The sequence below is a fragment of the Paenibacillus sp. J22P169 genome (assembly GCF_059691995.1).
Map to the genome: position 1 here is coordinate 230,685 of NZ_JCAUAO010000002.1, position 57,671 is coordinate 288,355.

A 57,671-nucleotide genomic window follows, 5' to 3' on the forward strand; every position below is an offset into this window, starting at 1 on the left:
AGCTTGGTTATGAAAGTTTGTTGCTTGGATTTGAGCATATTTTGTTTCTATTGGGTCTACTTTTAGGCGTGAAATCTATGAAGCAGCTCCTTGTATTTGTAGGAATTTTTGCTGCTGCTCAGTCGCTGATGTTGATTTTGGACAGCCTGCATATCCTGGCGCTTCCGGACAAATTTGTAGAATCTGTCATTGCACTTAGTATCCTATATGTCGCCTTGAACGGTCTGTTAAACAAGAACAAGGAACCAAATTTATGGTTAGTATCCTGTTTTAGCTTGATTCATGGTTTTGGTTTTGCTGAGGTATTGAGTGGAATGAGCAACAAAGGAGAACACGCTGTACCCTCATTCATTGCTTATAATGTGGGTATTGATGTCAGTTTAGCGTTGACTGTGCTGATTCTGTATCCGCTCATCTATTATTTCCGCAGGATAAAATGGGCGATTCCTGCGATTTTGTTGGTACTCTCATTACTCGGATTGATAGGCTTTATTAGGGCCTATCTAGCGTAGCTATCAGGTGTTAACTTGAACTGTATACTTTTTGTTTACAATTAAAACACGTGAAGATCCAATTTTTTTTACAATTCTAGATTAAGCTTGGTTAAGTACCTTCTCATATTAAACCGCGCGGTGAGGGGACCAACACGATAGAGGAGTGGTAATTTTATTTATGTTTATTTTATTTAATCCTAAAAGGCGCTTTACCACAATTACTGTACTAGTCATAGCTCTTCTATTAGTCATTTCTCTTCTGCCTTCTGGATTTGCAGATAAGTTCAAACTAAATTCAGTCGTCAGTGCAGATGCAAGTACTTTTGCTATTTCAGACATCTTGCTCAATCCGGGGAAGAATGATTCCGAATTGAATGTAACGTATTATACGAACGTAAATCCGGTCGCTGCCAAAGTCCAAGTAACTTATAAAGCGCTCGTGGTGGGCGGTAATTTCCCTACTAGCACTTCTAACTCAGTTACCTTCACAGGAACGTCTTCCGAAGCAGCGACAGTTTCATCGAATGTTTATTATTCTAACAAAGTAACGATTACAAATCTTACACCTAATCAGGAATATGCTTACCGAGTAGGAGACGGCACCAACTGGAGTCCGGTTTACTACTATTCAACACAAGATCCATACAACTACAGCGTTATGTTTGTTGGGGATCCGCAAATCGGCTCATCAGGGAGTGTAACCAATGATACATACGGTTGGACTAACACGCTGAATAAAGCAATCGCTATGTTCCCTAAGATGAGTTTTATTATGTCTGCAGGTGATCAGGTGGAAACGAATAACAGTGAAGCCCAGTATGATGCTTTCCTAAGTCCAAGTGTGCTTAGAAGCTTGCCTGTAGCAACTGTTGTTGGCAACCACGATGGCAGTGCGAATTATTCTTATCATTTTAATCAGCCGAATCAGTCTACTTTAGGTGCCACGACGGTTAGCCCCGGCGACTATTATTACACCAAAGGTGATTCTTTGTTTATGGTACTGAATACAAATAACAGCAGCGCAGCGGCACATGTGCAATTTATGAAAGAAACAGTTGCTGCAGTTCCAAATGCCAAATGGAAGTTTGTCTCTTTTCACCATGATATTTATGGAGCGGGCACTCATTCTATAGAGTCTTCTATTACAAATTTGCGAGCAGGCCTTTTCCCAACGTTTGATGAACTGAATATCGACATGATCTTCATGGGACATGACCACTCTTATGTCAGAACGTTTGTTATGAAAGGCGACAAACCGCAAAAAAACCAGCTTGTTGACAGTCAAGGAAGAGATGTTAACCCTACAGGCTCTACTTACATCACAGCCAACTCATCAAGCGGTAGTAAGTATTATTCCCTACAGACAACGCCGGAAGTATATTCAGCTGTTAGAAGCCAACTTCGTGTTCCAACCTTCTCTACTATTGATGTAACTCCTACCAGTGTTACGGTCAAAACGTTTAGAACCGATACAATGGAAGTGGTGGATTCCTATGGATTGGTTAAAGATACAGAAGCAAAAGTATATTCTAAACAAACGCAAGATGTTCATCCATCGACCTTTGAATACTACTATGCACTCACTAATGGCAATAACGTAAACACAGTAGATGCAACTTTCGGCTTTGACAGCACAAGAATCAAATTTAAGAAAGCTGAGCTAGTATCTCCTAATGCTGGAGTAATTGACAGCAAATTAGAAGGTAACACAGTTAGGGTTGTGGCAGGCTTAACAACAGCTATCTCGACAATTGCAACCACAGATGTTGTTAAACTTACCTTTGAGCTAGTTCCAGGACCGCAGAAAGTGGCGTCAGCAGATTTAAATCTCGTTAGCTCATTTACTTCTTCAATTGGGTTAAATAAGGATACTAAATCTACGATCACTGGAAAGACAGGCTCCGTTATCAGCTATTACGATTTTAATAAGGACGGTCTATTAACGCCATCCGACTTGTCAAAAGCTCTAGAGTATTACAGAGCTACTTCACAAGATGCAAACTGGAATGTTGCTAAGTTTGCAGATATCAATTTAGATAATGTTGTAGATATTACTGACTTCACTTCAATCTTAAGGCAGATTCTTGAATAACCATTGATACCCTGAATATTTCATTGATATACCTTTACAGGAAAAGGCTTCATGGCCTTTTCCTGGATTTTAAACTAGAGAGGTGCCTTTTAGAAATGAAAATGAAATTTATGGCGATCTTCGTTCTTATATCTATACTATCCTTGCAAATAACTGCATTCGCAGCTACTAACCTTCAAAGTGTAGAATTTTCGCAGCCAAGTGTTACTGTCGGTACCAATTCAAATGAGTTTTCAGTGGGTATCATTGTTACGAACAACGCGATGTTTAGCGGTGCGGAATTTGGTTTAGGGCTTGAAGGTAATATACAAATTAAATCGGTTGCGTACACAAGTGTCATTACCAGCAATAATAAAGTGGACAAAGAAAAAGACGGAGTACATTATTTTGGCTTTTTCGATAACAAAAATAGTTACAATGGAAAAGTCACCATCTGCAATGTGACATTTAATTATACTGGAAATGATCCTGCAAAAGTAACGATGAAAGAAACCAATATAACAACGTCTACCGAAAATGGTGGGGCAACAAAAGAAAGTATACATCCTAATCTTGTTCTAAATGTAAACAGGGAAGGTGCGGGAAACCAGCCTAACACGCCACCTAGCTCCTCAGGAGGTCCTTGGACATCAGCACCATCTACTCCCCCTGTAACAGCAATTGACCCACAAGAGCTCGCTTTAATTGCTAAAAATGCCGACCAAAAACTAAATGAGCTAGTAGCCAACAAAAACAATGGGGGTAATGCCCAAACAGCCCTTAAAAATGCAATCAATGTGGTTGAGAAGGCTATAGAACAACAATCGACATTGGATATTTCCGGTTCGGTTAAAATTGATGGCGATACAGCCAAGGTTGAATTAAATGCCAATGCATTCACAGATTTGTTCCAAACAATTAAGGATCAAGCAGCGATCATGAATGATAAATTAAAAGCACTCGATCCAAATGCACAAGCTAAAGTAACCGCAACACTTGATCTAGGCGCACAAACTGTGAATAATGCAAAGATCTCAATTATTGCTGATCTAATAACTAAAGCCCAAGAAGCCGGAATTGATGCGATCTCGTTTAAAATAAATGGCGTTTCCTTAGCAGTTGATGTAGATCAATTTACCGGAATTACTACGCTAACTATTAAAAAACAACCAGCAGTAAACTTAGTTACAAACTTAAAAATAGCATCAGATGTATACAATTTTGAGTTTATCAATAGCTCAGGCACAAACGCGACCTTTACGAAACCTGTCATCATCAAATTGCCGATTACGGTGCAAGGATTAAATTCAGATCTATTCTCTCTAGCCAAAATAATCGACGGTAAATTGGAGTTTTATGGCGGTCGTTATGACGCAGAAGGCAATTACTCCGAAGGCCAACGCAAATCATTTTCTACTTATGCCATTTTTGAGAACAAAGTGAATTTTAAAGATATCGCAGACGTTCAAGATTGGGCAGGTAAATCGATTGGCATCGCAGCTGCCCAAGGAATCGTACAGGGCCGCAGCGAGGGCGAATTTGTGCCAAATGCTGAAGTGACACGCGCAGAATTTGCTGCGATGATTGTAAAAGCTTTTCATTTAGAAGATGATACAGCTACCGAATCCTTCAGTGATGTAAACGACGGGGATTGGTTTAAGCTCGTAGTTGCTTCTGCTGCAAAGGCAGGAATCATCCATGGGCGTTCAGCTGAACAATTTGCACCAAATGAAAAAATTAGCAGAGCGGAAATGGCGACAATTGCTTCGAATGCGCTCGTGGCTGTCAAAGGCTACAAGAATGAGACAGACATTAACACACTATTAAGTAAATTTAAAGACAGTGCATCGATAAATTCATCTCTTGCAGCTGGCGTTGCATTGGCCGCAAGTCAAGACATCGTAGTTGGTTACAATGATAACTTTGAACCAAATGATTCATCTACACGTGCTCAAGCAGCCGTTGTCATTGAGCGACTTCTAAATAAATAAGCAGAAACGGAATGGCAGAATCCTCCTCTAATTGCAGATAGGGGAGGGTTTTTGTCTTTAATATGAAAATTCGGGAGGAAAAAATATGATCAAGATGAATGCTCCTGTTATACGTGCGATATTGTGCTTATTGGCTCTGACATCTGCGATGGTGTTTCCTTTCACGCAAGCAGCTTATGCACATGCTTATAGTGCTGGGTACACTACGCTGACTCTGACCCCATCACAAACCGAGATGATCTACTCGCTGGACGAATTATCTGTCATAGAGCTAATGAAAGGTGATGTCAATTCAGATAACAAGCTGGATCAAGATGAGTTCAGCGCTGTGAAAGAACGGATGGAAGCCACATTACAAGAGAATCTAACCTTTACAATCAACGGGGAACCGAAGGCTTGGACCCAGGTGGAAAGCTTAGGGCTTGAACAGCAAGGAGACGTAACAAAGCTGGTCTTGAAAGCCGTATATCCTCCGGCATCGCCTTCGATGACTGTATCCTTAATCGATAATCTTTACACGAATGATGCGAAAACGAATTACGTCAACCTGTTAACGATCAAACACGGAGACCAGAAAAGCACAGAAGCTCTATCCGGTAATTTCCGTACATGGAACATGGCAGTGACGGACAAGGATGTTGAATACGAGCATACAAATTCGATAGACGGTTGGTTTTCCTTTTTTAAACTTGGTATGAGCCATATATTGGGTGGTTATGACCATTTGCTCTTCTTGTTTTCACTGCTGATAGCACGCCAAACACTTAAACAGTATGCGACTATGATTACTGCTTTTACAATTGCTCACAGCTGCACCCTAACTTTAACGGTTCTGGGAGTAATAAATGTATCCCCTATGATTGTTGAGCCTGCCATCGCGCTTAGTATTTGTTATGTCGCAATTGATAATATCAGGCGTCCCTCGGTTAGCCATCGCTGGGTGCTGACCTTTGTGTTCGGGCTTATTCACGGCATGGGATTTGCCGACATATTGAAGGAAATGAATATTCCAAGAAGTGAGCTGGCCGTTGATTTGATCAGCTTTAACTTGGGAATTGAAACGGTCCAGATCTTAATCGTCGGATTGCTTGTGCCGCTGCTCTATTTCATGCACCGTTATAAATATGCAAGACGTATCGTAGTCGCCTGTTCAAGTGCAGCACTTGTTTTAGGAGCCATTTGGCTGCTGGAACGGGTAATGACTATTTAAGGAAGGAAAACCTCTGAAACAAGCATTTTATAGAATCGGCGTACTACTACAGATCTACTAATTTGGAGGATTCAAATGCTTAAATCAAAGAAAGTAAGAGTTGTTCTTTTCGTACTATTTTTGTTGCTCGTAAGTCTATTTATGTACTTCTTTCATCTCAGTCCTGAAGCTAAGTATAATGAGCATGGTGATACATCCTATACAAAATATGAAAAAGCAAAGGTATTGAAGGTACTAAATGAGGAGTTAGTAAAGGATTCAACAAGAGGAGATTTATATTCTGGGTCGCAGGAGCTCGAGGTTAAAATTCTTTCCGGAGAGCATAAAGGTACCGTTCATACCATTACTAACAATGTGAGTATATATTTAAACGTTATTGCAAAAGCTGGACAAACGCTTATCGTGAGTGTCGACACAGCAGATGCTCAAAACTATCTAGTTAGCGTGTACAGCTATTATCGAGCTCCACTCTTATTAACATTAACTCTACTTTTTTTTGCTACTTTGTGGTGGCTTGGCGGAAAAAGAGGCTTGATGTCGGTGGCAGGTATCGTATTTACTTTTGCTTGTATTGTTTACTTGTTTATCCCCATGCTATATAGGGGGTATTCTCCAATACTTGCATCTGTACTGATTGTTATCCTGACAACTTGTGTTACCTTGCTATTATTGAACGGTTGGAGCTCGAAATCTGTCGCTGCCATAATCGGAACGACAGTTGGGATGATCATCGCGGGACTCGTTGCTTACATAGCCGGTAATTTAGCTCATATTTCAGGGTATAGTACACCAGAAGTCGAAGTTTTAATTGTTGTTGCCGATCAAACCGGTATGCAGCTTAAGGGGCTGCTGTTTGCCGGGATTTTACTTTCTTCGCTTGGTGCCATTATTGACGTAGGCATTGCCATTGCTTCATCCGTTTATGAAGTGTATGTAACAAATCCTAATCTTAGCAAGAAGGAACTGTTTATTTCCGGGATTAATGTCGGACGCGATATGATGGGAACAATGGCTAATACCCTGATTCTTGCCTTTACAGGAACTACACTAGCTTCTCTAATGATAATTTATGTTTCACAGGTATCCAGTAATCAATTAATGAACATGAATATGATAACCATCGAAGTAATTCAAGGAATAACCGGATGTTTTGGGGTTGTCCTTACTGTACCAATTGTCGCTTTTATTTCCTCACGGATAATTCCTAATTTTGAGAAGAAAGAAAGTATTGGTTCAGTAGTTGAATAATGGCTATGCCTTAGGGGAAATCCGACTTTTTCCAACTGGACAAAGTCGGGTTTCTTGTTTCTTTCATTGTTTATTCACTCTAATTTCCTCGATAGTAGGAAGGATTATTTCCTGTTGTATTTTTAAATATGCGACTGAAATAATTCTGGTCTGCATACCCAACCTGCATACCAATTTCCTTGAAACTCAGCTCAGGATGCTCGGCAATTAATCGTTTGGCTTCTTCAATGCGAAGAGAGATTAAATATTTCAATGGAGCTGTCCCTTTATATTTTTTATATATTTTCGTTAAACAAGAGGCACTAAAGTTGAATTTTGCAGAAATATCTTCAAGGTTTAATGTAGCTGTGTAATGGTCTTTGAGATATAATTCGATTCGGTTAGTAAGTTCTTGTCCACCATCGATTTCTTGCTCAGTATTGGTCAGCATGCTTTCCAGAAGTGGCCAGATGTTATGCCAATAGGCTGACCAATTGATAGCGAATGGAATTTTGCTTATAATCTCAAATTCAATGTGGGATGGTTCCTGGTCGGAGGTTAATGCATTATTTTCATGAAACAAAGCAATGAGCTTTAGTAGATGTCGCTCTACGGTTCTTTGCGGATAGCGGTATTGGTCTTTCTGAAAGAACCATTCGGAAAGTGCCTGAAATAAATGTTTAGTAGTTCCGTTACGTATATTTTATTCAAATGATTGATAAGCTCACGGCTCCAGTCTCCTAGCTCATGCAAATGGATAGCATCCTTCACATATACCATGTTAACAGGGAAAGGGGACAAACTTTCTTGCATAGTTTGTTGAAGATACTGAACGATTGAAGAAATGTCTTGATTCAGAACTGCACCTTTCGGGATGACTAGAAATTTACCGAATGTATGTTTGGGTTCGAAGTACCAGTCAACTTCAATGTTCCAAGCCTCGTTATCATTTGGGTCATTGATACTGGCTCTTTCCCAAAGTTCTTGGTAGAGTGATATTTCTTCTAAGGAGTGGGAATGAATAGAAAGCTGTCCAAGATGAATGTAGATGGGATAATACTGTTGAATATGAAAATTAATAGTGCTGTCTATCGACTGTGTCCTATCTTCACTAGATATTCTTGATACATAGGTTTTGGGTTGTTCAAATAGTTGTTGCTGTATGTAAGTCCTTAAGTGAGATTCGTATTTCTTATCCAAATCGATCGCAATGCGTTCTAAAATTTCCTGTATATTTCCACTATTAACGGGTTTGAGCAAATAATCCTTGGCTCCACACTGGATAGCTGTTTTCACATAATCAAATTCATTATACCCACTAATCATGACAATAAATGTATCCGGTGAGAGTTTGGCAGTTTCGCGAATTAATTCCAGTGAGGCATGTGAATGTCCGTAAATAAGAGGTGCGGTTGTTTCAGCTCTATGGCTGCTGCGGGATAAAGCGGAGGATCAACTCAAACAGCGATTCGTGACTTATCCGCAAATAGATGTCATCTTTGCTCATAATGATGATATGGCATTTGGTGCCTATCTTGCAGCATCAAAATTAAGAATTAATAATGTTAAATATGTGGGGATTGATGGGCTTCCGGGCTCTGAGGGAGGTATCCAACTAGTGAATAACGGGATCTTAGCAGGGACTTTTACTTATCCGACAGGTGGAAAAGATGCTATTCAATATGCCATGAAAATTTTGAATACACAAGATAATATTCCGAAGAAAGTTACGCTAGAGAGCCGAATTATTTCAAGTCGGAATTCTTGAGATAATGCGACGGTTTCAGTTTGGCGTGACCGCTGATGTAATGCATCCACATTGGTATTGTTCGCCATCCGTTGAAAATCAGAATACCCACTGACAAGTAACGGTCAGTGGGTTAGAATCATATCCATGTAAGCTTTGGCTAAATGAGCATAATTCAAGAATCCTTTTATTGTTGACATGCAAGCAAAACGGATGTTAAAATTTTTCAATAAAACCAAGTAAACTTATGGGGATAAAATGAAAAAAGTTGACCGGATCACCGGATACGAAACTCATGTTTGTCTCTCTTTATTTGCCGTCATATAGGGGGAGTTAGATGAATCGTATTATTTTGCGCTTTTTGATCCCATATTTGCTCATATTAGCTATTCCGATTAGTTTAGGTGGCATTATCTTTACGAAGTCAGTACGTGTGTCCGAGCAAGAAGTTACTTCTGCTAACTTGAAATTACTAGACCAGAGTATGCGTATAATTGAGGGCAGATTATCGGAAATGAAGTTGATCAGCCATCAAATTGTCTCCAATCCCAAGATCGCTCACTTTCAACAAATGGTCAACCCGTTTAGTGGGGCAAATGTCAACCGCATCGTGGATACGCGCAATGAACTGAGCAATTATCAGTTAAACAGTGATTTTTTATTTACATACTTTGTCTTGTACAAAAATAGCGATCTCGTATTGTCCAAGGATTTCACCTACACGTCGAATGCCTTTTACGAGGATATGATGTCGTTCAATCAAGTTTCGTACGAACAATGGCTGGATCAGATGCTTGGATCTTATCACGAATCTACTTTCTTTCCCGCTCAGGAAGCGAAATATCAAGGGAAGTCATATTCGTTTGTGACGTTTGCGCAAAGCATGGGGTACCCTGGTTTCTCGCAAGGGGTTGTCATTGGTTTCATCGATAACAGGAAAATTCAAGAACTTCTAAAGGAATTCGACTTTTCGCAGGGAGGATGGGCTTATATTGCCGATGAAAAAGGCCATGTAATTAGCTCCTACAATGCTGTCTCCCAAGAAGACGGGAAGTTGCAGACCATTTCTACTCAGGGCCAGAGAGGCATATCGGAAGAAAAAATAGATTCCAAACAGATGATGGTTACACATACAACTTCTAGGAATAATGGGTGGTCCTATGTTGTGGCACAGCCTTCGGATATTGTACTCGGGAAGGTCAACTATATTCGAAAGTGGACGGGATATGTGACCGCGGTGATCCTGTTGTTGGGCATCTTATTTGCCTATTTGTTGGCTTACAAAAGCAGTCGTCCTATTAAGGCGTTGATCGGTACGCTGCAAAGGCTGGATGTTGAGATACGCTCAAAAGATGTGTTTAAGCTGATTCAAGCGGCTTTTATTCAACAATCCCTCACGAATCATGAATTGAAAAATGAAGTGAATAAGCAGTTGCCCGTGCTACGATCCGTCTATCTAAACCGATTGCTCCAAGGTGAGATCAGCCATGAGAAAGACGTGGAAATGCTATTTTCTGAAAAAGGATTGGCAACGAAAGGGAATACGTACACGGTTGGTTTGATTCAGTTAGGTGAACTGTTTGATACGATACCAAGTATGGATTCAAGCCATGGAAACGGTAGTAGAGCTGATCTTCAAGAAACATTGGAAAATCTGATAGGCAGCAACGGTTTTGTGCATGCAACAACTGACAAGCGTATTGCCGTGCTTTTTGTTGTACCAGAGGATGCCCCATCTAGGATCGCAAAAAAAATTACGTCTATCATTCAGACAATAAATGAGGTCATAGACAGGAACTTTTCCCGGAGTCTCTACTGGGGAATAGGTGGCAGTTATGCGGTTCTTACGGATATCTCCCGTTCTAATGAAGAAGCCAAATTTGCTTTACAGCACGCGACTTTTACCAAGGAGCGAATGGCTGCTTGGTACGCCGAGCTGCCTCAGGAATCCAATATGCCTTTTTATCCAGGAGAATGGGAAGTCAGGCTAATTCATGTGACGCAATCCGGAAGTGCCGATGATGCCAGACGTATTTTGGATCAAATGTATCAAGCGAATTTCGTGGATAGGCAATTGTCTCAAGTGATGCTGAGAGTCCTCTACTATGACATGTTGGGGACAGTCGCTAAGTTAAGTGAAACAGATTTACTTGCGGAATCTGGGGTTCGGCAGCAATGGGTTTCGCTGCTTGACTCCGGGCCCCCGGACAATTATGACGAGTACGAGAACATGTTTGGTGTGCTGCGGGAATTGTTTATTGATTTGTGCACCTTTGTTGACCAGCGCAAAAAGGGCCGTAACAACAAGCTGAAACAGGATATTTTGACCTATGTGAATAAGCATTATAATAGTCCAGATATGTGTCTGGCCGTGGTCGCGGATGCCTTTGAACTGTCTGAAATGAATGTTTCGTTATTATTCAAAGAACAATCTGGCCACCATTTTTCCGATTATTTGGAGGCCAAACGGATGGAAGAGACTCGAAGACTGTTAACCAGCACAACCCAGTCGATCAATGATATTGCTGCACAAACAGGGTATGCTTCCTTCAATACATTTTGTCGAGCTTTCAAACGAATCCATGGGTTAAGCGCCACCTCGTATCGTAAATCAGTGAAGGAGACGATGATTCCACTTTCATAGATCATGCACTTGTAGAAGCGGCGAAAAGAATTTAAATGTTTTTTGGGGGGTAAGCGAAGCTTACCCTTATTTAATTGCGATCAGCGTGGGTTTTGGCGTGAGGCAAAGCGCTGACACAGGCATCGGCAGTAGGAACTTGGCATCGTGGCCAAGCGAATAACTGGATTTTCTGCAGGTAATTCAAACGAAATCATGGTATTTCACAAAATAACTGGATTTCCTCCAGTTATTTCAGGCCGATTTCGCCAAATGGGTCATTGTGAGCAAAAATAGATGTAGAAAATCCAGTTAAACTCCCCAAAAGCTAGTTTTCCCCGAAAATAGATGTAGGAAATCCAGTTAATCCCCGAAAGCTTCCTAGCCTGGGAACGCAAAAGAGTTCCAGCTTAGGTTGTTGCTACTGTCGATTTCCCATTCGAATGGCCGGTACATGGTGTAACAGCAACATCATGAGCTGGATTAAATTGTCACTTTCCGAATCAAGGGTTTCTTCCAAGCTAATGCATACCAAAAAGCAAATGAATAATGCGGATTCTAAGCAAATGCATACTCAGCATGCGATTTCCACTATCCAAATCGGCGGCTCATCGGTTATTGTTTTACTAATTCATATTAAACATATCGGAATTACCAAAATAACGTTGATGATGATGACAAAAGGAGGTCGTTGCTCTTGGAGGCGAAGCCAAGATTACCCGCACAGACGATGGCTGCAAAGCCAACATCGGTATCCCACCTGTGGGGCCGTCTGATCCGAAACTGGCAGTTATATGTACTGTTAGCCTTACCAATTCTTTACTTGATTCTGTTCAAGTACATTCCCATGTATGGTGTTCAGATCGCTTTCAAAAATTTCACCGCGACCAAAGGAATTTCAGGCAGTGATTGGGTAGGCTTCAAACACTTCATTCGGTTTTTCCATTCCTACGAGTTCACACGTTTACTAGCGAATACGCTCCTACTCAGCTTGTATTCACTGATTGCGGGCTTCCCGTTTCCGATCTTATTGGCGTTAAGCTTGAATTATGTGAAGTCCAAAAGATTTAAAAGCTTCGCGCAAATGGTGACTTATGCACCGCATTTTATATCCGTCGTCGTTATGGTGGGATTAATCGTAACCCTGCTGGATCCCAGAAATGGGCTGATCGGACACGGCATCCGCTGGGCAACTGGAGAAACCGTGAACATCATGGGCAAACCAGAATGGTTTAAATCCATCTATGTCTGGTCGGGTGTTTGGCAAAATGTCGGCTTCTCCTGCATCGTCTATTTGGCGGCGCTATCTGGCATTGATCCTTCGCTCCATGAAGCAGGGGTGATGGATGGCGCCAGTAAGCTGCGAAGAATATGGCATATTGATTTGCCGGGGATAATGCCCGTGGCCATCATCATGCTGATCTTGAATACGGGGCATGTTCTGGATGTAGGTTTCGAGAAGGTGCTGCTGCTGCAAAACCCGCTCAATTTACGGACTTCCGAAGTGATTGATACGTATGTGTATAAGGTTGGTCTTGCCTCTCAGTCGGTCAATTATTCATATTCTACAGCAATCGGTCTTTTCAAATCAGTCATTAACTTGGTTTTACTCATCACGATCAATCAAATTGCCCGTAAAACGAAACAGTCAAGCTTATGGTAAGGAGGAACAGCTCATGAAGGAAACAGCCATAAGAGAATCCAAAGGCGATGCGAGATTTACTTTGTTAAATCACATTTGCGTAGGATTGCTGATCATCACGATTCTATATCCATTGATTTATATCGTTAGCGCCTCATTTAGCAGCTACGCAGCCTTAGTATCGGGGAAAGTGTGGTTGTGGCCGATTGACCCGACTTTGGAAGGGTATAAGGCCGTTTTCAAATATAAAATGGTTTGGACGGGTTTCCGTAATTCCTTGTTCTACATGGTCATTGGAACTTTAATTAATGTTGCGTTTACGTTATTAGCCGCCTATCCGCTCTCCAGGAGGGATTTGGACGGTCGCAGTGTACTGATGTTCCTGTTCGTGTTCACGACGATGTTCTCCGGTGGTTTAATTCCCACTTATTTGCTGGTCAAAGATCTGGGAATCTTGAATACGCCGTGGGCGTTAATGCTGCCAGGGGCCATCAATATTTGGAATATGGTCGTCACGCGGACCTTCTTTCAAACGGCCATACCGGAAGAAATGCTGGAGGCCGCGAAAATGGACGGATGCAGTGACTTTCGTTTTCTATGGAAAATCGTGCTGCCATTATCTGGACCAATCATTGCGGTGATTTCGTTATTTTATGCAGTCGGCCATTGGAATCAGTATTTCAATGCGCTCATCTATATTAAGCAGCAAAGCTTGTTTCCCTTGCAGATTGTCTTGCGAGATATTTTAGTCCAAAACGAGGTTGACGTGTCGATGCTTCTTGACACAGATGACGCCGCTAGGAGGGAGGGGCTAAGGGAACTGCTCAAATACTCCTTAATTGTCATATCGACCGTTCCGATGCTGGTGATTTACCCGTTTGTTCAGAAGCATTTTGTTAAAGGTGTTATGGTTGGCTCCCTTAAGGGGTAACGATACAGATTTACAAACCATAAATAAAAGATGATAGGGGAAAAAACAATGCGTACATTAAAGAATGCTAAGAAATTGTGGTTGAGCGGGGCGATCGTCATGGTCGCTATGGCCGGTTGCTCGAGTAACGATAACGTTGCCGAAACCACAGCGACGACAGGTGCAGATCAGTCGTACATCGCAGAGCCACAAGGTGCCTTCCCAATTACGAAGGAAAAAACAACGCTTAAGGTCATGGTTAAGTCAAATGCGGCAGTAGAAGATTTTACGACCAATGAATTTACGAAATGGTACGAAGAGAAAACGAATGTGCATATCAATTGGGAAATTGTCCCGGAAAAATCGGCTCAGGAGAAGTTGAGTCTGATGCTCGCCAGCAAGGACTATCCGGATGTCATTATGGACTTAGGTGTGACGCCAGCGCAGCAAATGATGTACGGCAGCGAAGGTACGTTTCTTTCTTTGAATAAGTTAATTGAGAAGTATGGCGTGGAAACGAATAAGGTTTTTGCGGCGATTCCCCAGGTAAAAGACAGTATCACTGCTCCGGATGGCAATATTTATGCGCTGCCGCAAGTAGCGGAATGCTCGCATTGTGTTTTGAGTCAAAAGATGTGGATCAACCAGACTTGGCTGGATAAGCTGGGCTTAAAAATGCCCGAGACAACCGACGATTTCTATAAGGTGTTGAAAGCATTTAAGGAGCAAGATCCGAATGGAAATGGCAAAGCAGATGAAATACCGCTAGTGGGCTCCATCGGAGGTCAGAATACCAATATTGATGGATTCCTAATGAATAGTTTTATTATTAACAGTCCTTTTAACAATGCGGTTTCGATGATGATGACGAATGGCAAAATCGATACAGCTTTTAATAAGCCAGAGTGGAAGGAAGGGCTTGCATATTTACATAAACTGTATGCGGAGGGGCTGATCGCTCCCGAGTCCTTCACCCAAGATCTCGCTCAATTGAAAAAGCTTGGCGAAAATCCTGACAAAGCCATTGTCGGTGTTGTCCCAGCAACTTCCCTTGGTAACTTCACTAACATTGCCGGTAAAGTCACTAGATGGCTGGAGTACTCAGCAGTTCCACCTTTGAAGGGGCCGCAAGGACAGCGCCAGACACCTTACAATCCGTATGATGTGGCACGAAGTGGAAGCTATGTGATTACGAGTGCCAGCAAGCATCCGGATGTTGCATTCCGTTGGGCTGATGCGATGTACAGCGAAGAAGTTACGATGCGTAAAGGCTACGGTCGACCTGATCAGGAGTGGAGAGCAGCGAAAGAGGGAGAAATTGGCATCAACGGAAAGCCGGCAAAATGGTTTACAACGTTTGATATTGGCAGCCTGCAAAATGTAGCCTGGGCAACGACTGGGCCTCATTTCCGTACCAGTGATCTAAGAGACTTGCGAGCACTCACGCCGCCAAATAACGAAATTACGCTATTTAATGAAACGAAGAATAAATATGAGGCCTACAAACAAAATGCAGCAACCATTGTTCCGCCGCTTTATTTTACAAGTGATCAGCTTGGTGAACTGAACGATTTGTCGAAAACGATCAATGACTATTTAAAAGAAATGACAGCTCGGTTTATAACGGGTGACGTTAATTTGGATAAGGAATGGGAACCGTATTTGCAAAAGTTAAAAGCCATGAAGATTGAACGCTATGTGCAAATTTATCAAGAAGCGTATGATGCCAAAGCGAAAAAGAAATAAGCTGGAGGGGAACCATGAATAAGCCTAATATTTTATTGTTATTTCCTGACCAACACCGAGCTGACTGGCTGCCGTTTGAGCAGGAGGAATGGCAGCGGCTTGGCTTAGAATCGTTGCCACTGCGCATGCCCAATCTAAAAAAGTTGATGGAAAGTGGTATTCACTTTACCAATGCGATCACGCCATCACCGCTTTGCGCGCCGGCCCGGGCGAGTCTGGCATCCGGCTTGCGCTATCACCGCTGCGGTGTTGAGGGAAACCATAACGATTATCCGCTGAAGCAGAGGACATTTTATTCCGAATTAAAGGAACAAGGGTATAACGTCGGGGGTGTAGGGAAATTCGACCTGCATAAAGCGACGCATTGGTGGGGGCTTGACGGATGGATCGACGAGCTCGGCGAGTTAGGATTTACGCATGGCGTAGATAATGCTGGCAAAATCGATGCGATTGTTTCTGGACGTGAGGAACCGAAAGATCCGTATATGCAATTCATGTATGAACGCGGATTGGCGGATATCCATCTCAAGGATATGACCGGAAGAGGCAATAGCACAGTGCCGACGAATTTGCCAGACGATGCGTATTGCGATAATTGGCTGACGCAAAATGGCATTCGGCTGCTGCAGGAGTTTCAGCACGACCAGCCGTGGTTCTTACAGGTGAATTTTACGGGACCTCACAATCCATGGGATATTACTCACAGCATGAATGAACGCTGGAGGGATGTCCCGTTCCCTTCGGCGATTGGCTGCGAGCTCGATTCCGATGAAATAACGGCCATCCGCCAAAATTATGCAGCGATGCTGGAAAACATCGACCGCAACGTCGGTTTGCTGTTAGATGAAGTGGAAAAGCGTGGGGAGCTTGATCGTACGGTTATCATTTATGCTTCGGATCATGGTGAAATGCTTGGCGATTACAATAAATTCGGCAAAACACGCCCAGAACGGGCATCTGTTAATATTCCACTCGTAATCACAGGGCCGGGAATTCCGGTGTCGGCACAATCAGCTGCCCTTGTTGAGCTGCAGGATCTAACTAGCACAATCGTTGGATTGGCAGGTGGTACGATGGAAGAAGCGAAAGATTCAGCTTCTCTGCTGCCGATTTTGCGTGGGGAAACGTTCGTGCATAGGCAGTATCAAATTTCTGCGTTGAGTAAAATCAAGCATAATACAAGCGGTTGGACCACCATCTCGGATGGACAATATAAGCTCATTAGGACGGAGGATAACGGGAAATGGCTTTTCAATGTGACCACGGATCCTTGGGAAACGACCAATATAGCCGAGTCTGAGTTAGAAACGGTTGCCCGACTAGAAAACGCATTGCGAGAGGAAACGAGCAGACGCTAAGTCAAAAATTGTCACTGAAAAAGTTCCTTAACCACATCAAAAGGTACAGCCCACTCAAAAAAAATGAGGATGCTGTACCTTTCTTTCAGTTATTTAGGATATCAATCCGAGTAGGTGAGCCCAATTTATTGAATTCATTTAATCACCTTTAAGAAACCAAACCGTTGTAATTAGATCATCCTTTATTTCATACATTGCAACTGCTTCTAGAATAGCACCTTCTAATCTTCCAGTTATTTCTTCATGGTCAATTACATATTTCCCGTGAAATATTCTTTTATCAACAGTTGCTATCATATTAGGGTATGATTCGAACAGTTTTTGATAGCGCTCTCTCATGGCCGCTTGGCCTTCCATGGTAAGTGTATTAGGAAAATTATATATTTTAACATCTTCACTATAACATCCCATGAATAAGTCAATATTTTTATCGTTATATGCTTGTAATTGTCTTTGTACAACAGATTCTCTCATATTACTTTCCTCCATAAATAAAGATATTGTTAGTAGATAGTATATTAAAAATTGCCTCAAAGAGGAAGAGTGAGCTAAGACTAGATACATTCGTTTAAACAGAGTTCTATGTAGGGGAAACAGCAGAATAATTTGATTAAAAGGTAATTAGTTAATTAATAGCGAATACTTGTGCACAGTATTGAGAATCAGGGGGAGAGTGGTGCAAATGAACAATCTTATTGGGGATCGAATATATTTACGCGAATTTATGTCTTCTGACTGGCTTGATGTTCATGCGTATGCTTCGCAGGAAATTGTTTGCCGTTTCCAACCTTGGGGACCTAACACTGAAGATCAATCAGAAGCATTTGTAAATCAAATCTTAGTTGACACTAATGAAACAACTAGAACACGTTTTGTGTTTGCGATAGTTGAGAAAAGTACAGAAAAAATGATCGGTGCAGGAGAATTTAATATCAGATGTTTTACACATAAAAATGGCGAGATAGGCTATATAGTGCATCCTGATTATTGGGGCAAAGGAATCGCTACGGAAGTTGCTAAATTATTAGTGGATTTTGGCTTTAAGGAGTTTCAACTCCATCGAATTTATGCAACTTGTGACCCAAGAAATATAGGATCCTCTAAAGTACTTGCCAAAATAGGGATGACACAAGAGGGAAGATTGAGGGATGCACTGTTAATAAAAGACGGTTGGCGAGACTCACTGGTGTTCGGCATCCTAGCGGATGAATGGAAAATCATATAAGATGTCTTGTTTTCAAGGAGGTAAAAACATGGATTACACTTCACCGATTGAAGCGGCGTTAAAGGTGAAACGGTGGCCAAAAGATACCATAGCGGCGGGTCGTCGTCATTCCGTTGGTCTTAAATTGGACGGAACGGTGACGGCTGTGGGTGATAATAAATATGGCCAATGTGATATAAGCGGCTGGCACGATATTGTGGCGGTTGCGGTTGGTAATGTTCATATGGCGACGAACACGGGTAATGCTCATACAATCGGTCTTAAATCGGACGGAACGGTCGCGGCAGTGGGTTGGAATAAGCATGACCAGTGTGATGTAAACGACTGGCGCGATATTGTAGCTGTAGCGGCGGGTTGGCGTCGTACCGTCGGTCTTAAATCGGATGGCACGGTGGTGGCTGTGGGTCGAAATAATGAAGGCCAATGCAATGTGAGCGGCTGGCGTGATATGGTGGCGGTAGCGGCGGGTGACTGGCATTCCGTCGGGCTTAAATCAGACGGAACGGTGACGATTGTGGGTAATAATCGGTATGGCCAATGTAATGTAAGCGACTGGCGCGACTTAGTGGCGATAGCGGCGGGGTACCTTCATACCGTCGGTCTTAAATCGGACGGAACGGTGGCGGCTGTGGGTTTGAATAAGCATGACCAATGCGATGTAAGCGGCTGGCGCGGTATTGTGGCGATAGCGACGGGTAGTAATCATACAATCGGTCTTAAATCGAACGGAACGGTGGCAGCTGTAGGTAGGAATGAGCATGGACAATGCAATGTAAGTGGCTGGCGCGATATTGTGGCGGTAGCGGCGGGTTGCACTCATACTCTCGGCCTTAAATCGGACGGCACGGTGGTTGCTGTGGGTGATAATGAATATGGCCAATGCGATGTAAACGGCTGGCGTGGCATCGGAGAACGATAGTGAAGGAGCTTGCCGCAATGCAGCTTCTTTTTTTCATGGAATTAACGGGGAGGTTTCGCAACAATTCGTATTCCCAAAGCGTCTACATTAGGATAACAATAAATGGAAATAGGTGGAATGGATAATGCGCAAACTCAGCGTTTTCATAATGGTCTCCAGCATACTTATGGCAATTTACTTTATTGGTCTCACTGCCCAAATAACTAGTGGAGATCGAATTTGGTGGGGATTATCTAAGGATAGTGCGGAATATTTTTATTTACCATGTATTGTATTAGCATTCATTAGTCTAATTGTTTATTTAAAATCTAAAGATTAGCATTTCTCTCTATTCTTATAGACCTTAACGAACAGGAAACTATAGTTTAGTAATTGTAAGTGAAATTTTATGAAAGGGAGATGTGTATGAGGAATCAACAGCTTACAAATCTACTTAGACTGGGTAGCAAATTTAATCAAGAAAAACTCTCTTGGGCACAATCGCTAAAGACTGGTGATGAAGTGGCAATCGATATAACTGGTAAAGGGACTCAGTTCGAGATTGCAACAATTAAACTCGTAAATATGAATGAAATCCATCTTACAAATGGGATAGGTCTAAATTCAGATGGTAGTATTACGGGATCTCAGGGAGGCACGATAGTACCTCTTACTGAGGAAATACGAAAGTTTATTCATTCAAACAACATAAATGATAGGTGACTAAACTAACGAGGACGATAGCACAATATGAAAAAGGACGGAACATGATAAACAATAAAAAAATCCATATAATTGGATCAACTGGAAGTGGAAAAACATATTTAGCTAGAGAACTTTCGAATAGATTAAATATTCCTTACTATGAATTAGATAGTGTGATGTGGAGTGGCTCTGTCGAGTTTAGCGGGAAGAATCCGCCTGAAATAAGAGATAAATTACTGGAAGAAATTATAACTCAAGAACAGTGGATTGTAGAGGGTATTTATTACAAGTGGTTAGCTCGAAGTTTTGAAGAGGCAGATATCATTATTTTTTTAACTCCAAATCCATTAAAAAGAGCTATAAGAATTATAACCAGATTTATTAAACAGAGAACGGGATTTGAAAATTCAAATTACAAACAAACATTAAAAGGGTTAGTTGAAATGTTGAAATGGAATCACAAATTTGATAATGAAAATAAGAAGAAGATATATGAGTTCTTAGAGATACATAATAAGAAAATCATTGTAGCAAACAGCAATAAGATGCTACTACAAGCAGACTATTGGCGGCAGCTTTCTTAGCTAACAGGCAGGATAGTTCGAATCTCAGTACAAAACAAATACAATAATATTATCCCTTAATAAAGTTCGACTACCGCCATATTATGGATATAATTGGGCACCATTCATTGAATTCGGTAGAAATATAAGCGTAATCATCTTTCACTACGGCCAGCGTCTTTTTTTAATAAACAGATCATCCGAAGGAGCGATTCATCCATGACTGATTATACGGAAAGTAACCGCATGCATTGGAACGCTCGCACCGCCGTCAATGCCGCCAGATACGATATCGCGGGGTTCAAGGCAGGCAAATCCAACCTGACACCGATTGATCATGAGGAACTGCGCGATGTGGCGGGTAAGTCGTTGCTGCACCTCCAGTGTCACTTTGGTTTGGATACGCTCTCCTGGGCTCGTCTCGGTGCGCACGTTACTGGGGTAGATTTTTCCGAGGATGCGATTGCGCTCGCCGAGCGTTTGAGCCAGGAAACAGGGCTAGATGCGCGTTTTCTCTGCACGGACATCTACGAGCTGCCCCAGGTACTCGACGATACGTTCGATATCATCTTTACGTCAGGCGGTGTCTTGTGTTGGCTCTCCGATCTTGGTCGGTGGGCGAAGATCATCGCGCATTTCCTCAAACCAGGCGGCATCTTGTACCTACAGGAGGAGCATCCGTTTCTCAATGTCTTTGATGATACTGCCGATGTGACGGATTTGCACACACGCTACCCTTACTTTCACACGGAGCAACCACTTCGGATCGAGGGTCTCCTGCCATATTCTGATCCAGCGGCCAATCAGCGGAGCGTCGAGTATGCCTGGAGCTACAGTTTCAGCGATATCCTGAACGCTTTGATCGCTGCTGGCCTGCGCTTAGACTATCTCCATGAGTTCTCCCATGGTGGCAATCGACGATTCCCGTTCATGACGCAGAGCGAGGACGGACGGTGGCGATGGAACGACTCTGCCAACGATATTCCACTCACCTTCTCGCTGCAGGCCACAAAGGTTTGACGAGGGTATCAAGCGCTTCCTCCAGTTGTGCGATCAAGTAGCAGCCTTTCCTCTAAGGACCTTATTAAGCTAACGAAGAACGTGATTTCAATTAGAACATGTGAAGGCAGCGGAACCAAATGGATCTGCTGCCTTTTCTCAAGTAACGGGCAGTTTAGTGGAATATTGTACTAATAAAAGCTTTGTGAAAAATCAATGAAAATGGTAACTTTTTACTTTTTCGATTCGTCTAATTCGTTAGAATAAACAATGGGAGTGATGAGTTTTGAAAAAGTTTGTTTTAGGTCTAATTTGCGGAATTGGTTTAACAGCGACAACTGCCGTGTATGCCTCAGACACAATTCAAGCGTACTTGTTTCCTGCCAAGTTTGTATTTAATGGTGAAACCAAAGAGTTGGATACGACTGAATATGTTGTGTTAAATCATAACGGTCATGCATATGTACCTGTTCGTTTCGTGGCTGAAAATATGGGGAAAATCGTTAAATACGAAGATGAAACGAAAACCATTTTAATCGAAGATACTAATTTAAGTGAAAAGTTGACGTTAGATAAAGAATTTCTTACCTGTGCTTCCGAAGGTAAAATCAAAGGTATTGAGTTCGGAATAGGGGCAAATAAAAATGATGTTATTCAAAACTGGGGAGAACCACATCAAATTGGTTCCTGGCAAACCCAATTTTATAGATGGCATAGTTACTATTTCTTTTTTTGGAAACCTGATGAAAATGCTGGTGCGATTAGAGTTAGCGGAAATGTAATACCATATCGTTTAAATGAAGTTAGAGATATTATCGGGAAACCGCTCTCAGAAGGTGAAGATGTTGACGGCGGATGGGCTTATGTGTATCAAGCTGGTGAATATCAGGTTTTCTTTATTGCTGATTCAAAAGAGGGACAAATAAGTTATTTAACATTAAAGAAGAAATAGATGAATTGGACCGATACACCTTGATTACGTTTCATCATAAAACTAACGGATAACTATCGTTGAGGGGCTTGCTTCGCGGCAGTTCCTCTTTTGTTTATCAAAGTAACGGGAGGATAACGCAACGATTTCCACCCCATTTTCTTCTGATATAAGAGAGATCCGTAGATAGGAGTGTAAACTGTGAAGAAGATATTCCTCTCCTTGTTGTTATTACTATTACTTTGTGCGTGTCAAAATCAATTTAATACAGACCGTTGGTTAGATGATCCCGAGAAAAGAAATAGTATGGTGTATAATTTGTTAGATAAATACGAACTCAAAGGAAAAACGGAAAACGAAATTATTAGTTTATTAGGTAGACCTGAGCAAAAGGTTGATGAACCTGTTCTTCAGTATGTTTACTACTTGGGGAGAGCTGGTCTAGGGGTTGATGACAGTTTACTTAAACTGCAATTCGATCAAAATGGAAAATTAGAGAGCCATGAGGTAACCCATGATTAGTAGCTCCAATGTGGCTTCGCTAAACTAACGAGAAACGATAGCACAATGCCGGCATGCTGGCAGCCTGTTCAAGTAACGGGTAGGTAAATTACAAAAGGAAAATATTTACATGAGAACAAATGTGCTGTATTATGATGAGGGAATGTACTTCTATAAAAGGTGGTTTTTCAGTGAGTGAACAAGTTGTTGAACAGTTTGTTGACCGAATTGATGCAGTCTTTCTACCTGTGAAGAATCTTCAGGAATCGTTAGTGTGGTACCAAAACATGTTTGGGTTCGGTTTGCGTTGGAGCAATGAAAGAATGGCCGGACTAGCAATAGCCCCAAACTGTGGATTTCATTTAGTGCAAATCTCAGACTTTGTACCAATTAATAAATACACTCCATTCAATTTTGTTGTGAAGGATGTAGAACAAGTGAGGGCTAGACTCGAGAAAAATGGAGTGACGGTTTCAGAGGTAAGGAACGGTGAACCTAAACGGTTTGATCTTACTGATAATAACGGAAATATGATTAGCGTCATTGAAGTACATATAAATTGATTGAAAATACTTCAAATAGAGGTGGATAAATGGTTGAAGAAGTAAAGAGTCCAGTAAGAAGTGAAATTACCTCTGTTATTTTATGGTCTAGAGATTTAAAGAAATCAGTAGAGTTGTATAGTAAATTGATAAATTTTCCAATTGAAGAAAAGGATAATTTCGGGCATTTGCATCTATTCCATTTACCAAACGGAATGGAAATAATGATTGATTCAAACGGAATGGATAAAATTCCAATTCCACAGTCGGCTCCTCCTTTGTTTTTTATGCCTTCTGATGATATTGATGAAGCTGCAAAATTTGTACAAGAGCTTGGATTTGAAATTATTTATGGTGGAATACATAAGTCAAATCAAGTGTCGTTTTTCAATATGAGAGACCCCGATTTTAATGTTATTACGATTTGCCAGAAACATTAATTTTGATTTTTACTATAGCGGAATTACAATATTGCTCCACGATAACAGGCTACCGAAATATCGGTAGGATGCTTAGGGGGTTCTTATGCCTTTTCCATTCGACTGTATTAGCGATTTTATGTTTTTCGAAACGGAACTGGGTCAATCAGATGTTATTTTAATACCAGGCGCTAGCCATCCTCAACTAATGGAAAGGGCTTCAACGTTATATCATCAAGGCATCGCTCCATTTATACTACCTTCTGGTGGTGCCACCCCGCATGTAGAAACAACTGAATGGGAATATCTGAGAAATGTTGGGATGTCATTAGGAGTACCTTCGGAATCAATATTTAAGGAAGATAGAGCAACTAATACCTTTGAAAATGCTCGTTTATCACTGGAAGTATTACAACAACAAGGAATTCACGCAAGAAGGGTTGTTCTAGTCTGTAAAAATTATCACGCTCGAAGAGCACTTTTAACCTATCAATTTGTTTTTCCAAGAGAGACTGTTTTTTATGTAAGCCCAGTGATAGACAAAACAGGGACTTCAAAGGATAACTGGTTTAAAGATGAAGAGAAAATAAAGCACGTAATGAATGAGCTAGAAAAGGTAGGGAAATATTTTAGACCTGCTATACACCGAATTGGGATCGAATAGGCAGGATAGTTTAATCATACTTGCTTTACGGTATACTTAAAAAGCATAAGAGTGTGACAATTAAAACTTACGGATCTGAGGGATTAAGGTGTCGACATCAAGAAAATTAGTCTTCTTTATCGCCATGAGCCTAGACGGATTTATAGCCAGAGAAGATGGAAATCTAGACTGGATGTTCGCTGTAGAAGGCGAAGGCGACAATGGATTTTCGGCGTTTTACGATACTACGGACACGCTTCTGATGGGCAAAGCTACATACGATCATTTACTGACAATGGTAGAAAAGTATCCCCATGCGGACAGGAAAAGTTATGTGTTTTCGAGAACTGAGAGTCGTGAAGATTCAATCGTCACGTTCGTACAAGAAGATCCGACGACTTTTGTACAGCGACTGAAGAATTGTGAAGGTTCGGACATCTGGCTTGTCGGAGGCGCGGGATTGGCGGACGAGCTGATCAAGTCAAAACTCATCGACGAATGGATCGTTTCAATCGTTCCAATTGTATTGGGTAAAGGAATTCCTCTCTTTAAAACTGGCAACCCCGAGACAATACTGAGCTTAAAAGAAGTTACGCGCTTCGGGCAATTTGTGCAGCTGCATTATGTAACAAAATGACTTAATTGCAACTGCTGAACAAGTTCGCATGGACTAACTATAACTTATTAGAGAAGGATGGAGTGTAAAGATGAAACATTTTGCAGTATTTCTACCTATGCTCGATGTGCAGAAAAGTCAGGACTTCCGTCAGCAGCATCTCGATTATTTGGCACAACGTCGCAGTGAAGGAAAGATTTTTGCCAACGGACGATTTGTTGATGGTGCAGGGGGGCTCGTCATCTATATGGCCGAAACTGAGCAGGAAGTGCTCGGGATCGTAAAGCAAGATCCATACATAATTCATCAGGCAAGAGGGTACGAAATTCACGAGTGGGACATCGTGACTGATGCAGTTCTTTTAAATAAATAGAATCTAATGGGACAGACAAAAATGGGTCCGGAACGCCTCCGTTGTTTGGAAGTATTCCGGACTCATTATAGTATGAAAGGATTAATTAGCAGCTGCTTTAACCGCTTTCAAGTCCTTCAAGTTAATTGCAAAAAAAGCGATAGGCATAAAGAAGGAATAAATAAGGGCGAGCGGGAGAATGTGAGCAAAGTATCCGGTAGGTAAGGTAATTGCGCTAATAATGAAAAACACGGCTTGCCATCGTGATACTTTGCCGACGATCATCGAAAGGCCGTACAGAAAAAATCCGAGTCCGACTATACTGAAGGCGGCATATGCTCCATTAAGAAGAGGTTGTGGCAAATTATGATAATCCATGATTCCCGATTGGAATCGTTCAAGAACCGGGCCTGCGAATTGATGAGCCCAAGCATAGCTGGTAGACCAAACAAGGCCGACTGCTGTGATCATAAAACTGAATGTACCGAAGCGACCCAGGCTTTTCGACTGGGTTAAGTAAATGGAGATAAGACTAATGATCCATAGCGAGGCGAACGAAGTATTAACAACATCCAAGACTCTTGATTTCTCAACAAAAAAGTAAGCAAGCTGACCCAGAAAAGATAAAACCATTGTAATCGCACTGATGACTGAAAAAGTCTTGACCGCCTGATTTTCAAGCATTCTCTGACACCTCCGCTTAAAATTCCTTACTCCTTCTATGTGTATTAGTGGTTTTTCCGTTTATGTCGTATATACTTTATATTGAACATTTGTGGATGACATAGATATACAGTCTAGTAAACTTAGAAGTAACGGGCAGAAATGTTGAGTAATTAAAAAGATTAACTTAAGGTCATCGGATGAGTTATGATGTAAGTATTCTAAGCTATATGGAGTGGTTAGCAGCAAGTCATGAAGATAATGTTAGTTGAATTCAATACAAAAAGGAATCATGCAGGGGGCGAAGACTTGAATCGGAAATTCAATCATCAAAAATTCGTTGTTAGAAAACAGATCCTTTCTCTAGTTGGTGCAAAAATCGATATTTTCGACATTGATGAAAAGGCAATTCTGTTCTCGAAGATGAAAGCCTTCAAGCTGAAGGAAGACATCCGCATATACGGGGATGAAACAATGCAAGATGAGTTGTTAAGCATTCAAGCGCGAAGCGTCATTGATTTTTCCTCAATCTTCGACGTAGTTGATGTCGAAACCGGGCACAAGGTAGGTTCTTTGCGGCGCAAAGGGATGAAGTCGCTCTTCAAGGATGAATGGGTGATTTTGAGCCCAAGTGATTCGGAGATCGGATTGATTAAGGAAGATAACGCGCTGCTTGCTCTTTTGCGAAGATTCCTGACGAATTTGATTCCTCAGCATTACATCGTAGAGATGAACGGTACCAAGGTTGCGGAGTTCAAACAAAACTTCAACCCGTTCGTTCAAAAGTTAAACCTCGATTTCTCCGCTGACCACAACGACAAGCTTGATCGCCGTTTGGGCCTCGCCTCCGCGGTGCTGCTGATCGCTGTCGAGGGCAATCAGGGATAGAAACGTATTCGTTTTATAACAACGTCACCACGAGATGTGGTGACGTTGTTTTGTAATAATAAGTTCTCCCAATTACCTTATTAAACATGACAACTACAAATGGTGGAGGTCAAGAACATTGTCCCAATCACAACGGTTCATATAGCCCCATTAAGCTAAAGGGCAGTAAGGTTGAATAATAAAAACCGTGGAAGCCTTCCCTGTTATAGATTGGAAGGAATATGGAAACACAACAGCGAATAAAAAGAACTGTAAGTAACTGCATAAAAAGGAGGTTTTTATGGATTATGGATCATAAAAAAAATTTACTTTACGGAGTATTAGCTGGTGTAATTCTTCTATTTTTAAATAATTCGATTGCATTTCATACAATACAAAACCTTTTCGATAGCATGCCAATCGCTTATATTACAGTTAGATGCATACTCAATATTTTATCTTTTATTGGTATTTTAACGGTGGCTTTTTGCTCGATAGAATTGATAATAGAAGTACATAAATTCAGAAAGCAAAGATGACCTTTAATTTGTTCAACTAACGGGCAGGATTCTAAGTAAATTTAATCGGGGTGTCCAAGTGATAATGGCATTAATTGGAAGTGTTGTATTTTTATCAGTTGCTATTTTGTACATAATGTTAGCTATGGGTTTACCTTACGGAGAGTTTGCCATGGGCGGTAAGTATAAAGTAATGCCAAAACAAATGAGAGTTGCATGTGCAATTTCGGTATTAATTCAGTTGGTTGCAATCATCTTCATACTTCAAGCAGGGAATGTAATCTCGATAGATGCTTTAACAACCATTGCAAAAGGAGTATGTTATTTTTTTTCATTTTATTTAATAGTAAATACCATAATGAATGCTTTGTCCAAAAGTAAAAAGGAAAAGCTCGTTATGACACCATTATCTTTTCTCGCTGCAATTTGTTTCCTAATTACAGCGATGAATGGATAGATAACTCGTTGTATATTTAGCTAATGAGGAACTATAGCTCAATAAACATCAGGAGAAGGCTACCGACAGCAATGGATCGGTAGCCTTCTCAGCTAACGGGCAGATTACTTCAACGGGTTATGTTAAAATGTGGAAGATTAGTATACCCAAAGGTGTAGGTAGCGGAGCATCAGAAGTTCTCAGAACCGATTAATTTCAGCTTGCGGTACGTTCGGGGGGATTGACTGAATGCTTTCTTAAAAACGAGAGTATTTAAGAGCAAAGCGTTTCTCCATAGAGGGAGTTTAGCGTGGTGTTTGATATGTTTTATGATCACCTCTAGATGAAGCTGGAAGTGGAAGGGTCAGTTCAAGAAGATAATCCTTTCCCTAATTCATGTGTATATTCATTTAGGCATGGAAAGCCAGGGATCAGTATGGAATGATGAAGGAACGATCCTCTACAGTTCTGAGCATGGATGACAGATGATAATTATGCTTCTTGAAAAATTTATAAAAGAAAAAAAGCTCAAGCACCAAGATCGTGAATTGGAACTCAAGTGACATAAACATTACGATGATTCGTCTCATAAATTGATAACTTTGATTGTGTTATCCTGCCCGTCCCTCAGAGAAGGCAGCCGATCTAATCTGGCTGCCTTCTCTTGTTGTTCATTGCGCTCTAATTTCTTGGAGCACCTCCAGAACATACTCCTATTGGGCTCGATGGATGGCTATGCATACATAAAACAGTGCAAACGTTAAAATAAGCGAACTCAAACGTAGCGTTTGATTCGCTTATTTGCATGCTCGTTTATTCCGAACCCGGAGCCATCTTTACAATGATTGCTTTATTACAAGAAATGGCGCGGAAAAGAAACCAGCCCTGGACCCCTGGTGGATTTTTTGTTCTATCCTGTACTTTTACAATTTATTAAGCTAACGGGCAGGTTAACGCAACAATTAAATAAAAAAGATATCAATAAAAGGAGCATTCTGCGCGGAAACTGCTCCTTTTCACATATTGCTGATGGTATACCCCTGAGGTATCACCATTTTTACCCCAATCGCTTCATTTCTTCGGGCGAAGGATAGCTATTAACGCAACCGCAGTTATTGCAGTACCCGCAGCGAAGTATAGGATTGCTATTCCTGCAACCGCTTGACCACTGATGAGTGAGAACAACCATGGAGACTCTCCTCTTACGGCGGCAGGCTGCAGGACCCGGTCGACTAGCGGACCCAAAGCAAAGAATGATAACACCGAGGAAGTCATGTTAATTTGGTTCAGGAAGGCGAATACTCTTCCTTGTATTGCAGCGGGCACAAACGTTTGAAAGTGGGAGCTTAACATAGCGTTGCCAACCGGCAGCGGTATCATTAGCAACAATAACGCGATTCCAAGCCAAATTGGGCCCCTGACCGTTGCGATTACGATAAACATAAGTCCTGTCAAAATGTAACCTACTGACATTACCTTAATCCGGTCTCGGAAGTGTCCTATCCATGCTACGATTAGAGCTCCTAGAAATGCGCCGGCATTCATACATAGGAGCACAAATGGAGTTCCCCAACCCACTTCCTCCGAAGACCCGGCGGACACGTAAGGAACAACCATTTCAAGCGTGCCGTTCAACAGGAAATTGATTATGCCAACATATACGGCTAGGCCTATTAATCGATACCGAAACATAAACCTAATTCCGCCTAAGATGTCACGAGAAGCCCCTTGTTCTTGATGTAGGATTCGCTCTATCTTCGCCTCATCTGGCAAACACACCGACAGCAAGAAGATCGCCGACGCGACAAAAGTAATTCCGTCCACGATTACAATGCCTGTTATTCCTAGCGGTTCATAGAGAAGGCTTATGCATGCAGGGGCAATGATTCCCGCAAGCGGAAATATCATTTCTCTTATGCCGTTAACCCGATCCCGCTGGTTCTCATTTGTCAGCATGGTGGTGACCGTTTGCAAGGCAGGACTCTGGAACATGGTACATGTCCCCTGAAGGAAGACAATCACAAACAATAGCGGCAGACTAAAAAAGCCAAACCCAAAGCTCATCACTAACAATGCGCTGCCTATTGCTTGCCCTGCATCGCTTAGTAATAACACGATACGTTTCAGGAACCGGTCTACCCATATTCCTGCAATACTTCCGGCGAGCATTGCCGGAAGTTCGTTAAATAATGCAATCCATAAAATCGGCGTTGTTTGATGCGTCGAATGATAGAGCCAAATACCAATCGACATGGAGGTCATTCGAGTGCCGAGTAGAGATAAGCCCTCCATGATCATCAACAAATAAAGAATGCTCAATCCGCTCTTATTTATAGGTTTCAATGGGAATCCTCCGGATAAAAATTCATCTGCTTCTTGCTGTCGTCTCTTCTAACCGACGTCGTATAGACAAAAGCACACCAAAAAAACCTGCCGTTACGGGCAAATTTTCTCATACCGTGTACGAACGCTATACAAGTTACTTCGGCTTAGTTGAGAGTGATGAGCAACATGCTGCAGATTCTCCTTTTTATCCCGATTCTTACAAACTCATAGTACCACCAAGGATTTGTCCTTGTGAATAGATTTAGAAAAAAATCCACAACCTCAAGCGGTTGTGAATTTACATGGTGGAGGTGAACCATATCATATATAAATCATTGCGCTAGCGAAGAACGTTACTTCAATAAACTGAAAAATGAGGATGCCACCGCAAAATGAGTGGCATCCTCATTAAGCTATAGGGCAGAATAGCTGAATAAATATCAAAAAAGGCTGCTGACACCAAGATTTCAGTGCCTTCTCAACTAAACGTGCAGTAACGAATGAACTTAAACACTTTCAACGAGAGAGGTAAAAGTTGTTGACAGAATACCCAATCGGATAAAAACCATGCTCATACCATGAATCATAAGAGTTTAAGGAGAGTGTCACGAAATGAAAATCACTCGAAAAATTTGTGGAAAATGCCCCATTCCCGTTAATCTGACATTAAAACAACGTCTCACCCAGCAAATCGGATTTGGTTCAGATCCTGTTTTTACAACTACAAATGGAAGGTCAATTAACGGAGTCATTCGAAAAGTGGGAAACAAAGCCTTTGTACTAAGGGAACTGGATACTAATCGGCTAAGGATAATTCCGTTCACAAGATTGGCTGATTACAGATTTGAAATAACAACAGGAGTTCCGCCGATAAAAAATGTCGCTGTTATTCATGCGATCCAAGCAAGTTTTGTTGCTTTTAATGTAAAAAAGGGGAAAGACTATGTTGAATTTGTTCAAATAATAGCTGAGCATCCACAACAAGTAATTACCATTTTTAATCACATTATCCCAATAAGTCAAATTGTAAGCCTCGAATGCTTACGATTGAAAAGGCGATAACTATGGACAAAAAAACACTTATTTTATATAGTTTGTTATAGTCTTATTACATGCGAAGTGATTGTTAAGGAACACATTGTGGTACATTATGCTATCGGATAACGTTAGTTCAATAACAACAAGAGAAGGCAGCCGACCTAGGGGTCGGTTGCCTTTTCTCAACTAACGGGCAGTTCCGCGGAATATTTAATCCCTATTTTCTTCCCTTATCTGACGCACCACAGTTTTAACATTTGATTCTCAATGACTCTGTGGGCAACTGTCCATACCAACAATATATTTCCATAGTAGATTAGTCTAGCCGAAGAGGAGGATGAGAAGGATGTCATCACGATGATCGTGAAGGGGATATTGGATGTAAGTGTAAGCCGCAACGGCAACAATATTATGAATCTGTTAACTGACTGTGGCGGTTGTCCGTTACCTCCATTAGCTATTTCTTCCGGACCAGTAACAATGAGGAGAAGAAATACGATTGTCAATGTCGAGCTTGAGAGAGAGTAGGTGGGGAATGTATTGAACAAATTCTTACTGTCAGATGCAATGTTGCAGCTGCAGATCAATCTGGAAAGTAAGAGAACATCCGCCATTTGGTTAAAATAAAGTTGTAATCTGGTGAACACATGAGTGTGATTTCGTGTGTCTTTTGAGAAGTTCCATCAGTTCGAACGACGGTGTATGGTAGCCCCACTACAGCTACAGATTATTATTAATTATCATAAACCTACTATTACGACAACCTTACGATCCCTGTTACTCAGGACGTACAAACGATTGGTTCGGGCATTCAAAACACCGTTAAAAGGTTCGACTCCCGTACGTATACGTGTAAGAATCGTGTTATCCGCCCCATTTATCACGATAACATTGCCGCCAAATTCCGGAACATATACAAGGTTTCTTATAGGGTCAACATTGATAACAGCTGGAGATTCGCCAGTGCGTACCGTCTGGATTATCCGATTTGTTCGCAAATTTACTGCACTTACCGTGCCACCATCAGGATCTGCAGAATACAGTCGATTTGTTCGCTCATTTAAAGCGGGATCAATGATTTCATGGAGAGTAGGGGGGGATATTACGGTTATGAGTCTGTTGGTGTTTCCATTAACTACAATAATATCAGCGTCTTTAACGACATAAATTCGATTTGTCCTAGTATTGATTAAAACTACGAAAGCTGGCCCCGTTTGAGGATTTGCGATTATCAGATTGCTCTTTCCATCTATGACGGCCAAGTTCCCTGTATTCGCAAACACGACATAAATCCGATTCGTTAAAGGATTCACAGCAACACTTATCGGTTGAATTCCGACCAATGGTATTTTAGACATAATTTTGTTGGTTTCGCCGTCGATAACAACTAATGTGTTACTACTACGATTGATTACATAGATTCGGTTGGTGGACGGATTTACAGCTATATTTCCCACACTGGATGAAAGCTTGATCGTCTTTACGATCCTATTTGTGATACTGTTAATGACGGAAACGGTTCCACTTATTGTATTGGATACATAAAATCGGTTGGTACGAGGATTTACCGCAGCGTGAAACGGGTTGTTGCCAACACTTATGGTGCGAATTATTCTATTCGTATCACCATTTATTACAGTGACGGTATTACTTCCGGTGTTAAGTACATAAATTCGGTTAAGGGGCTCATTAAGATAGATTTTGGAGGGGTTTCTTTCAACTGGTATAGTCCTGATGACACGATTCCTCAATGATAATCGAGTAATGGAACGCTTAGTCCTCATATTTCTTCTAATACCTCCATATATTAAGAATCCTATACTATATGCTCAGGATAAAAGTAATGTTTATTATTTTTAGATGTACGTATGTTCAGTCGTAAAGTCGTAACGAAGAAAAACCTAAGGCTAAGCCAACAGGTCTTATTAAACTCACGTGAGTTCCGTTTAATAAATGGCATTGAATTAATGGGTAGTTTTAGGCACTTGAGCATTAAGCTAACGGGAAACGATAGTTAAACATCTGAAGGGCTGCCGTCGTGGCAGCCCTTCACTCCGCTAACGGGCAGATTACGTGACAAAGGTGTTTAATTTATTATTAAAACAGTGCAAAGGTCGTCCTATCTATACATTGTGGGGAACTAGGAGTGATTTCAATGTATTTAAAAGAATTTGAATTAGATCTACCCTATGCTTCAGATAACGAGAAAATCATAAAGATAATGGAAGAGAAAGGCATTGCCTTTGTTGGGAAGGATAAAGATACTCCAATTGAATGGAAATGGGTTAGGCGTGAATTTGTACTTGAAACAAGATGTATATCAGCTATGTTTGACAGGCTATTTTGCAAATATAAAACAGATGGATGTCGTAAAATCCTTGTTGAATGTGTGGACATAATAAAAGATGAAAGAGTGCTAAATTTCTCTGGCATTCTTGTGGTGCAAATGAAGTTTAATTTTCTAGACTTTATCTCGCTCACGGATTCTGAGAAAAAGTGTACTTCATTACGTATGCTAAAAGAAGGTGTAGAGAAAATAGCTGCAATAAAAGGGTGGGATTTTACCCCTTTTGAATCTGTATTCACAAAAATAATTGAACTAAATTATGTTAATGAATGGGTGTGGAGTAAACCAGTAAAAAGCCCCAGTAGACAGTACAATGCGGAAATTCTTTGTCAGCATGAAGTAAAGAGCATGAATGTATTTATCATAATAAAAAATAAGAAAGGTGAGGTTCTTAGGAAAAGTTTATTAATTTCCGAGCAACCTCATGAATTTGCATATGCCAAACATCTTGGAGAAATCGTATGGCTCTCCGAAGAAGTTGTTACTTTAGTCAATAAACAGAACGATAAAAAATGGGAATTAGATCTTGCAAAAACTACAATTAAATAAATAAAATTTCAACTAGACGAAACTATATGAGGGAATAACATGGTAGACACTAAACTAACGCAGAACGATAGTTCAGTAAAACAGGGGCAGTCTAGGACTTTATCTTCACGTCCAAGGCTGCTCTGTTTCTTTTATTGGGGTTAGTCTAAAACTTATTTTACTAAGGATGTCGATTTTGTAATTATAAAAACCGCGTGGGATCAGCCCCCCCAGTCTACAACTATATTTTCAACTAACAGCGGTGTGTATTTTTATAATGAATGAACCCTATCTTGAGCAATTCGGATATCAAACGAGAATTATCAATCATGAAGGGCACGACAATTGTGAGACTATTGCCTAGCAGATTATCTCATAGAGTGATCTTGTTTGCCGACAGTAAAAATACATCATGATTTGTAAAGATAAATCATTAATATTATTTTGTATAAGCGCTACAATGAATGCAAGGAATCCTACAAGCGAAGAAAAAGAAAGCGCATTCTCGATGCGTTGTCACAGAAAAAAGGAGAAAGCAGGAGATAAGTATGAGTGTAGTTAATGGAAAAGTAGGAGTAAGCATCGTTGGTCAGCGAAAGAAAGTAGGCCTACTTCCAAAATTGATGAAGCAGAAGTTTCTATTTTTGTTGTTAATGCCTGGAATGATATACTTTTTAGTTTTTAAATATGGTCCAATGTACGGGATTCTTATTGCTTTCAAAGATTATAGCGTGCAAGATGGAGTATTTGGCAGTCCTTGGGTAGGCTTCAAGTATTTCCGCGAGATGTTCGAAATGAAATATTTTTGGACTGTTACGGCGAATACATTGAAAATCAGCATATTGAAGATTGCCATAGGTTTTCCTGCTCCCATCATTTTTGCAATATTGCTGAATGAACTCATTAGCAATAAATTCAGACGAATTGTGCAAACGATTTCATATCTGCCGCATTTTCTTTCGTGGATCATTGTAGCCGGCCTAATCTTTCAACTCGTATCGCCTAGCTATGGTTTGTATGGTTTAATCTGCGAAATCTTAGGTTGGCAGCCTCGTATTTTATTAGGTAATGGTGACTCGTTCCTTCAAATATTATTAATTTCTAACGTGTGGAAAGAAATCGGATATGGCAGCATCATTTATTTAGCTGCAATTGCCGGGATCAATTCGGACATGTACGAATCGGCTGTCATTGATGGCGCTGGCCGGTTCAAACAGTGTCTGTATATAACGATTCCAAGTATTTTGCCTACCATAGGTATGCTCTTTGTCTTAGGGCTTGGTGGAATTCTCGACGGTGGATTCGACCAAATCTTTAACCTTTACAATTCCATGGTCATGCCAACTGCGGATATCATCGATACCTTTGTTTATCGAGTAGGCTTGGTCGACATGCAATATAGTTTTTCAACAGCCGTTGGAATCGCAAAAAGCGTGATTGCGCTCATCCTTGTATTGTTTTCCAATTGGCTTGTGGGCAAGCTTTCAAACTATACAGTCTTCTAACAACAGAAAGGAGAGATCATGCAATTGAAAAAAGGTATTGGTGAAAGGATATTTAATGTATTCAATATATGGCTCATGTTATTTATATGCTTAACGATTGCTTTCCCGTTTGTTCAGCAGGTTGTTATTTCAATTAGCCCGCCTAATGAGTCCAGCAAAATCGGCTTTCATCTGTTTACGAGCAATCCAACCTTTGATGCCTATAAGCAGATTTTTGCCACCGGCTCTTTACTTGAATCCTACTACTGGACGATTCTGCGAACTGTCTTGGGAACGGTTCTTACGGTTGTTGTGTCGGCTATGCTTGCCTATCCGCTATCCAAACGATATTTGCTAGGCAGAAAAATGTGGATGGGTATCATCATATTTACGATGTTTTTTGGAGGTGGATTAATCCCAACCTATTTGCTGGTCAAAGAGCTGCATATGCTCAATACGATCTGGTCTTTGGTCATCCCGGGCTTATGCAGCGCGTATACCATAGTCATTATTAGAAATTTCTTTACGTCTCTGCCTGTTGAAGTCGAGGAGAGCGCATACATGGATGGTGCGAATGACTTTTCAATCTTCTTTACCATCGTATTGCCGCTTTCTACGCCAATTATTGCAACAGTGACGTTGTGGTCTATGGTTGGTCAATGGAATTCCTGGTTTGACGCTATGATTTATATCTCCAATGGGGAAATTAAAGTTTTACAAATCATTTTGAGAGATGTGCTAAATAACGCGCAGGATGCAGCGCTGGCTAACGTCATGGGGATTGAGAATGTTGATATGTCAGGTCAGAAATATACAGCTGAATCCGTGAAGGCAGCCATCCTTCTTGTAACAACGATCCCGATCATTATGGTGTATCCCTTCCTGCAAAAATATTTCGTTAAGGGAATTATGATCGGCGCTGTGAAAGGTTAATATAGGTTTCAAAGGCTAGTCAAAATACATGATATGAATGTAAAGGGGAAATTGTCGATGAAATTTGTCAAAAGTGTTTCAGTATCGCTTGCTTTGACCACGGCTGCTGTTTCTGTTCTTGCGGGGTGTTCGTCATCATCGAAACCTGAGGCGAAAAAGGAAAATACGACAGTCAATATCTTTACCACAAGAATTCAGCCTAATCCCAATTCGGAAGTGATCAAGCAGATGAATGAAAAGCTGGGCGTTGATCTGAAGATCACGGCAGTGCCCGATGCGGATTATGATACGAAGCTGAACTTGTTCGTTGCATCCGGCGAGATGCCGGATGTATACGGCGGCTATATTACAAGCAGCAAAGCGCTTTTCGACTCGGCTGCATCGCTGACGGAAGAGGAAGTCAAGCAATACGCTCCCAATATCTATGCGTCATTCGTTAGCAGAGCGGGCAGTCAAAAAAGCCACATCCTCGATCTATGGACCAGAGATGGAAAGCTCAAGGGGTTTAACAATGGAGCGTTGGGCAACTCTTTGCCTTACGGCGTCGCCCTCCGTTCAGACATCTTGAAAGAGCTTGGGGTCACTATGCCGAAAACAATTGCCGATTGGGATGTTTTGCTGAAAAAGTATAAAGAAAAATATCCAAACAATTATCCGATCACGGTTCAGAATGGCGGAGAGGCTCAAGCGATGTATTACTTCTTGTCCGCTTATGGTGTGCGGCGTGACGCATGGATCTATAAAGATAACCAGATTCAATATGCTCCATTCATGCCTGGTATGAGGGAGGCTCTTATTCAGCTTAACAAATGGTATAAGGCAGGCTACATCAATCCGGAGTACTACACAATGTATCAGAATACATCGGCGCCTGTCGACGAATTTGTCAATAATAATGCGCTCTTTTACCAGTATTACAATACCACGCTCCAGATTAATCCGCCTTTTGATGAAGGAAGCATCGGTGCAAAGCTAACAGCGAAATATCCGAATGCCAAGCTGGAGTGGGCACCATTCCCGACGCTTGGAGATGGAAGTAAGGCCATCGTTGCTAACGCGCCTATGTTCACTAATATCGTCTTCTTCAACAAAAAGCTGGAAAAAGATCGGGATAAGCTGCATACGATCATGACGGCATGGGATAAAGTTTTCAGCAATCCGGATACGTTTACACTTGCCAAGTATGGCTTGAAAGATACGCATTACTCGCTTGTTAATGGCGCTCCTGTTACTAAACAGGAATTATCAACGAATGATGCCAAAGCCAAAGAAGGCTTCGGTTGGCCATTTAATGGTGGTTTTGATGCTACGGATGACGTCAATGCCAAAATTCTTCCTTCCTTTGTGAAAGAGAATAGACAGAAGTTGTTGTTCGATGACAACGGATTGTACAGCAAGAAAAACGTCGATTATTTGGTTACCACAGATAAACCTACGGTAGAAGGCCCGATTACTTCTGAATCAGGCGAGAATCTGGATGGTAAAAACCAAACGTACGCGACACAATGGAACACGATGTTCACATCCGTCATCGTTGGCGAGAAGACGATGAAAGATTTCGATGCCTTTATTGCAGATTGGAAAAAACAACTCGGGGATGAATTAGTCAAGAACGCCAACCGATTGTATAACAAAAAGTAAGGAGAAAGCCATGCTGAATGACAAACAGACAGAACGAATGCTGGGTAAACTCAAACGATTTGAAAAAACGATAGAGCCTTACATTTTCACAAAAGTAGATACGTTGGATGTCGACATTTATAGAACACCGGAAAGGCTACATCGCATACCGGAGAGGCATTTATTCGTTCAGGCGAGTCCGGGAGAGGCATGGGGCGGCGAAGGGAATTATTGCTGGTTGAAGGGAACCTATAGGGTCAAGCAAGAGTTGGACAATCAAACCTTGTTCCTCAAACCGCATGTCGGGGGACATGAGACGCTGCTATGGGTAAATGGAGCGCCTTACGGGACGTTTACATTAAGCCATGGCAATCACTACTGCGACTTGCTCAAGTCGAATGTTAAAGGCGGAGAGATCATTGAGATTGCGCTGGAGTCTTATGCGGGTCATTTTTCAGCAGCAAGCCAGCCTTTGGCCGAGTCTCAGCGTTCCGATTTTATGCACAAGTACGAGTCGATAGACATTTGTTTGAAAAACAATAAAATGGCCGATTTTTACTTCGACTTGAAAACCTTTAACCAAATGGCTGGCGCATTGGATAAAAACAGTTTTGTCAGGGCCAATATCATTAGGACTCTCACGCAAATCCATGAGATCCTCTATTATTCGCCGGACAATATTGAGGCCAATCGGTTTGAAGAGGCCGTAGAGCAAGCCAGTAAGTTAATTAAAACGTTATATCAATACAAAAATACATCCCTGGCGCCGATTGCAGCGGTCATCGGACACTCCCATATGGATACAGCATGGCGCTGGACGATTGAAGAAACCGTTAAAAAGTGTGCGCGCACCTACGCGAATCAAATCAGCTTGATGGAGCAGTATCCGGAGTACTTGTTTGTACAAAGCTCTGCCTATCACGGGAAAATGATACTGGAGCATTATCCGGAGTTATTTGCAAGAATCAAAGCTGCGGTAAAAGCTGGCCGATATGAACCCAATGGAGCGGTCTGGATCGAATGCGACGGTAATTTGGTTGGCGGAGAAATGATGCTGCGGCAGTTCGTATGGGGGCAGAGATTCACGCGGGAGCATTTCGACTATACGTCGAACTGCTTCTGGCTGCCGGATACGTTTGGGTACAGTCCCTCCATTCCTCAGATTATGAAGGGGTGTGGAGTTGATTATTTCCTGACGACCAAGATGTCGTGGAACGATACGAACAAATTTCCGTACGACACTTTTTATTGGCAAGGGTTAGATGGGACAAGAGTGTTGACGCACTTGAATAAAACTCACTTGTGGCCGGATCCGGAAACCTGCATTGACTCTGTGATGGACGGCCATCGCTCCAAAGATGCCATAACGGACAAAACGGTTTCCAATATGCGTCTGCTTGCTTATGGGTATGGCGATGGCGGGGGCGGGCCGCAATTTGAAATGATTGAGATGGCGCGGAGATGCAGTGACTTGGAAGGGTGCCCGAGAGTGGAGACGATGCTGGTCGGCGATTTTATGCAAAGACTAGAGCAGTCGCTTACGAGCCCTCCCGTTTATGCGGGTGAGCTGTATCTCGAGCTCCATCGGGGAACGCTGACGAATCAACATACGATTAAACGCAATAATCGATTAGCCGAAATTCGTCTGCATGACCTGGAATATCTCACAGTTAGGGATGCGGTGAGTCGTGACGCGATATGTCGCGATACCGAGATCAGGCCACTTGTGGAGACGCTGCTGATCAATCAATTTCATGATATTTTGCCGGGGACGTCGATTCCGGCAGTGCATGACCGGAGCATCTCGGAGACGACGCACATTATTCAACAAGCAGATCAATTCATTCGACAAGTCGTACCTGCCCAATCTGCGGACAACAAGATTTCGGTGATTAATACGTTATCGTTCGATCGCAGCGATACAATCTATTTGGATGCTGTAGATGGCTGCGTAATTCAAGGGAATTATCATCAACAACGTGTAACCGATCTTTGGGGGCACAGGCAGTTGGCCGTTGCAGGTGTAACGGTGAAGGCTTTGTCATCTGCCGTGCTGGAACGCGTGGAGGGCGAACCCGACAAAGGCTCTTGCTTCCATTTTGAAAACAATACGCTGGATACGCCATTCTTTAAGTTGGTTTTCGACGGGAAGAACTATATTAGTTCGATGATTGATAAAAGCCTGAACAGAGAGCTTAGAGGGGGAGGCTATGCCCTTAATACGCTGCTAATAGCGGAGGATGTGCCGACAGCTTGGGACAGCTGGGACATTGATGCGGATATTGAGCTGAAGTTCAAGGATAGCGCTGAGCTGCTCACGAGCGAAATTGTATCGGATGGGCTCGTTGAATTTAGAATCCGTAATCATTACAAGCTGACCGCAAAATCGAGCTTGCTGCAGGACATTATTTTCTACAGCGACAGTAAGCAAGTGAAATTCGAGACGTTGATGAATTGGCAAGACGATCACAGATTACTAAAGACCGTCTTTGATACGAGTGTTTTTGCAGATTTTGCGAGGCAGGAGCTTCAGTTTGGCTACATCAAGCGTTCAACAACTCGAAATACAGATATTGAGAAAGCCAAGTTTGAAGTTTGCAATCATAAATATACCGATTTGTCGGAGAATAAGTATGGCGTCGCTATTCTAAATGACTGCAAATACGGCATATCCGTACATCAATCCCAGCTTGGGCTGACGCTCCATAAAGGAGGCTGTCGGCCGGATTTTAGAGGAGACAAGGGCGAACATACCTGCTCCTATGCTTTCTTGCCTCATCATAGCGGATTTGATGCTGATTCCGTCATCAAGCCTGCATACGCGTTTAATTATAAGCCAGTTATCGTTCCAGGCGAATGCAGCTTCGAATCGTTTATTCGCGTAAGTGAGCCTAATATTATCCTTGAAGCGATCAAACCGTGCGAAGATAACGAGAAAGCCTATATCCTTAGAATGTACGAAGCGGAAGGAACTTACACGAATTCTACGCTGACGTTTGCGAAAGATGTGGCCCAGGCTGCCGTAACCAATATGTTAGAAGAAGAGATCGAGAGGTTGGAAGCGAAGAACGAGATAGAACTTAGTTTCAAGCCATTTGAAATTAAAACAATCAAGATCAGCTATTCAATGTGAAGCAGTCATGAAAAATAAATCTGCCGAAAATTGCTCGGCAGGTTTATTTTTTTTATTCTCGGCCATCCATAAATTGCTTTGGGCTTTTACCCGTCATTTTTTTGAACGTTCTGCTGAAATGTTCTGGGGAAGTATAGCCTACTTTTTCACAGATTTCGTATATCTTCAGGTTGGTCGACTTGATGAATTCAATCGCTTTGCAAATTCGCGTATGAGCCAAATAATCGGTGAACGTAGTATCTCCCTTTTCAGAAAAAAGACGACTGAGATAGCTGCTGTTGATATTGAACTTGTTGGCAGCGGACTGCAGATTAATATCATGCATATAATTTTCTTCTACATAGTGTTTTACCTGGTTAATCATTGAATTCTCGCCATTGTGAGCCTTGACGATGGCAATCGCGGAAGACAGCCATTTGTTTAAAGAGTCAAGATCGCCGTAAAATTTCAAATGCTCTTCATACGCTTTACTTAACACGCGTAATTCGCCATAAAGCCCGTTTTGCTGTGCAAAATCTGTAAGGATAAAATGATACTTCATGTACAGTTCTTTGATCGCCCGAATATGGTTGGCACTCACGGATTGGGGAATAATGATCAAATTATGAATATCTGGTTTGCGCTTGTCAAAGAGAATGGCATTCAGCTGATCCTTCAAGTTGGAAATTTGTTGCCGGCTATCGATCGCTAGAGGCGGCGTTTTCTCAAACTGGGCCGTATATCGAATGATAGAGCCGTTGCCTGCAACAAAACAGTAATCAAGGGACAGCCTCGCTTCATGAAGGAGCTGAGGGAGCTTGGCGAAATCAGATGAAACACAGCTTAAACCGAGATTGACACGGAACCCGTTGGGACGGAATTTGTCAAAGGCATGCCTTACATGTTGCATGATACTAGACTCGGATTCCTGCTGGGCATAGAGCGTAAGGATCAAGTACTCGCTAGGCGACATCTGAATCAGTTCGATATGAGCTTGACTGCTATAGGTCAGGATATCATCGTCAGGAACGAGGCATTCCGAAATAGCCTGCTTCATGGACACTTCGGGAATGGCGGCGTGAGCATCAAGCTTATTCATTTTCAATAAAAGTAAAGTTAATCGCCTTTTTTCGTTGTTGCACAGCAATTCCTTCAATATGTCGAGATCGCTTGCCGTTATATTTTCCGCTACAAGCCGGCTTAACAGGGTTTCCTTCATCAGTTCCTTACTGGAGATGGCCCCCAATTTTGGGTGATCGTTTAATCGTAAATTGGAGAGGGTATGATTGATATGATCTTCCGTCATTTCGGACTTCAATAAATAATCATTGGCGCCAAGCATGAAGGCTTCCTTGACTAAATGAAAATCGTTGAAGGCACTAATTACAATAAAGATGATATCTCTCCTAATGGCCAACGTTTCTTTGATCAATTGCAGTCCATCCATGACCGGCATTCTCAGATCCGTAATAACTAAGTCTATGCAGTTGTCTTCCTGAATTCGATGAAAGGCGTCTTGCCCATTGAAGAACTCGCCTACCAAGTCAAGAGACAGGTGGTTCCAATGAATCATGTTCTTTAACATTTGTCTTACGTAGGGTTCGTCGTCAACAATAATCGCATTCATCGTTAGCTTGTACCTCCTTCGCTAATGAAATTGGCATCTTCCAAAGTGTCCAATACGGGCAGAATGATTTTTACATTGGTGTAGGCCCCTGCTTCACTCTCGATTTCAATGCCATAGGGCTCCCCATACTGGAGTCTGATTCTTTTATGAATATTGACGAAACCAATTCGCAGAGAGTCTGAAGTAATTGTCGATTGATGATTCAGTAGATTGTCCATGATATGGCTTGCGATACCAATCCCGTTATCATAAACCGAAAGGACAAGGGTCGTATTATTTTTTAAAAAAGAGGATAGGATGATGTTTGCTTTCGCGCCCGTGTTCAAATTGTGATTCAAGCCATGCAAGATAGAGTTCTCAACGATGGGCTGTAAAATCATATGCGGCACGAGTAAATGAGAAGTATGGTCTTCGGTCTGGTACTCGACGTTCAACAGATTATCATATCTCAGCTGCTGCAAAAGAATATAGTCTTGTATGTTCTGCATTTCCTCCCTCAAGGCAATCACATTGCTTGGATGACTGAGGGTATTTCGAAGCAGACGGCTTAACGTGACCAGCATATGGGCCGTGATGTCATCCTTATGCTTCATGGCGGAAAAACGGATTGAATTAATCGTATTGTATAAGAAATGCGGATTGATTTGATATTTCAGCATATCAATCTCGGATTTGCGTTTCTGGCGTTCGATTTCAATCGTCTGTCTAAATAAGTTGTCGATGCGTTCTATCATTTGATTGAATCCGCTTGTGATTTCGCTAACTTCGTTTTTTGAATTTGAGATGACCGTCATTTTTATATTCATTTCTCCGACCTTTTTCATGGCATTGGCCAGACGCTTAATGGGGAGCAGAATCTCTTTCGAAATAATAAATGAAAACAGAATCATCAGCATCAGCAAGGCGAATACAAGAATGATGGAAAAGAGAATGATGGCCGAAGAAGCCTCGGTTACATGCTTCGAAGAGGACAGCTGGGCTATGCGCCAATTCGTCACGTTGGATTTATTCTGTAAAACAAAATAGTTGTCGATATACGAAAGGTTGTCAGGGCTCTGATCGAGCGGAAGCTTTTGTGTCATTGAAGCAATGCGATAGTCGCTAATCGGGAGAGTATGGTCGTTTCCGGCAATGTTCGTATTGTCGGTATCTAATACACGAATGATACTGTCTGGGAATCGAAGTTGGTTGTTTAAGAGATCATTCATCGTTTGCTGATTAACCAAGAGGATAATTTGGCAAAGGCTCTCTGACGGATTGTTGCCCATAATATTATAGATGTTTTTGGTGATAATTGAATATTTTCCCTCGAACACACCGAAAGGAGTGAGCTGATTGCTAAACCAGCGCATATTGGGGCTGGCTTCCGTGCTGGCAATGATGGGATTATTCTTGAAGTCATTCGTAACGGATACAAAAGCTTTGTAGCTGTACACGACACGTCCATCGATCACGACCATGGCGGCTGAAATGACATCATCGGTAGCAAACAAACTCTTTATTTGCGGGTCAAGGCTCATCGTACCGATATATTTGGCATGTTGGAAATCTCCATGTTTGATGTCACTTAAAGCAGGGAGAACGAAATTATAGAAAGTGGTCGAATTTGAAAGGATGTCCATATACTTTTGAAACCTTGTATACAGATCATCGAGGGAAGCCTGGCTTTGCCGTATATCGAACGAAATCGTATTGACTAACTCTTTTTGAGCGTTGGTTTTGATGTTGTAGTAAGAATAATAGGAAAGCGCCAAAAGTGGTATGACGGAAAAAAAAAGATAGTATAAGAAAAATTGGTATTGAATTTTTGTTTTAATTGGAATCCCCCCAATTGATAAGTATTAATGTTATAAATGAATATACAACATATTTACCGTATCTATCTTGAATGTTATAATTGCAAGAGGATGCGTTGAAGAAGCCCTTTATCCGGCAATCGCGCTCCTTAAGATCGAGCTGGACTCATCGTCGAACCTCGGACAACAAGCTGGCTGGGAAGCGTGAGGTTACGCGGTTCTTGCTCGGGGTTCTGGATAAGGGAAAGGATAAGCTTAGCGGCTTCTCGGCCCATATTCTTCTCGTTTTGATTGATAAACGTAAGCGGGACTTCCGAAAGTTCAGACTTCTCATAGTCGTCGAAACAAACAATAGAAAGATCACGCGGAACGAGGAGGCTCAAATCTCGGGCTGCTTTCATGGCGAACAGGCCTAATGTCGAAGTACTCGTTACGATGGCTGTAACATCACGATTTTCCATGATATAGTTCTTGATTTGTTCGTAGATAGGCAAATTGCTGCTTAGATTCAATCTTAGCCGATACTCGATGAATAGGTCGGAATCACTCAAGGCCTGCTCGTAACCGTGCAACCGATCCTCGATGCTCGTTGTACCCGTGATAGCTGTACTGAGAAAGCAAATCTTGGTATGACCGAGACTTGTTAAGTATTTGGTTGCTTCATACGATCCAGCAAAGTTATCGGAGCTTACACAGTTGGCATCGAGTCCGCGCAAATACCGGTCTACGATGACAAGCGGATAGTGATCTAAGGTCAATTTCAGTATTTCATTATTGAAAGTCTCCCCCTCCACCGGATAGATGATGATACCTTTCATTCCGAGTTGAGTGAATTCTTTCAATAATTTGTTTTCTAATTCCTGCATATCGTGTGTGAGTCTGAATACGAGGTGATAACCATGATCAGCCAGTTCCTGTTCAATACCGGTCATTAAGTTAGCGGTAAACAGATTGTCAAGGCGAGGAATAAGGAAGGCGACGCATGATCCCATGGCTTCTCTAGGCTCATACGACATTAACGGTGTCGATGCGTTATCGGATATATAGGAGCCTCTTCCTTGAATTCGATAAATAAGTCCTTGTTTCACGATATCGGCCATCGCATTTTTTACCGTAATGCGGCTGACGTCAAACTGCTCAGCGAGTTCATTTTCCGAGGGGAGCTTATCCCCAGGTTTCCAGATGCCCTGATGGATCTGGTTCATAATGTATGTTTTTAATTGAATGTACATGGGAATCCTTGCTGGCGTGCTGGACATACGATTCATTACTCCTTGTATTTTGTTTATAACAAATATACAACTTAATTCTATATTCGTAAAGTCTGCTTGAAATACACCATAGTTAGGAAGGGGATTACAAATCATGGTACAAAAATATGTACATGTCATTTCACATTCGCACTGGGACCGGGAATGGTATATGCCCTACGAGAAGCATCGGGTGCTTCTCATCGAGTTGATGGATACCTTGATCGAGCTGTTCGAGAAGGATGCCAGCTTTCAGAGTTTCCATCTAGATGGACAGACCATTGTTTTGGAAGATTATTTACAAATAAGACCTGAGAAGAAACCTGTTATTGCCCGCATGGTGCAAGAGGGGAAACTCCTCATCGGCCCCTGGTACATTTTGCAGGATGAGTTCTTGACCAGCAGTGAAGCGAATATCCGGAATTTATTAATTGGTCATCAGGATGCACGGGAATATGGGAGCTTGTGCAAGCTAGGATACTTCCCAGATTCCTTTGGCAATATGGGGCAAGCACCGCAAATCCTACTTCAGGCCGGCATGGATACGGCGGTCTTCGGCAGAGGAGTGAAACCCGTAGGATTCAACAACGAGGCACAAGGGGACTATGAATCTGCCTTTTCGGAAATGAAATGGCAATCGCCGGACGGCTCGACCGTACTCGGTATCCTGTTTGCGAATTGGTATCACAATGGCATGGAGATCCCTACGAATCCGGACGAGGCTGTCTGCTACTGGGATCGGAAGATGAAGGAAGCGGAGAGTTTTGCCTCGACGCCGCATCTGCTGTTCATGAATGGTTGTGATCATCAGCCGGTTCAGTCGAATCTGTCGGAAGCGCTTGAAACCGCAAGAAACTTATATCCGGACGTTGATTTTATTCATTCCAATTTCAATGACTACATAGCTAGCGTGAAAGAGAATCTGCCTGAGCATCTATCGGTCATTCAAGGAGAATTGAGAAGCCAACAAACGGACGGCTGGTGGACACTCGTGAATACGGCCTCCGCCAGAGTGTACATTAAACAAAAAAATCAGAGTGTGCAAACCTATCTGGAAAAGGTGGCAGAGCCCCTAGCTACATTTGCAAAGTTTCTGGGACACACATATCCCGGCCATCTGTTCACCTATGCTTGGAAAACGCTGATGCAAAACCACCCGCATGACAGCATTTGCGGTTGCAGTGTGGATGAGGTGCATCGTGAAATGATGACGAGATTCGATAAAAGCTATCAGGTAGCCGAACATATTGCGGCAGATAGTATGCAGGCGATTATCAAGCAGATTGATACCCAAGCGGCTTATGATGCTACGGCGATTCCATTTACGCTGTTTAATACATCCGGCTGGGAGCGTTCAGGGGTAGTCAGCATCGATGTGGACGTGAAACGAATCGCACTTGGAGGCGGTAACCGCAAGAAGATTGTGGAGGAATTAAAGGCGCTTGCTTTGGAAGATTACACCATTGTAAATGCCAGTGGAGAGCCGCTCGACGCCAAGTTTGAAGATCTAGGAGTCACATTCGGGTATGAACTGCCCAAGGATAAATTTCGTCAGCCGTATATGGCACGTTCCATACGCGTTCACTTCTTGGCCCAAGGGGTTCCGGCGCTGGGATATAGAACCTACGCGCTGAGCCGGGCTCTGTCGCCTATTGTCCCGATTCATCCGATAGTATCGGCAGATGCGTCTAGGATGGACAATGAATTCCTGGCGGTGCATATAGCCAATGATGGAACCTACGAAATTTTCGATAAGAAAAATGGAAGTGCCTTTACAGGCCTAGGGGCTTACGAAAATGTAGGCGACATCGGAAATGAGTACATTTTCAGATCGCCTGACGGGGACATTTCGCTCACCACTCGCGGCCTGTCAGCTCACATTTATGTAGAAGAGCAAACCTCCTATCATACCGTGGTAGCCATTGTTCATCAATGGGAGATTCCCGCCAGCGCTGATGAAAGACTGAGTCAAGAGATTCAGGAATTCGTGCCGTTCCTTGAGCGGAAAGCACAGCGTAGCAAGCAGATGGTGCCCTTAACGGTCACGACTCGCCTTACGCTGGAACGAGGGGTTCCCATACTTAAAGTAAAGACGAGTTTGAGAAATGACGCCAAAGATCATCGTATTCGTGTACTGTTTCCAACGGATATTACCTCGATAACGCATCATGCTGACTCTATATTCGAAATAGCCGAAAGAGCTACGATACCTGCGCCGGAATGGACGAATCCTAGTAACTGTCAGCATCAGCAAGCTTTTGTCAATGTAAGGAATGATACTTATGGTCTCACTGTCTGCAATCTTGGATTAAACGAATACGAAGTATTACGTGACGACCGAGGTACGATAGCCGTTACCTTATTGAGAGCAGTGCAAGAGCTTGGTGACTGGGGGGTCTTCCCAACACCGGAGGCGCAGTGTTTGGGGGAGCATGAGTTCGAATACGCGCTAATTCCGCACGGCGGGAAGCACGAAGCAGAGCGTTCGTTTGTCGCTGCCTACCAGACGCAAGTGCCATGGACAGCGATGCAGACGCCGATGCAATCAGGTGTTCTCCCGGTGGATCATCAATTTATCCGTTGGTCAGGCGAGGGGCTCGCTTTCTCTGCCATCAAGATGAATGATTCCACCGATGCCTTCATGATGCGATGGTTTAATATGACGGATAAACCAGTGAAGCTACAAATAGAACATATCCACGGATCGCATGGACCGCTTTATCTAAGCAATGTTTTGGAAGAAAAAGGGGAAGCAATCGGGGCGCAGCGCTTGATTTCGATTCGACCTGCAGAAATCGTCACCATAGGAGGAAGAGATGGCAATATTAGCGGAGATTAGCAAGAAGCAGCATCCTTATTTGTATTTTGATCAAGCATGGGTAGAGCGGTTTCGAGTTCAACTGTTAAAGGATGAGAGCCTCCAAGGTGAATGGCACACATACTTGGCAACGGCGGATCGCATGCTGGAGGATTCCTTTACGGATGAGGCGTACGCGGATGGCGAGGATTCCCAGCACGGCAGATACGGACCGCCTAGCGAGCAAGTTGCTAAGATGGGGACAGTTCTTGGGCTTGTGTATCAGGTAACAGGGCAGGCCAAATATGGTGAGAAGCTTAAGGATGCTCTGCTTCACTATAGTACGTACCAAAAATGGTATGGAAAAGGTCTGCTGCGGAACGATCCTCCTTGGCATTCGGAGTTAAATACATCCCGTTTCTGCCATGGTTTTGCTGTTGGCTACGACTGCATATACGATTTGCTCTGTACAGAAGAGCGTATGACTGTTCGCCGGGCACTGCTAGAGCTTGGCGTTATACCGACACTGAAGGATTGGGTATTCGCCGATACACGTACGCACACCCTTGATTCCATGGGCCATAATTGGTGGGCAGTTATGATCGGACTGGCGGGAGTCGGCGTGATCTCGGTCATCGACGAGGAGCCTAAGGCGAGGGAGTGGCTGGATGAAATCGTTCGCATTTTCCCGGAATACTTCATGTATAAAGGCAGTGTGCTAGGCAATAAAAGTTTGAATTACGATGAAGCGGGCGCCTTCTATGAAAGTTTAAACTATGCTGATTACGGATTGTATGAATACTTGGTCTTCAGACTGGCGTACCAAGCATCGTTCGGTTATACGGATTTTTCCGACATCCCTGTGCTTGCGAAGGCTGGTGATTTCTTCCTGCACACGACGTATCCGGCTTCCGAACGAGCGCTAACCGTAAATTTTGGCGATGGCTATATCTATACAGGTGCCATTCAGTCGGCGAAAATGCTGCTGGCGAACGGTCTTGACGATCCGCGGTTGCGCTGGTATCTGAAGGAATGGAAAGCGGATTACGGATTTTATGATTTTATCCAACAGGAGCGTATTTGGCAGGGGGATACGAACCCTCCGTCTTCATCCGAGACATCGGCGATCTATTCGGATATCGGTTGGGCGACGATGCGCGATGGTTGGGAGAAGGATCGAACGCTGCTGGCGGTAAAGTCTGGTTTTACTTGGAATCATGCTCATGCGGATGCCGGTTCCTTTGTTCTCTATCATAAAGGGCAGCCGCTCTTAGTTGACGCAGGCAATTGCTCTTACGACAGACCTGAATATATCAATTACTATTTGCAGAGCGAAGCGCATAATGTGTTGCTGTTTAATGGGAAGGGACAGCTGAGATCGGATGTACTGCGGGGTGTGAAGGAGCCTGGACACGTGCATCATTTGGTGGATCATGCTGGCATTCGTTATGTTTATGCAGATGCAACCGGCCCTATGTCGATGCATTATTCAAGAAATTTTCGTCATTTTCTTTGGATCGACGGCGTCATTCTAATTATTGATGATGTTCGTGCACATGAGGAGGGCAACCTTCAGTGGCTGCTTCATTACGAGGGAAAATCGTTCATAGAGGAGAATGGCTCATTGCGCGTTACGAACGGTGATGCCAGTGTGACCGTTAAGCACCTTTTCCCGCAGAATCTAGTTATTAAGCAAAAGCAAGGCTTGGCCGATCATTCTCCAGATAATAAGGTGGCGTACTATTCCATAGAAACGAGCGAACCAGTTAACGAAGCCAAATTTATAACTGCTGTGATACCGCACGAACCGGAGCAGCGGATTCCAGAGGTGACTGTCTTAGAAGGACATGAAATGCAAGGTGTGCGAATACGATCAGGCGGTAAACAAACGGATGTTTATTTAAATCTCCGGGCAGATGGCCGGGTGATGCACCTTAATTGCATCCGCAACTTGAATGGATGGGAGACGGATGCCTATCTTGTAGCAGTAACCAGACCTGAAGATGCTAGCGAGGAGGATTGGAGAAACGTTGAACGTTGCTTTATTGGGTACGGAAGCGTACTTCGTCATAGCGGGCACACGTTGTTTGCTTCTATGTCGAGAGCAACGGCCTGTTTGGAGCTGAGCCAAAAGGAAGTTTCTGTCTCATTGCAAGGTCAGCCTTACATTCGTGCAGAGATACGACCTGCCATTATGCCGCAGCGCTCAACGGCCATGGGTTGTGCAAAGGTGGTCTCCGATGACAGTGGAGTCATAACCGTTTGTCAATCGACCACGATGCCGGCACGACGTCCTGGCTAATTTAATGCTGTTCGTATCACAGAACCTCAACAAACCTGAACGTACAAAAAGCAGCTGCACTTCCACTAAAGGGCAGCTGCTTTTTGTACGTATTTCAAGTTAAAGGAGTGCGGCATGGAGCTCTGGAAGAAACGGTTTGATTTGATGCGGGAGGAAATCTTTGGGTGGTAAAACATTTTTTGATAACAGTTAAAATACATCAAATTTTGTAAAGATAAATCATTCAATTACATGCATGAAAGCGCTACAGTAAATAGAGAAATGAAATGCAAGCGATTTCTTTAATTGGTAAGGGGGAGGATACGTCCATGGAGCGTTAATCTGATTGCCGCTGAAAGGAAGATTTATAGAAGAATATAAGGAGGAGAAGAAAGTGAAAGTCATGTATAGTCGTGTAAATAAATACAGCTTACAATCCGCCTTTGCTAGTATCTTAGTCTTATTCTTGCTTGTGACTTCAGTACAAATCTATCCGAACAAAGCAATAGCATCTGTGGACGAAGTCAGCATCGCGCTTGAAGCAAGTCTGGGAGACAATCCGAACAATGGTGCAACCGCCGATACGATTGTTGATTTAAAAGCAGCATCCGTAACCGTAATGCCGGATTTGGCTATCACGGATATTCATGTAACCGCTGTGGCCTCAGAAGTTAAAAAAGGCGAAACACTTCAATTTACTACAGAAATAACGCCATCAAATGCAACACCGCAATCCGTGATATGGTCTGTTGTGAATCAGGATAACGAAGCAGTATCCAGCGGAACAAAGGTTAGCGATACTGGCCTTTTAACGGTTGCTCAAAATGAAACCGCCACATCATTAATAGTAACTGCGTCATCTCAAGCCGACCCCACGATAAAAGGGACATATTCCGTATCGGTATCGTCCTTACCCTATTACGCCTTGCTAGAATTCGATGAAACTGTAACGGAAAAAGGTGTAACTTATACCAAATATAATGGCAATCCTTCCTCTGAACCTCAGACTTTTGTAGAAGGGTATAAAGGAGATATCGTTGGGCATATTGCCACCCAAAAATATCTGTATGGTACATTGCCAGCGGACTCTTCCCTTAGAGGTTCTGAAAACGTAATTTTTACAATTCAGTATTATGATGTTGGGTCAACTAAGCCCTATTTGGAACTTGGCCAAAAATCAACTGGACATGCTTACAATAACAGGCATTTTATACAGCTGTATAATACCGGAGAACTGGCAACGCTAAAAATATTTGTAAGCGATGCTCAAATGAACAAAAAGCAAAATGGCGGCGCTGATTTCAGAATACTAGCTGCCGGTGGAGACTTTTACGTAAAAAGTATACGAATTGAGACCGGTAAGGAACCTCCAATTGACGAGACCGTTCCACCCGCGTTTGCCGAGCAAACGGCAAGTAACAACATGATCGGAAAGACTGTTTCCGGTTATCAGATGTGGTTTACTGCCAATGCCACCAACACGGGATGGGTTCATTGGAACTCGGGGTCAAGACCTGGAGTCGGAGCCCTTAAATTTGAAAATTGGCCGGATGTAAGGGACTATCCCGACAATGCTCTTTTCAATACCAATTTTGATAATTTGGAAAGTGGAGAAGGAGCAAAGTTATTTACATCTAAGAATAAAGACGTGGTTGACCTGCATGTTTCCTGGTTGCGTGATTATGGCATAGACGGGTTAGCCGTTCAACGATTTTATGGTACAACAGAAGTCATTGAAAGTCCTGTGAAAAATAATATTAACTTGGTTCAAGAGGCTGCTGAAAAGTATAATAAACTATTTTATGTCATGTATGACATGTCAGGATCAGGCAGTGTAAGGGATGCTGCTATAGAAAGAATCAAAAAAGATTGGGTTTATAATATAGAACGAAAAGGCATAGCAAGCTCAACGAGTTATGCTCATGCGGATGGTAAGCCGGTAGTCTGCTTATGGGGCCTTGCTGGGGACAACCCAGATAGATATCCAAGTGCCAATGTTGCGCTCACTCTTATTCACTGGTTCCAAGATAGAGGTTATTATGTGATTGGAGGTTTGCCTGATAATACATGGGCGTCGGTAACAAATGAGTATGCTGAGGTATATCAGTCCATTGATATGGCATCACCTTGGACGGTAGGACGGTTTAAAGGCACCGACGGCGCTAAAGACTGGTGGGAGCTAGCCAATAATCGTTTGAATACCGAACAGGCCTATTGCGAAAGGTATGGAGTAGATTTCCAGCCAGTTATTTTCCCAGGTTTTGCATGGTCGAATCTGAGGAGTGGGGTAAACTCTCCGGCAAATGAGATAGCTAGAGAAAGCGGAGATTTCATGTGGACACAAGCAGCGCTTTTAAGAGAACGAGGCCTAAAGACAACCTATATAGCCATGTTTGACGAGTACGATGAAGGCACGGCAATTATGAAAGGCGCTGAAGATTCCTTTGAGATACCAAAGGGGGAGCAGTATTTTTATACACAAGCTTCAGAAGGTACATGGCTTTCATCAGATTTTTATTTGCGACTGGCAGGAGCGATTGCCGATTTGTCTAAACGTGACATTACTGAGAATAACCCTGTAAGCGATGAAGTGCCGATTGAGGATTCGCTTGGCCCGGTGTATTGGCGGAATGGGTTTGAAAAACGCGTAGCTATGGGCGGTGAGCTAACTGACGTTGACGTGGGTATTTACAATCCAGATGATGAAAATAAACGCGGAAATCCGGCAATCTTGAAACGTCAGCATACGAATCCTGCGGCAGACTCCTTTGCCATCGAGAAAGGTACCCATAATCAAGGAGCGTATTCTTTCCGATTTAATGGCCAGTCGGAAGGCGGTTCCGACAATTCTCAGCTTTATGCGCGAATTGCGCCAACGAAAATAAAAGTTCATAAAGACTTAGAGCTTTCTTATTTTATGAAAGCAGAAAATGACTTAGGTCAGCATGCTTTCATTGATCTGTTGTTTGACGACGGTACTTATTTAAGCGATACGTCTGGTTTTACCGGCAAAGACGCAAAAGGCAGGGTAGGAGAATGGGGGAAAATCTCTTATTATTTAAATTCGTCTTTTAAAGATAAGACGATAGTTGCTGTTATTGCTGCGTATGATAACGCTGCAGATGGTGCTTTTACGGCTTACATGGACGATATCACGATTCAAACGGCGCCTCCCATTCTAGATTTAAGTCCTGCTGTACCTGACGGCAGCAATGGATGGTATACGTCGGATGTAACGGTAAGCTTATCAGCAAGTGACAATGTATCGGGTGTGGAAACGTCAGAATATCAAGTGAATAACGGGGCATGGACTGCCTATACGGACACCCTGCCTGCCTTTGGTGATGGGGTTTATACAATCAATTATCGCGCTGTGGATCAAGCAGGCGATGTAAAACGACACCAAACAGTGGAGTTTAAGGTTGACAAAACGGCACCAATGCTAACCGTTCAGTTAGATAAAACGTCTATTTGGCCCCCGAATAATAAAATGGTAATCGTAAGTGCCACGCTTAATTCGAGCGATGCTGCATCAGGCGTTGCATCTGTTGTGTTAACTTCGATTACGAGCAACGAACCTGGTAGCAGTCAAAGCGACATTGCAGCCGATTTTGGTACAGCGGCTACTTCCTTTAGTTTACGTGCTGCAAGGTTGGGTGATGGATCGGGGCGCATATATACTATAACGTATACGATAACTGATCAAGCAGGCAACCAAGCGGTTGCCACATCAACTGTCAGAGTACCTCATGATCAATCAGGAGATCATTAAACCATTCTATAGCAGCTACGTGGAAGAGCTCAGACTTTAACAACAGTCTGAGCTTTTCCACGTAATAACTGAGCTTGCTGGCAAGAATTTACGTAGGAAGTATTCCAATTAATGGTATTATTAGACTGTGAATATGAAAGTATTATGGGAACTGAGGATTATTAGTATAGTTCTCTGTATCGCGGGGCTTGTATTGTTCGTGTTATATCTCAATTCTCAACATAGAAAAGTTGAATAAATTAACGGGAAACGATAGTTTATAGTCCAGTCAGGTGCCTTAGCAAAAAGGCCGCAATGCGGCAATGAGTGCGTCAGTCGATACATACCTGTCCTTATTGTTTACGTCAAAGGGATTTAATAACACACGCCTAAGTTCTCTATCGCGAATTTCCGCCTTATGGATATCCGCTACCGTCCCGTTCATGAGGAAAGCGCATATTTTGCACACATCCTGTAGCTCCTTTTTCATGACAGCAGGACTCACAATCTCTTTGGCAATGTTGAAATCTATTACTTTGACCGTCTCTGGCTTATTGTGAAGTATCATAACGTTTTTGGGCAGCACATCATTATGGACATACCCCGTTTTGTGGAGTTGTCTAAGACCCTTGAGGATGTTGATTGTAATCTCTACACTTAAGTCCTGATCCCGCTTATTGGTGAAGGTATTATGAAAGTCATTACCTAAGTCGACCCCCGGATATACTCAGTAACCAAATAGCCTTTTTCCCCGATCTCAAAATAATCATAATAGCGTGGCAAAAACTCACCGATCCGGTAATTCTGCATAATCCGCGCTTCGCGTCTTGCCGCCTCACGGTTGGAAGTCTCTTTGATTGCTAGCTGGCGTCCTTTCGAATCATAAGCTTTATAGACCTTGCCTAAAGCTCCGGACCCGCTAAAAAATGTAGATAGATTTGTGTCATTAATGTAGGCACATTTGAGGCATCATAAGGTAAAAAAATTTTTATATGTTTGTTTACCTTTTTTTGTCCCCAATCGTTATTTGAACCTTAACGGGAAACGATAGCACAATAAACAGAGAGCAGTTTGCACGCGGCAGCTGCTCCCTGTTTTCATTTAAGTAACGGGCAGGATACTACGGTCAGACATCGAATTAGAACGATAATGCAGAGAAAAAAGCTGAAGTTAATTGCCCACAATGGAAGGACGGTTATAGGATGAAATTCACGTGTGAATGTGGTCATATAATATATGACCAAACAGATTACTTGTCCTATAAGGCACACTTAATATCAGACCAAGATTGGTTTGGTTTTTTAGAAGAAATTGATGAAGCGATTGAAAAATCTGGACCGGCACCAAAAGATAAAGAAATTGCATGTATGAAAATTCGTTCGTTATCATCGAAATTATATAAAAGAGTGTATCAATGCAAAAATTGTGGGAATATATTTTTCAATAATAATTCACCACAATTAGAAATGTTTAGAAGTAATAAAGACAACCCAAACAAGACGTTACTACAATCATCTAAGTTCACGATATAATTTTTGCTTCTTACTCAACTAATGAGCATTTAATGAAATAACGTATGTGAAAATTTTAAACAGGGGGAGATAATATGTTGCTTTTAATAGTAGCCATCGTATCTATTGTTACATGGATTGCGGTATCCCGAGAACTTGTAAAATCTTCAGAAGAGAAAAACAAAGGAAAAATAATAACTTTAATGTCCGCATGTACCTTATCAACGATAGTTCTGAGCATTTTACTTTTTTAAAATATTCAGTTTTAAAAATCATCTATAAATAGTTAGATGTATAACTAAAGGATAGGTTAATTTAATAAGCAAATTAATAAAAATAGAACTTCCAATTTTATGGAAGTTCTATTTTTAACCTGAGAATTAGTGGGATAATTATCGAAGATTACTTGTTTTGGAGGGAAAAATTAAAATGAAAAACAAGCTGCTAATGGCAATTATTACTATGTTGGCTTGTTGCTTCCTTTTTTCGGCTTGTGATTCCAAAAAGACAACGATCGAAGAAGCCAAAGAAAAGATATCGATTGAAGAAGCGGAAAAACTGATTTTAGCAACTCCAGATATTTCTCAATCGAACAAAACGGATATAGAACTGATGGAGATTACACCTTCTAATATTTGGGATCAAACAAAATGTCAGCTTTATAAGATTGTAGATGAGTATAAGAACTCGGAAACGTTTATCGTAACGAATCAAAAGGCTGTTCATATAGGCAATGGGTTTGGCGGGTTCGGTGTAACAAGCGCTGTGCCATACGATGTCAATAAAGACGGGATAGTAGATATCGTTTATTCCTATTCATTCGGTTCAGGTATCCATCGCTCTGTTATATCGTGGATAGATATCAAGAGTTTTACTGAGCATCATGTTGAAGATATGCCTGAAAGAACGGTATTTAGTATGGATGATTTGATATTAAAAATTGAAAGTAATGAAGTGATAGTTTATCGTATTGCAGGCATGGATGAAAATAAAATAAATTTCGATCGTTTGCGATTATACCCCACAGACAAGGATATAGGTTACATGAGACTAGAAAAGGATGGTGCTTTGTTTTGGGAGAATAGCAAATTATACAATAAACGTTAATGCTAAAATATGGATGCGACGAAATCATTGAACTTTGCATTTAATCTATCCCTTATGTCACTAACGGGTAGGTTAACTTGAAAAGAAAATGAAAGAGGCTGCTCCGCTTAGGAACAGCCTCAAATAAATTATTTTTTAAATATCTTCAAAATATCCAGTGTTTTGTTATAAACAAATCTTTCCCATCTCGCTAATAAACTATTTCCATTATCCCCGTTCGCGATTTGAGTAGCGTGACGTTTATGAAACTCTGTTACTCGTTGATTATGT

The 57,671-nt window shown here is 42.1% G+C and carries 47 protein-coding genes and 1 pseudogene (1 of these 48 only partly in view); 38 read left to right on the forward strand and 10 right to left on the reverse strand.

The window, feature by feature from the left end:
• The 5 genes from AC58QG_RS15455 to AC58QG_RS15475 form a co-directional block, all read left to right on the forward strand.
• A protein-coding gene (locus AC58QG_RS15455) for a HupE/UreJ family protein (RefSeq protein ID WP_497363012.1) crosses the window boundary here: on the forward strand, positions 1-512 show its 3' end. Its footprint begins 562 nt before the window's first position; 512 of the gene's 1,074 nt are visible here — the last part of the coding sequence; its start codon lies off the left edge, out of view; it ends in the stop codon at positions 510-512.
• A gap of 160 nt (positions 513-672) precedes the next feature.
• Complete coding sequence (locus AC58QG_RS15460) at positions 673-2,586, forward strand: fibronectin type III domain-containing protein (protein WP_497363013.1); 1,914 nt, start codon at positions 673-675, stop codon at positions 2,584-2,586.
• Positions 2,587-2,681: 95 nt separating this feature from the next.
• The gene (locus AC58QG_RS15465; RefSeq protein ID WP_497363014.1) at positions 2,682-4,556 is read left to right on the forward strand and encodes an S-layer homology domain-containing protein; all 1,875 of its coding nucleotides are present in this window, start codon (positions 2,682-2,684) and stop codon (positions 4,554-4,556) included.
• An 85-nt stretch (positions 4,557-4,641) separates the two neighbouring features.
• Entirely contained in the window at positions 4,642-5,766 is a 1,125-nt protein-coding gene (locus AC58QG_RS15470) for a HupE/UreJ family protein (protein WP_497363015.1), read from the forward strand.
• A gap of 75 nt (positions 5,767-5,841) precedes the next feature.
• On the forward strand, positions 5,842-7,014 hold the full coding sequence (locus AC58QG_RS15475) for a YibE/F family protein (RefSeq protein ID WP_497363016.1): 1,173 nt from the start codon (positions 5,842-5,844) through the stop codon (positions 7,012-7,014).
• A gap of 79 nt (positions 7,015-7,093) precedes the next feature.
• Here the strand turns inward: AC58QG_RS15475 and AC58QG_RS15480 are convergent, their stop codons facing one another.
• Both AC58QG_RS15480 and AC58QG_RS15485 read right to left on the reverse strand, forming a co-directional pair.
• On the reverse strand, positions 7,094-7,576 hold the full coding sequence (locus tag AC58QG_RS15480; protein WP_497363017.1) for a helix-turn-helix transcriptional regulator: 483 nt from the start codon (positions 7,574-7,576) through the stop codon (positions 7,094-7,096).
• Between the two features lie 26 nt (positions 7,577-7,602).
• Positions 7,603-8,394: a response regulator gene (locus AC58QG_RS15485; RefSeq protein WP_497363455.1), complete on the reverse strand. Its 792-nt coding sequence runs from the start codon at positions 8,392-8,394 to the stop codon at positions 7,603-7,605.
• Between the two features lie 70 nt (positions 8,395-8,464).
• Here AC58QG_RS15485 and AC58QG_RS15490 point away from each other — a divergent pair, with 70 nt between their 5' ends.
• From AC58QG_RS15490 to AC58QG_RS15515, 6 genes are all read left to right on the forward strand, one after another.
• Complete coding sequence (locus AC58QG_RS15490) at positions 8,465-8,761, forward strand: hypothetical protein (protein ID WP_497363018.1); 297 nt, start codon at positions 8,465-8,467, stop codon at positions 8,759-8,761.
• 316 nt (positions 8,762-9,077) lie between these two features.
• On the forward strand, positions 9,078-11,384 hold the full coding sequence (locus AC58QG_RS15495; RefSeq protein ID WP_497363019.1) for a helix-turn-helix domain-containing protein: 2,307 nt from the start codon (positions 9,078-9,080) through the stop codon (positions 11,382-11,384).
• A gap of 706 nt (positions 11,385-12,090) precedes the next feature.
• Positions 12,091-13,023: an ABC transporter permease gene (locus AC58QG_RS15500; protein WP_497363456.1), complete on the forward strand. Its 933-nt coding sequence runs from the start codon at positions 12,091-12,093 to the stop codon at positions 13,021-13,023.
• Between the two features lie 13 nt (positions 13,024-13,036).
• The gene (locus AC58QG_RS15505) at positions 13,037-13,933 is read left to right on the forward strand and encodes a carbohydrate ABC transporter permease (protein ID WP_497363020.1); all 897 of its coding nucleotides are present in this window, start codon (positions 13,037-13,039) and stop codon (positions 13,931-13,933) included.
• A gap of 48 nt (positions 13,934-13,981) precedes the next feature.
• The gene (locus AC58QG_RS15510; protein ID WP_497363021.1) at positions 13,982-15,658 is read left to right on the forward strand and encodes an ABC transporter substrate-binding protein; all 1,677 of its coding nucleotides are present in this window, start codon (positions 13,982-13,984) and stop codon (positions 15,656-15,658) included.
• A 14-nt stretch (positions 15,659-15,672) separates the two neighbouring features.
• A complete protein-coding gene (locus tag AC58QG_RS15515; RefSeq protein WP_497363022.1) occupies positions 15,673-17,016 on the forward strand; it encodes a sulfatase family protein in 1,344 nt (447 codons plus the stop codon).
• Between the two features lie 138 nt (positions 17,017-17,154).
• Here AC58QG_RS15515 and AC58QG_RS15520 read toward each other — a convergent pair whose 3' ends face one another.
• Positions 17,155-17,490 (reverse strand): nuclear transport factor 2 family protein, encoded by a 336-nt coding sequence (locus AC58QG_RS15520; protein ID WP_497363023.1) that lies wholly within the window; start codon positions 17,488-17,490, stop codon positions 17,155-17,157.
• Between the two features lie 208 nt (positions 17,491-17,698).
• Between AC58QG_RS15520 and AC58QG_RS15525 the strand changes: the two genes are divergently transcribed.
• The 12 genes from AC58QG_RS15525 to AC58QG_RS15580 all read left to right on the forward strand — a co-directional run bounded on the left by AC58QG_RS15525 (position 17,699) and on the right by AC58QG_RS15580 (position 25,431).
• A complete protein-coding gene (locus tag AC58QG_RS15525) occupies positions 17,699-18,241 on the forward strand; it encodes a GNAT family N-acetyltransferase (RefSeq protein WP_497363024.1) in 543 nt (180 codons plus the stop codon).
• A gap of 28 nt (positions 18,242-18,269) precedes the next feature.
• On the forward strand, positions 18,270-19,160 hold the full coding sequence (locus AC58QG_RS15530; RefSeq protein ID WP_497363025.1) for an RCC1 domain-containing protein: 891 nt from the start codon (positions 18,270-18,272) through the stop codon (positions 19,158-19,160).
• 405 nt (positions 19,161-19,565) lie between these two features.
• On the forward strand, positions 19,566-19,862 hold the full coding sequence (locus AC58QG_RS15535) for a hypothetical protein (RefSeq protein ID WP_497363026.1): 297 nt from the start codon (positions 19,566-19,568) through the stop codon (positions 19,860-19,862).
• Positions 19,859-20,428 carry an AAA family ATPase gene (locus AC58QG_RS15540; RefSeq protein ID WP_497363027.1) on the forward strand — a complete coding sequence of 190 codons (570 nt, stop codon included), beginning with the start codon at positions 19,859-19,861 and terminating at the stop codon, positions 20,426-20,428. Before AC58QG_RS15535 ends, AC58QG_RS15540 begins: the two co-directional genes overlap by 4 nt.
• Before the next feature lie 198 nt (positions 20,429-20,626).
• Entirely contained in the window at positions 20,627-21,427 is an 801-nt protein-coding gene (locus AC58QG_RS15545) for a class I SAM-dependent methyltransferase (RefSeq protein ID WP_497363028.1), read from the forward strand.
• A 265-nt stretch (positions 21,428-21,692) separates the two neighbouring features.
• Complete coding sequence (locus tag AC58QG_RS15550) at positions 21,693-22,358, forward strand: DUF4309 domain-containing protein (RefSeq protein WP_497363029.1); 666 nt, start codon at positions 21,693-21,695, stop codon at positions 22,356-22,358.
• Between the two features lie 180 nt (positions 22,359-22,538).
• Entirely contained in the window at positions 22,539-22,859 is a 321-nt protein-coding gene (locus AC58QG_RS15555) for a hypothetical protein (protein ID WP_497363030.1), read from the forward strand.
• Between the two features lie 170 nt (positions 22,860-23,029).
• The gene (locus AC58QG_RS15560; protein ID WP_497363031.1) at positions 23,030-23,401 is read left to right on the forward strand and encodes a VOC family protein; all 372 of its coding nucleotides are present in this window, start codon (positions 23,030-23,032) and stop codon (positions 23,399-23,401) included.
• A gap of 29 nt (positions 23,402-23,430) precedes the next feature.
• Complete coding sequence (locus AC58QG_RS15565) at positions 23,431-23,820, forward strand: VOC family protein (protein WP_497363032.1); 390 nt, start codon at positions 23,431-23,433, stop codon at positions 23,818-23,820.
• Positions 23,821-23,905: 85 nt separating this feature from the next.
• Entirely contained in the window at positions 23,906-24,463 is a 558-nt protein-coding gene (locus tag AC58QG_RS15570; RefSeq protein ID WP_497363033.1) for a YdcF family protein, read from the forward strand.
• Between the two features lie 88 nt (positions 24,464-24,551).
• Entirely contained in the window at positions 24,552-25,079 is a 528-nt protein-coding gene (locus tag AC58QG_RS15575) for a dihydrofolate reductase family protein (protein ID WP_497363034.1), read from the forward strand.
• 70 nt (positions 25,080-25,149) lie between these two features.
• The gene (locus tag AC58QG_RS15580) at positions 25,150-25,431 is read left to right on the forward strand and encodes a YciI family protein (RefSeq protein ID WP_497363035.1); all 282 of its coding nucleotides are present in this window, start codon (positions 25,150-25,152) and stop codon (positions 25,429-25,431) included.
• Positions 25,432-25,512: 81 nt separating this feature from the next.
• Here AC58QG_RS15580 and AC58QG_RS15585 read toward each other — a convergent pair whose 3' ends face one another.
• Positions 25,513-26,094 carry a hypothetical protein gene (locus AC58QG_RS15585; RefSeq protein ID WP_497363036.1) on the reverse strand — a complete coding sequence of 194 codons (582 nt, stop codon included), beginning with the start codon at positions 26,092-26,094 and terminating at the stop codon, positions 25,513-25,515.
• 288 nt (positions 26,095-26,382) lie between these two features.
• On the opposite strand from AC58QG_RS15585, the gene AC58QG_RS15590 reads away from it, so the two are divergent.
• The 3 genes from AC58QG_RS15590 to AC58QG_RS15600 all read left to right on the forward strand — a co-directional run bounded on the left by AC58QG_RS15590 (position 26,383) and on the right by AC58QG_RS15600 (position 27,915).
• Complete coding sequence (locus tag AC58QG_RS15590; protein ID WP_497363037.1) at positions 26,383-26,961, forward strand: LURP-one-related family protein; 579 nt, start codon at positions 26,383-26,385, stop codon at positions 26,959-26,961.
• A 287-nt stretch (positions 26,962-27,248) separates the two neighbouring features.
• Positions 27,249-27,479, forward strand: coding sequence for a hypothetical protein (locus AC58QG_RS15595; RefSeq protein ID WP_497363038.1), 231 nt, complete (start codon positions 27,249-27,251; stop codon positions 27,477-27,479).
• Positions 27,480-27,543: 64 nt separating this feature from the next.
• A complete protein-coding gene (locus AC58QG_RS15600; protein ID WP_497363039.1) occupies positions 27,544-27,915 on the forward strand; it encodes a hypothetical protein in 372 nt (123 codons plus the stop codon).
• A 1,050-nt stretch (positions 27,916-28,965) separates the two neighbouring features.
• Here the strand turns inward: AC58QG_RS15600 and AC58QG_RS15605 are convergent.
• Complete coding sequence (locus tag AC58QG_RS15605) at positions 28,966-30,237, reverse strand: MFS transporter (RefSeq protein ID WP_497363040.1); 1,272 nt, start codon at positions 30,235-30,237, stop codon at positions 28,966-28,968.
• A gap of 594 nt (positions 30,238-30,831) precedes the next feature.
• Here AC58QG_RS15605 and AC58QG_RS15610 point away from each other — a divergent pair.
• Both AC58QG_RS15610 and AC58QG_RS15615 read left to right on the forward strand, forming a co-directional pair.
• Positions 30,832-31,281 (forward strand): hypothetical protein, encoded by a 450-nt coding sequence (locus tag AC58QG_RS15610; protein WP_497363041.1) that lies wholly within the window; start codon positions 30,832-30,834, stop codon positions 31,279-31,281.
• 333 nt (positions 31,282-31,614) lie between these two features.
• Positions 31,615-31,785 carry a hypothetical protein gene (locus AC58QG_RS15615; protein WP_497363043.1) on the forward strand — a complete coding sequence of 57 codons (171 nt, stop codon included), beginning with the start codon at positions 31,615-31,617 and terminating at the stop codon, positions 31,783-31,785.
• A 212-nt stretch (positions 31,786-31,997) separates the two neighbouring features.
• Here the strand turns inward: AC58QG_RS15615 and AC58QG_RS15620 are convergent, their stop codons facing one another.
• Complete coding sequence (locus tag AC58QG_RS15620; RefSeq protein ID WP_497363044.1) at positions 31,998-33,041, reverse strand: YncE family protein; 1,044 nt, start codon at positions 33,039-33,041, stop codon at positions 31,998-32,000.
• A 371-nt stretch (positions 33,042-33,412) separates the two neighbouring features.
• Here AC58QG_RS15620 and AC58QG_RS15625 point away from each other — a divergent pair, with 371 nt between their 5' ends.
• The 5 genes from AC58QG_RS15625 (at position 33,413) to AC58QG_RS15645 (ending at position 41,302) form a co-directional block, all read left to right on the forward strand.
• A complete protein-coding gene (locus AC58QG_RS15625) occupies positions 33,413-34,153 on the forward strand; it encodes a hypothetical protein (RefSeq protein WP_497363045.1) in 741 nt (246 codons plus the stop codon).
• 527 nt (positions 34,154-34,680) lie between these two features.
• On the forward strand, positions 34,681-35,637 hold the full coding sequence (locus tag AC58QG_RS15630) for an ABC transporter permease (RefSeq protein ID WP_497363046.1): 957 nt from the start codon (positions 34,681-34,683) through the stop codon (positions 35,635-35,637).
• Positions 35,638-35,655: 18 nt separating this feature from the next.
• Positions 35,656-36,549: a carbohydrate ABC transporter permease gene (locus tag AC58QG_RS15635; RefSeq protein ID WP_497363047.1), complete on the forward strand. Its 894-nt coding sequence runs from the start codon at positions 35,656-35,658 to the stop codon at positions 36,547-36,549.
• 57 nt (positions 36,550-36,606) lie between these two features.
• A complete protein-coding gene (locus AC58QG_RS15640; protein WP_497363048.1) occupies positions 36,607-38,190 on the forward strand; it encodes a type 2 periplasmic-binding domain-containing protein in 1,584 nt (527 codons plus the stop codon).
• A gap of 10 nt (positions 38,191-38,200) precedes the next feature.
• Positions 38,201-41,302, forward strand: coding sequence for an alpha-mannosidase (locus tag AC58QG_RS15645; RefSeq protein ID WP_497363049.1), 3,102 nt, complete (start codon positions 38,201-38,203; stop codon positions 41,300-41,302).
• 52 nt (positions 41,303-41,354) lie between these two features.
• Here AC58QG_RS15645 and AC58QG_RS15650 read toward each other — a convergent pair whose 3' ends face one another.
• From AC58QG_RS15650 to AC58QG_RS15660, 3 genes are all read right to left on the reverse strand, one after another.
• A complete protein-coding gene (locus AC58QG_RS15650; RefSeq protein WP_497363050.1) occupies positions 41,355-42,908 on the reverse strand; it encodes a response regulator in 1,554 nt (517 codons plus the stop codon).
• Positions 42,909-42,910: 2 nt separating this feature from the next.
• Positions 42,911-44,530 carry a sensor histidine kinase gene (locus AC58QG_RS15655; protein WP_497363051.1) on the reverse strand — a complete coding sequence of 540 codons (1,620 nt, stop codon included), beginning with the start codon at positions 44,528-44,530 and terminating at the stop codon, positions 42,911-42,913.
• A 323-nt stretch (positions 44,531-44,853) separates the two neighbouring features.
• A complete protein-coding gene (locus tag AC58QG_RS15660; RefSeq protein WP_497363052.1) occupies positions 44,854-45,963 on the reverse strand; it encodes a GntR family transcriptional regulator in 1,110 nt (369 codons plus the stop codon).
• Positions 45,964-46,069: 106 nt separating this feature from the next.
• On the opposite strand from AC58QG_RS15660, the gene AC58QG_RS15665 reads away from it, so the two are divergent.
• From AC58QG_RS15665 to AC58QG_RS15675, 3 genes are all read left to right on the forward strand, one after another.
• Positions 46,070-48,793 (forward strand): alpha-mannosidase, encoded by a 2,724-nt coding sequence (locus AC58QG_RS15665; protein WP_497363053.1) that lies wholly within the window; start codon positions 46,070-46,072, stop codon positions 48,791-48,793.
• Entirely contained in the window at positions 48,771-51,053 is a 2,283-nt protein-coding gene (locus tag AC58QG_RS15670) for a heparinase II/III domain-containing protein (RefSeq protein WP_497363054.1), read from the forward strand. Before AC58QG_RS15665 ends, AC58QG_RS15670 begins: the two co-directional genes overlap by 23 nt.
• A 382-nt stretch (positions 51,054-51,435) precedes the next feature.
• A complete protein-coding gene (locus AC58QG_RS15675) occupies positions 51,436-54,804 on the forward strand; it encodes an OmpL47-type beta-barrel domain-containing protein (RefSeq protein ID WP_497363457.1) in 3,369 nt (1,122 codons plus the stop codon).
• Between the two features lie 277 nt (positions 54,805-55,081).
• Here the strand turns inward: AC58QG_RS15675 and AC58QG_RS15680 are convergent.
• Positions 55,082-55,441 (reverse strand): annotated as a pseudogene (locus AC58QG_RS15680) (protein kinase domain-containing protein); the annotation flags it as partial.
• A gap of 544 nt (positions 55,442-55,985) precedes the next feature.
• On the opposite strand from AC58QG_RS15680, the gene AC58QG_RS15685 reads away from it, so the two are divergent.
• Complete coding sequence (locus AC58QG_RS15685; RefSeq protein ID WP_497363055.1) at positions 55,986-56,315, forward strand: DUF8617 domain-containing protein; 330 nt, start codon at positions 55,986-55,988, stop codon at positions 56,313-56,315.
• Between the two features lie 408 nt (positions 56,316-56,723).
• The gene (locus AC58QG_RS15690) at positions 56,724-57,401 is read left to right on the forward strand and encodes a hypothetical protein (RefSeq protein WP_497363056.1); all 678 of its coding nucleotides are present in this window, start codon (positions 56,724-56,726) and stop codon (positions 57,399-57,401) included.
• The last annotated feature ends 270 nt before the right edge of the window (positions 57,402-57,671 follow it).

Excerpts from the sequence above, each read along its gene's own strand:
- AC58QG_RS15460 (WP_497363013.1), top strand. The coding sequence starts at position 673 with ATGTTTATTTTATTTAATCCTAAAAGGCGCTTTACCACAATTACTGTA.
- AC58QG_RS15465 (WP_497363014.1), top strand. The coding sequence starts at position 2,682 with ATGAAAATGAAATTTATGGCGATCTTCGTTCTTATATCTATACTATCC.
- AC58QG_RS15470 (WP_497363015.1), top strand. The coding sequence starts at position 4,642 with ATGATCAAGATGAATGCTCCTGTTATACGTGCGATATTGTGCTTATTG.
- AC58QG_RS15475 (WP_497363016.1), top strand. The coding sequence starts at position 5,842 with ATGCTTAAATCAAAGAAAGTAAGAGTTGTTCTTTTCGTACTATTTTTG.
- AC58QG_RS15495 (WP_497363019.1), top strand. The coding sequence starts at position 9,078 with ATGAATCGTATTATTTTGCGCTTTTTGATCCCATATTTGCTCATATTA.
- AC58QG_RS15500 (WP_497363456.1), top strand. The coding sequence starts at position 12,091 with ATGGCTGCAAAGCCAACATCGGTATCCCACCTGTGGGGCCGTCTGATC.
- AC58QG_RS15505 (WP_497363020.1), top strand. The coding sequence starts at position 13,037 with ATGAAGGAAACAGCCATAAGAGAATCCAAAGGCGATGCGAGATTTACT.
- AC58QG_RS15510 (WP_497363021.1), top strand. The coding sequence starts at position 13,982 with ATGCGTACATTAAAGAATGCTAAGAAATTGTGGTTGAGCGGGGCGATC.
- AC58QG_RS15515 (WP_497363022.1), top strand. The coding sequence starts at position 15,673 with ATGAATAAGCCTAATATTTTATTGTTATTTCCTGACCAACACCGAGCT.
- AC58QG_RS15520 (WP_497363023.1), bottom strand. The coding sequence starts at position 17,490 with ATGAGAGAATCTGTTGTACAAAGACAATTACAAGCATATAACGATAAA.
- AC58QG_RS15525 (WP_497363024.1), top strand. The coding sequence starts at position 17,699 with ATGAACAATCTTATTGGGGATCGAATATATTTACGCGAATTTATGTCT.
- AC58QG_RS15530 (WP_497363025.1), top strand. The coding sequence starts at position 18,270 with ATGGATTACACTTCACCGATTGAAGCGGCGTTAAAGGTGAAACGGTGG.
- AC58QG_RS15535 (WP_497363026.1), top strand. The coding sequence starts at position 19,566 with ATGAGGAATCAACAGCTTACAAATCTACTTAGACTGGGTAGCAAATTT.
- AC58QG_RS15545 (WP_497363028.1), top strand. The coding sequence starts at position 20,627 with ATGACTGATTATACGGAAAGTAACCGCATGCATTGGAACGCTCGCACC.
- AC58QG_RS15565 (WP_497363032.1), top strand. The coding sequence starts at position 23,431 with ATGGTTGAAGAAGTAAAGAGTCCAGTAAGAAGTGAAATTACCTCTGTT.
- AC58QG_RS15570 (WP_497363033.1), top strand. The coding sequence starts at position 23,906 with ATGCCTTTTCCATTCGACTGTATTAGCGATTTTATGTTTTTCGAAACG.
- AC58QG_RS15580 (WP_497363035.1), top strand. The coding sequence starts at position 25,150 with ATGAAACATTTTGCAGTATTTCTACCTATGCTCGATGTGCAGAAAAGT.
- AC58QG_RS15585 (WP_497363036.1), bottom strand. The coding sequence starts at position 26,094 with ATGCTTGAAAATCAGGCGGTCAAGACTTTTTCAGTCATCAGTGCGATT.
- AC58QG_RS15595 (WP_497363038.1), top strand. The coding sequence starts at position 27,249 with ATGGATCATAAAAAAAATTTACTTTACGGAGTATTAGCTGGTGTAATT.
- AC58QG_RS15600 (WP_497363039.1), top strand. The coding sequence starts at position 27,544 with ATGGCATTAATTGGAAGTGTTGTATTTTTATCAGTTGCTATTTTGTAC.
- AC58QG_RS15610 (WP_497363041.1), top strand. The coding sequence starts at position 30,832 with ATGAAAATCACTCGAAAAATTTGTGGAAAATGCCCCATTCCCGTTAAT.
- AC58QG_RS15615 (WP_497363043.1), top strand. The coding sequence starts at position 31,615 with ATGATCGTGAAGGGGATATTGGATGTAAGTGTAAGCCGCAACGGCAAC.
- AC58QG_RS15620 (WP_497363044.1), bottom strand. The coding sequence starts at position 33,041 with ATGAGGACTAAGCGTTCCATTACTCGATTATCATTGAGGAATCGTGTC.
- AC58QG_RS15625 (WP_497363045.1), top strand. The coding sequence starts at position 33,413 with ATGTATTTAAAAGAATTTGAATTAGATCTACCCTATGCTTCAGATAAC.
- AC58QG_RS15630 (WP_497363046.1), top strand. The coding sequence starts at position 34,681 with ATGAGTGTAGTTAATGGAAAAGTAGGAGTAAGCATCGTTGGTCAGCGA.
- AC58QG_RS15635 (WP_497363047.1), top strand. The coding sequence starts at position 35,656 with ATGCAATTGAAAAAAGGTATTGGTGAAAGGATATTTAATGTATTCAAT.
- AC58QG_RS15640 (WP_497363048.1), top strand. The coding sequence starts at position 36,607 with ATGAAATTTGTCAAAAGTGTTTCAGTATCGCTTGCTTTGACCACGGCT.
- AC58QG_RS15645 (WP_497363049.1), top strand. The coding sequence starts at position 38,201 with ATGCTGAATGACAAACAGACAGAACGAATGCTGGGTAAACTCAAACGA.
- AC58QG_RS15650 (WP_497363050.1), bottom strand. The coding sequence starts at position 42,908 with ATGAATGCGATTATTGTTGACGACGAACCCTACGTAAGACAAATGTTA.
- AC58QG_RS15655 (WP_497363051.1), bottom strand. The coding sequence starts at position 44,530 with ATGGACATCCTTTCAAATTCGACCACTTTCTATAATTTCGTTCTCCCT.
- AC58QG_RS15660 (WP_497363052.1), bottom strand. The coding sequence starts at position 45,963 with ATGTCCAGCACGCCAGCAAGGATTCCCATGTACATTCAATTAAAAACA.
- AC58QG_RS15665 (WP_497363053.1), top strand. The coding sequence starts at position 46,070 with ATGGTACAAAAATATGTACATGTCATTTCACATTCGCACTGGGACCGG.
- AC58QG_RS15670 (WP_497363054.1), top strand. The coding sequence starts at position 48,771 with ATGGCAATATTAGCGGAGATTAGCAAGAAGCAGCATCCTTATTTGTAT.
- AC58QG_RS15675 (WP_497363457.1), top strand. The coding sequence starts at position 51,436 with ATGTATAGTCGTGTAAATAAATACAGCTTACAATCCGCCTTTGCTAGT.
- AC58QG_RS15685 (WP_497363055.1), top strand. The coding sequence starts at position 55,986 with ATGAAATTCACGTGTGAATGTGGTCATATAATATATGACCAAACAGAT.
- AC58QG_RS15690 (WP_497363056.1), top strand. The coding sequence starts at position 56,724 with ATGAAAAACAAGCTGCTAATGGCAATTATTACTATGTTGGCTTGTTGC.